Source organism: Streptomyces sp. NPDC051218 (genome assembly GCF_044455475.1).
Lineage (GTDB): Bacteria > Actinomycetota > Actinomycetes > Streptomycetales > Streptomycetaceae > Streptomyces.
This window is the reverse complement of record NZ_JBITEU010000004.1, coordinates 114,733-172,247: the sequence shown is the minus strand read 5'-3', so window position 1 is coordinate 172,247 and position 57,515 is coordinate 114,733. Positions and strand designations below refer to the sequence as shown.

The following is a 57,515-nucleotide window of genomic DNA, read 5'->3' as shown; positions in this document are numbered from 1 at the left end:
ACGGCAAGCGTGCCGACGGCAAGAACGCCGACACCAAGAACGCCGCGCCGCCGCCGCCCGAAGCCCTTCGGGTGGCGGTCGCCGACTCCCACACCCACCTCGACATGCAGTCGGGGACGGTGGAGGAGGGGCTCGCCAAGGCCGCCGCGGTCGGCGTGACGACGGTCGTGCAGGTGGGCTGTGACGTGGCGGGCTCGCGCTGGGCCGCGGAGACGGCCGCCGCGCACGGGAGCGTGCACGCCACCGTCGCCCTGCATCCCAACGAGGCACCGCGCATCGTGCACGGCGATCCCGACGGCTGGTCCCGGCAGGGGGCTCGCGAGGCGGGCGGCGACGGCGCGCTGGACGCCGCGCTCGCCGAGATCGACGCGCTGGCCGCGCTGCCGCAGGTCAAGGGCGTGGGCGAGACGGGGCTCGACTACTTCCGCACGGGGCCCGAGGGCAAGGCCGCCCAGGAGAGGTCCTTCCGCGCCCACATCGAGATCGCCAAGCGGCACGGCAAGGCCCTGGTCATCCACGATCGCGAGGCCCACGAAGATGTGCTGCGGATCCTGAAGGAGGAGGGGGCTCCGGAGCGCACCGTCTTCCACTGTTACTCGGGCGACGCGGTGATGGCCCAAGTCTGCGCGGAACACGGGTACTTCATGTCCTTCGCGGGCAACGTCACGTTCAAGAACGCGCAGGGGCTGCGGGACGCGCTGGCCGTGGCGCCCCTCGAACTGGTCCTCGTGGAGACGGACGCGCCCTTCCTGACGCCCGCTCCCTACCGCGGACGGCCTAACGCGCCGTATCTCATTCCGGTCACATTGCGGGCCATGGCCGAGGTGCGGGGGATCGGCGAGGACGCCATGGCCGAGGCGATCTCGGTCAATACGGCGCGCGCATTTGATTACTGACCGATAACGCCCGTGGCCTGGTGATTCAGGCACGCACCGCGACACTGCGTAGTCGTCCTGCTTTGGAGAGTGACGGTCGCTCCGCTAGGTTCTGGTCCGCCTCGCCCGATCCGGACCAGAACGAGAACGCTGGAGCGTCGTCGTGAGTCATGCGCCGCAGTCGCCGTCGCCGTCGCCGCAGTACGCGACGTCTTACGGGACGTCCTACGAGACGTCTTATGGGGGCGGCACGACCTATGAGCCGGAGCGGGATCCGGAGCGGGATCCGGAGCCGGAGCTGGGGGCGGAGCCGGAGTTCTTTCCCCTGCAGGCCACCGTGGTTCTCCCCGGCGGGGGGCGGGCCGAGGCGCGGCGGGCGGCCCGGCGGAAGAAGGCGAAGCCGCGGTCAGGACCGCGGTCGCAGGCCCCCTCCGAGCGGCTGGAGCGGCCCGAGCGGCCCGAGCGGCCCGATACGTTGCGGAAGCTGTTGCCGCAGGCGCTGGTCGTCGCCTTCCTCGCGGGCGGCACCTCGGCCTTCGTCGCCAACGACAAGGCCGTGCGGCTGAGCGTCGACGGCGAGTCGCGGACTCTGCACACCTTCGCGGACGACGTGGGGGAGTTGCTGGAGGACGAGGGCGTGGACTTCGGCGCGCACGACATCGTGGCGCCCGCCGCGGGCGCGGCGCTCGCCAGCGGCGACGAGATCGCCGTCCGCTACGGCCGGCCGGTCAAGCTCACCCTCGACGGGCAGCGGCGCGAGGTCTGGACGACGGCCCGCACGGTGGACGGGGCGCTGCGGCAGCTCGGGGTGCGGGCCGAGGGCGCCTATCTGTCGACGTCGCGCAGCAAGCGGATCGAGCGAGGCGGCCTCGATCTCGACGTACGGACCGAGCGCACGGTGACGATCATGGCGGACGGCCGTGAGCGAACCATCCGTACGAATGCGGCGACGGTGCGGGAAGCGGTCGAGGAGTCCGGGATCAGCCTGCACGGCCAGGACACCACCTCCGTCCCGCCCGGCAGCTTTCCGCGCGACGGCCAGACGGTCACCGTCATGCGGATCTCCGGGCGCAAGGAGGTGCGGGAGGAGCCGATCCCGTTCGACGTACGGCGGACGGACGATCCGTCGCTGTTCGCGGGCACGGAGGTCGTGGAGCGGCAGGGGCACCAGGGGACGCGGCGGGTCACGTACGCGCTGCGGACGGTCAACGGCGTCAAGCAGAAGCCGCGGCGGCTGCGGTCGGAGATCGTGCGTGAGCCGCAGACGCGGATCGTGAAGGTCGGCACGAAGCAGCGTCCGAACTCGGTTGCGGGGGCGGAGGGTCTGAACTGGGGCTCGCTGGCGCACTGCGAGTCGGGCGGCCGCCCGAACGCGGTGGACCCGTCGGGGACGTACGGGGGCCTGTACCAGTTCGACACCCGCACCTGGCAGGGGCTCGGCGGCTCGGGCCGGCCGCAGGACGCGTCATCGGAGGAACAGACGTACCGCGCGAAGAAGCTGTATGTACAGCGGGGGGCCAGCCCTTGGCCGCATTGTGGGGGGCGGTTGTAGGGGGGCGCGCTTCCGGCTGCGGGTGCGTGCGGGGAGCGGCGCTGCTTCGTGGTGGGTGCGGGGCCGCGCCGGTATGTCCGTCCTCGCTATCGTCCGGTGGCCGCCTTGATACTTCGGCGCGGGAGCGCCGCGAGCCGTGCTCCGGGCAGACATACCGGCACGTCCCCTCCCGTGCGTCGCCGACCGCGGGTGCATGCGTGCTGAGGCCCGCAAACCCCCACCCGAGATGACCCCACCCCCTGTGGATCTTTGCCACCCTCACCCCGCCCACCCCCTGTCACCGCGGGGCAATCGGGCGGGTGGGCGGGAAAGGCTTGTTCGGGGATCGCATGCTGCGGGGGGACACAGTGGCGGGCCCAGGGGCCCGGGTCGGCAGTGGCGGGGCCCAAGGGGCGGGACCCGTAACCTGTGGGGGTGAGTAACAGTGAGACCGGGGTTCTGCTCGGCGCAGCCGATATCCGCGAGCTGGCAGCCGCCCTCGGCGTACGCCCGACCAAGCAACGCGGCCAGAACTTCGTCATCGACGCCAACACCGTCCGCCGCATCGTCCGCACCGCGGACGTCGGCCCCGAGGACGTGGTCGTCGAGGTCGGCCCCGGCCTCGGCTCGCTGACGCTGGCCCTGCTGGACACCGCGGACCGCGTCGTCGCGGTCGAGATCGACGACGTCCTCGCGGGCGCGCTGCCGGCGACCATCGGAGCCCGCCTCCCCGCGAAGGCGGACTCCTTCGCGCTGGTGCACAGCGACGCCATGCTCGTACGCGAGCTGCCGGGCCCCGCCCCGACCGCGCTGGTCGCCAACCTGCCGTACAACGTCGCCGTGCCGGTCCTGCTGCACATGCTCGACACCTTCCCCAGCATCGAGCGCACGCTCGTGATGGTGCAGGCCGAGGTCGCCGACCGCCTCGCCGCCGCTCCCGGCTCGAAGGTGTACGGCGTGCCGTCCGTGAAGGCGAACTGGTACGCCGACGTGAAGCGCGCCGGTTCCATCGGCCGCAACGTCTTCTGGCCCGCGCCGAACGTCGACTCTGGTCTGGTGTCCCTGGTGCGGCGCGCCGAGCCGGTCAAGACGACCGCTTCGAAGAAGGAAGTCTTCGCCGTCGTCGACGCCGCCTTCGCCCAGCGTCGCAAGACCCTGCGCGCCGCCCTCGCCGGGTGGGCGGGTTCGGCGGCAGCCGCCGAGGCGGCACTCGTCGCCGCCGGAGTCTCGCCGCAGGCACGCGGCGAGGCGCTGACGGTGGAGGAGTTCGCGCGGATCGCCGAGCACAAGGGAGCCGCTTCGTGAGTGACAGCGTGACCGTCCGCGTTCCCGCGAAGGTCAATGTCCAGTTGGCGGTGGGTGCCGCGCGCGCGGACGGGTTTCACGACCTCGCCAATGTCTTTCTCGCGGTCGGGCTGTACGACGAGGTCACCGTGACGCCCGCCGAGCAGCTGCGCGTGACGTGTTCCGGGCCCGGATCCGACCAAGTGCCCCTGGACCGTACGAACTTGGCGGCGCGGGCCGCCGAGCTCCTTGCCGCGCGCCATGGCCGTACGGCCGATGTGCACATCCACATCGCCAAGGACATCCCCGTCGCGGGCGGCATGGCCGGCGGCAGCGCGGACGGTGCGGGCGCGCTCCTGGCGTGCGACGCGCTGTGGGGGACCGAGGCCTCGCGCGACGAACTCCTCGACATCTGCGCCGAGTTGGGAAGCGACGTGCCGTTCAGCCTGGTGGGCGGGGCGGCGCTCGGCACGGGGCGCGGCGAGAAGCTGGAGATTCTGGAGGTCGGCGGGGACTTCCACTGGGTGTTCGCGGTGGCCGACGGCGGGCTCTCCACCCCCGCGGTCTACCGCGAGTTCGACCGGCTGACCCCACAAGCGCCCGCTCCGGAGGCGTCGGCGGGGTTGCTCGACGCTCTGCGCAGAGGGGATACCGAGGCCCTCGCCGGCGCCGTATCCAATGATCTTCAGCCCGCCGCCCTGTCCCTCTTCCCCTCGCTCGCCGACACCCTCGCCGCGGGCACGGACGCGGGAGCCCTGGCCGCGCTCGTCTCCGGATCCGGGCCCACGACGGCGTTCCTGGCCGCCGACGCCGAGTCCGCGCGACGGGTCGCCGAAGCGCTCTCGGCCTCCGGTACCTGCCGCACCGCGCGGGTCGCGGACTCACCGGCGCCGGGTGCCACGTTGCTCTAGGCGCGCGGGTACTCAGGCGCGGATCTGAGTACGTTCGCGCTGACGCCGGGCCCGCGGCGCGCGCGACCGTACGTACATGGGATCAAGCGTTCGCGAACTGGCCGAGCAGACGCCCACCGGGCGCGACCGGTACATCGACCTGCTGCGGGTCGCCTCGCTCGGCACGGTCGTCGTCGGCCACTGGCTGATGGCGGCGGTGACCGTCGGGGACGACGGCCGCACCGAGGTCGGCAACCTCCTCGCCGTCGTGCCCGATCTGCAACTGCTCACCTGGGCGCTGCAGATCATGCCGGTGTTCTTCTTCGTCGGCGGCTTCTCGCACGCGCTGTCGTACCGCTCCCTGAGCCGGAAGACTCCTGGCCTTTCCGTCTACTCGGCGTTCCTGCGGGCACGGCTGCAGCGGCTGCTGCGGCCGACGATGGTGTTCATAGGCGTGTGGGGAGCTGCCGCGCTCCTTGTCCAACTCCTGGGCGAGCAAGGCGCGTTGCTGGACGTGACGCTGCGGCTCGTGGCCCAGCCGCTGTGGTTCGTCGGCATCTACCTCGCGATGGTGGCCTTCACTCCACCGCTGCTGAGGCTGCACGAGCGGTACGGCTGGGGCGCGTTCGGGGGGCTCGTGCTCGCCGCGGGTGCGGTGGACGTGGCGCGCTTCGCCTTCGGCGTCCCGTACGTGGAGTTCCTGAACTTCGCCTTCGTGTGGCTCGCCGTGCATCAGCTCGGTTTCCTGCGGGCGGACGGCAGGCTGCGGGTGCGGGTGCCCGCGGCCATGGCGGTGACCGGCCTCGCGGGAGCCGCGGCGCTGGTCGCCTTCGGCCCGTATCCCCTCTCCATGGTGGGCATGCCCGGCGAACGCGTCTCGAACATGGCACCGCCGACCTTCGCCCTGCTCTGCCACGGGATCTGGCTGGTGGGAGCGGTGGAGCTGCTGCGCGGACCGGCTACGCGGTGGCTGGCGCGGCCCCGGGTGTGGCGGGGCGTGGTGGCGGCGAACGGGGTCTCGATGACGGCGTTCCTATGGCACCTGACGGCGATGCTCGGGGTGTACGGGGTGATGATCGCGGCGGACGTGCCGTTGCCGGAGCCTGCGACGAGGGAGTGGTGGACGCAGGTTCCGCTGCGGATGGCGGCCGCGATGATGCTCACCGCTCTGCTGGTCGCCGCCTTCCGCCGCTTCGAGAAGCCGGTTGCGGCACGGGAGTTGACGCAGGCGCCAGGCGCGGGCCCGACAGCCGCCGTGGGCGTCACGCTCTGCCTCTTCGGGGTGCTCGGCCTCTCGATGGTCGGCTTCGGTGGCCTGCTCGAAGGGCGTACGGCGATGCTGATCGCGGTGCGGGTGACGGCGCCGGTGGCGGTGGGGATGGCGCTGGTCGGGTGGCTCCTTGTGGAGCGGGCGCCTACAGCTCGTCGATGGCGGTGAGGTCGATGTCGATGTCGAACGGGACGCTGAGCTTGAGGTGGTCGTGGTGGATTCCGGTCAGGGCGTACGTGCCGGAGGCCTGCCCCAATTCATAGACCTGGATGACCGGGTAGTCATCCGGGCCCGCCGCCTCGACCAGCCAGTAGTGGCGAATGCCCGCGGAGGCGTATTTCTGGAACTTGGTCGTGCGATCACGCGACTCGGACTCGGGGGACACCACTTCGATGGCCAGTACGACGTCTGGGCCCTGGAAGTGCGTCTGCATCCGTCCAGTCTTGGCACTGGCTCTGATGACAGAGACGTCCGGTTCAGGGCCGTTGCGCTTGTCCAATACCACCGTCATCTCGCGCACGACTCCCAGTTCCGGCGGCGCGGTGCGGCGCAGTCCCGCCACCAGCAGGTCGATCGCGGCGAAGTGGAAGTAGCGCTGGGGACTCACGAGGATCAGGCTCCCGTCGATCAACTCCGTGTGCGGCGGGAGATCGGGCAGCGTGAGCAGGTCGTCCACGGTGTAACCGTCACGCGGGGGCAACGCCCAGCGATGCTGCTCAACGGACTCGGCGGTCATGGTTCCTCCCATGGACGGGATTCTTCGGCCAGCGACTCCACGGTAGCCGCCGGTTCACGGCATCGTCATCACGAAGAGTGATCGGTCCCGCACTCCGGAGCCCGAGAAGGACGCCCCGGCCGGGCGACTACGCTGGAGGTCGATCGATCCCCTTCCCTGGAGCGTTAATGGCCGTCAACCTGGTCAATGTCGAGGCAGTCAGCAAGGTGTACGGCACCCGTGCCCTGCTCGACGGTGTCTCCCTCGGCGTGTCCGAGGGGGACCGGATCGGCGTCGTGGGGCGCAACGGAGACGGGAAGACGACCCTCATCCGGATGCTCGCCAAGCTGGAGGAGGCGGACACCGGGCGGGTCACGCACAACGGCGGTCTTGAGCTCGGCGTGCTCACCCAGCACGACTCGCTCGACCCCGAGGCCACCGTGCGGCATGAGGTCATCGGTGACCTCGCCGATCACGAGTGGGCGGGCAGCGCCAAGATCCGGGATGTGCTCACCGGTCTCTTCGGCGGGCTCGACATGCCTGGCTTCCCGCAGGGGCTCGACACCGTCATCGGGCCGCTCTCCGGTGGCGAGCGGCGCCGTATCGCGCTCGCGAAGCTGCTCATCGGCGAGCCGGACCTGATCGTGCTCGACGAGCCGACCAACCACCTGGACGTCGAGGGCATCGCCTGGCTCGCCGAGCACCTGCGCACGCGGCGCTCGGCGCTCGTCTGTGTCACGCACGACCGCTGGTTCCTCGACCAGGTGTGCACGCGCATGTGGGACGTACAGAGCGGGTCTGTCTACGAGTACGAGGGCGGGTACTCCGACTACGTCTTCGCGCGCGCCGAGCGTGAGCGCATCGCGGCCACCGAGGAGACCAAGCGCAAGAACCTGATGCGCAAGGAGCTGGCCTGGCTGCGGCGCGGCGCGCCCGCCCGTACCAGCAAGCCGCGGTACCGCATCGAGGCCGCCAACGAACTCATCGCCGACGTGCCGCCGCCCCGGGACAGCAGTGAGCTGATGAAGTTCGCCACGACCCGGCTCGGCAAGACCGTTTTCGATCTTGAGGACGTGACCGTCCAGGCCGGGCCCAAGGTGCTGCTCAAGCACCTGACCTGGCAGCTCGGCCCCGGCGACCGCATCGGCCTGGTGGGTGTCAACGGCGCGGGCAAGACCTCGCTGCTGCGGGCGATGGCCGAGGCGCAGCGCTCCGACGGCGACGTACAGCCCGAGGCGGGGCGTGTGGTCGTCGGCAAGACCGTGAAGCTGGCTTATCTTTCGCAGGAAGTGGCCGAACTCTCCCCGACGCTGCGGGTGTTGCAGGCCGTGCAGCAGGTGCGCGAGCGGGTCGACCTCGGGAAGGGCCGGGAGATGACCGCGGGGCAGCTCTGCGAGACGTTCGGCTTCAACAAGGAGAAGCAGTGGACGCCCGTCGGTGACCTGTCCGGTGGTGAGCGGCGGCGGCTCCAGCTGCTTCGCCTCCTGATGGACGAGCCGAACGTCCTCTTCCTCGACGAGCCGACGAACGACCTCGACATCGAGACGCTGACCCAGCTCGAAGACGTCCTTGACGGGTGGCCCGGGTCGATGGTCGTCATCTCCCACGACCGGTTCTTCCTGGAGCGCACCACCGACAAGGTCTTCGCGCTGCTCGGCGACGCCACGATGCGGATGCTGCCGCGCGGCATCGACGAGTACCTGGAGCGGCGCAAGCGGATGGCGGCCGCGGGCGCGCCCGCGGCTCCGCTGGCCTCGTCCTCCGGGTCCTCCGGGTCCTCCGCACCGGCCGCCCCGCAGAAGAACGTCTCCTCCGCCGACGCCCGCGCCGCGAAGAAGGAACTGCAGAAGATCGAGCGGCAGCTGGACAAGATGTCCACGAAGGAGACCTGGCTGCACGCCCAAATCGCCGATAACGCCACCGACTTCGGAAAGGTGGCGAAACTGGACGCCGAGTTGCGCGAACTCGTGAGCGAGCGCGACGAGTTGGAGATGCGCTGGCTGGAGCTCGCGGAGAGCGCGTAGAGGTCTCGTAACGGACGCATCACGGGCCGGTCCTCCCTTGGGAACAGGGGGCGGACCGGTCAGTTGTGCCCGGCGCTCAGGGTGATAGAAAGGTCGGCCTGAGCACCACTTGGCGTGCCGAAAAATCAGTGAAGGGGGAAGCGCTGATGACTCAGCCGCCCAACCAGCCGCCGTCCGGCGGTTTCGGAGCTCCGCAGGATCCACGGCAAGGAGCCGCTCCGCAGCCACCGGGCCAGCCACCGCAGATGCCCGGCTCGCCGCCGGCCCCGCCGTCGGGAGCCCCGCAGACCCCGCCCGCGCCCCAGCCCGGTTACGGCTACCCGCAGACTCCGCCCGCACCCCAGCCGGGGTACGGCTACCCGCAGCAGCCGGGACAGCCGGGACCGTACAACCAGCCCGGACCTTACGGCCAGCCCACGCAGCCCGGTCAGCCGGGTCAGCCCGGTCAGCCGGCCCAGCCGGGTCCCTACGGCCAGCCCACGCAGCCGGGCCCCTACGCCCAGCAGCCCCAGTACGGCTACCCGCAGCAGCAGTTCCCGCCCCCCGGCGTGCCGGGCACCCATCCGCCCGGCGTCGGCGGTGGCGGCGGCAAGAACCCCTTCAAGGGCAAGCCCGGTCTGATCGTGGCCGCCGTGGCCGCGGCCGCGCTCGTCATCGGCGGCGTCACCTGGGCGGTCGTCGGAGGTGACGACGGCGGCGGCAAGAAGAAGCCCACCGCGGGCAAGAGCGACGACCCCAAGGCGAGCGCGTCGGCGCCGGCCAACCCGGGCGACGGCGAGGGCGACGGGCAGGGCGAGAAGGAGGACCTCAACGCGGGCCGCCAGCCCGGTGAGTCGAAGGTGCTCTTCTACAAGGAAGCGCCCAAGGTGCCCGGTTCGGGCGCCGACGCCAACGGCATGTGGGTCCACGGTGACATCGCCGTCAAGGCGGCGTACAAGGAGCTCACCGCCTACAACGTCAAGACGGGCGAACAGGCCTGGCCGACGGTCACGTTGCCGCAGAAGATCTGTGGCACGACCCCGCAGGTCACGGACGACAACAAGATCGCCGTCGCGTACAAGGACGGGCAGAAGGACGACTCCAAGTGCAGCCAGGTCCGGATCATCGATCTGAAGACCGGTGGCAAGGGCTGGACGAAGACGGTCGAGGAGGAGGGTCTTTTCGACATGTCCCTCAACGTCGACCTCTCCATCACCGGCGAGACGCTGATGGTCGGCCGCTCCCAGTCCGGCACGGCGCTGCGGATCAGTGACGGCAAGGAGCTCTTCGTCTCCGAGAAGAAGGACGAGGGCACCTGCTTCCCCAGCGGCTTCACCGGCGGGAAGAAGATCCTCCGCGCCCTGTCGTGCGGCGCGGGCTCCTCCACGGAGCACGACGAGCTGGAGCAGATCGACCCCAAGACCGGCAAGGTCGTGTGGACGAAGAAGTTCCCCAAGGGCTGGCAGATCGGCCGGATCTACTCCGAGAGCCCGACGATCGTCTACCTCACCAACGAGGACAAGAAGCAGTGGAACATCACCACGCTGAAGCCCAACAGCAGCGCCACCCGTTCTGAGGTCGGCGTCGACGAGAAGTTCGCGCCGGAGTGCGGCAGTTCGTCGTTCCTCGGCGGCAGTCTCCAGGGCTGCCTGGGCGCGACGACCGATGACAAGAACCTCTACCTGCCGACCGAGGCGACCTCCGGGGCCAACGAGGTCGTGGCGATCAGCCTCGCCACCGGCAAGGAGGCATGGCGCGTGAAGTCGCCGCTGGAGGAATCGATGCTGCCGATGAAGATGGACGGCGATTCGCTCATCGCCTACGTCAACCCGTCGTACGACGCCGGCGGTCAGGTCGTCTCGATCCCGCTGTCGGGTTCGCACAAGCCGAAGACGCTCCTGAAGAACCCCGAGGGGACCGCTGAGATCGAGAGCGGCTTCTACTCGAAGGACGTCGACTACGTGGACGGCCGCTTCTACATCTCCACGACGCGGCTCTCGGGCAGCGCAAAGGGCCAGGAGAAGCTGATGCTGGCCTACGGCAAGTGATCTTCTCCGCAGGGCAGGCGCCCGCCCCCTTCTCCGGGCAGGCGCCCGCGCCCTCCACCGGGCCGGCGCCCGCGCCCTCCTCGTCGCTCAGTTCATCTCTCGTCCCCAAGGAATCGACCTCATGACCCAGCCGCCCCAGCCGCCCAACGAGCCCCCGCAGGGCGGGTTCGGCGCACCGCAGGACCCGCCGCCCGGCGGTTTCGGCAAGGCCCCCGAGCCGAACAACCCCTCGTACGGCTACCCGCAGACCCCGCCGCCCGCGCAGCCGCCCGGCCAGCCCCCGACGCCGCCCGCGCAGCCGCCGACGCCGCCGCAGGGCCAGCCCAACTACGGCTACCCGCAGGCGCCGCAGGCCCCCGGCACCCCGCCCCCCGGCCAGCCCCAGGGCTACGGCTACCCGGGCCAGCCGACGCAGCCGTACAACCAGCCGACGCAGCCGTACGGCCAGCAGGCCCCGTACGGCGCCTACCAGCAGCCCGGCACGATGCCGATGGCTCCGCAGGCGGGCGTCCCCGGCGGCTCGGGCGGTTCGAAGCTCAGCGGCCAGATGAAGATCATCATCGGTGCGGTCGTCGCGATCGCCCTGATCGTCGGCGGCGGTGTCTTCTACGCCTCGACGCAGAAGGACGACACCGAGGCGAGCTCCGGAGGCTCGACCGGTGGCGGCAAGGGAGGCGACGAGGAGGGCAAGGGCGGCGACGAGCAGGGCCCGAGCGGCCCCGGCAAGGAGAAGGTGCCGGCCAACACCAGCGCCACCGTCTCCATGCAGCTCCCGCAGCCCGAGGTTCCCAAGGACGACGTCTGGAGCATCAAGGGCTCCTGGCTCACCGAGGACGTCTACGCCAAGGCGGGCGTCAACGAGATCGTCGGGTACGACCCGTCCGACGGCAAGGAACTGTGGACGCTGCCGCTGAAGGGGCAGACCTGCGCGGGCTCGCGCGAGGTCACCAAGGACGGCATCGTCGCGGTCGCCTACGAGGACGGCAAGCGGACCAAGAAGGGTGACCACAAGACCTGTTCGCAGATCTCCGCGGTCGACCTGAAGGACGGCAGGAAGCTCTGGACGGAGACCATCGAGGAGGGCAGCATGGATGCCCGAGTCGAAGAGGTCACCATCAGCGGCAGCACCGTCGCGGCCGGTTCCAGCGCAGGCGGCGCGGCCTTCGACCTCACGTCGGGCGACCACCTCTGGGAGCCCGACGCCAGCGAGGAGTGCCAGGACGAGGGCTACGCGGGCGGCGAGCAGCTCGTCGCCGTCCAGAAGTGCGGTGACTACGGCGACGAGAAGCTGAAGGTCCAGCTCCTCGACGCCAAGACCGGCGACTCGAAGTGGACGTACCCGGTGACGCCGGGCGTCGACAACGCCAAGATCATCTCGACGCGCCCCGTCGTCTTCGGCCAGGACACCCAGGAGATCACCGCGAGCGGCGTCACGGACGTCTTCTCGCTCGACGACAAGGGCGACCTCCGCGCCAAGATCTCGCTGCCCGACGGCAAGTACGACCACGACTGCGAGGTCAACGTCATCTACGCCTGCACCTCGCTGGCCGTGGGCAACGACAAGCTCTACATCCCCACCCGCCAGCACGACGGCGGCGGCAGCGAGTACAGCCAGACGAACGAGATCATCGCGTTCTCGCTGGCCACCGGCAAGACCACGGGTGACCGCGCCGACGCGGGCGAGAACGGCGAGATGTTCCCGATCCGCATGGACGGCGGCAACGTCCTCGCGTACAAGGACGCCGGCTACGACAAGGGCGCCCAGGTCGTCTCCCTCAACGGCAAGACGATGAAGGAGACCAAGCTCCTGGAGACCCCGGCGGCCGAGTCCGTCGGCAGCGCCATCAGCGGCATGGTGCCGAAATCGAACGAACTCCTTTACACCGACGGCATGCTGTACCTCGGCAAGGAGCTGATCAGCAAGCCGTACTCGAAGGACGAGAAGGAGTACACGGCCTTGGGCTTCGTCGCCAAGTAGCCCTCCTGACCTCCGCGTACGCACCGGACGGCCCCGTTCCCGACGAGGAACGGGGCCGTCCGGCTCTCCGCGTGTGCCGTTCCGTACACACGTACTCCCTCTCACTCGTATTCGGCCGGGATTTCCGCATTCCGGGCCGCTTATCGCCGGTAGGGGGCGCGCAGCGTCGAACAAGCGTGTAGCTTCCGGGGGATGAGTGGGCGTGGGGCCGGGGGGCCCTCGATCCGTGGGGGATCCGTGGGGGAAAGTGGGGGGTTGCTCGATGGGTGTGCGACTCATGGTGGTCGACGACCACCGACTGCTCGCCGAGGCACTCGCCTCGGCCTTGAAGCTGCGCGGACACCGGGTGCTCGCCGCGGCCGCGCCCGCGGCCGGGGCGGCGGAGCTGGTCATCAGCCGGGCCCCCGAGGTCTGCCTGCTCGGCACGGCGACGCCGGCGGAGGCCGGCATGTTCGATCCGGTAGTGAAGATCAAGCGGGAGCGCCCGCAGGTCGCCGTGGTGGTGCTCGGCCCGGTACCGAGCCCGCGCGGCATCGCAGCGGCGTTCGCCGCGGGCGCTTCGGGATACGTACGCCATGACGAGCGCATCGAGGGTGTCGAGCGCGCCATCATGAAGGCGAGAGCCGGTGAGGCGGCCGTCGCGCCGCAGCTGCTGCAGGGCGCGTTCAGCGAGCTGCTCAATCCGGCCGCGCAGCCCGACGACGAGGGGCAGCGGCTGCTTCAGATGCTGACGCCGCGCGAGGTCGAGGTCCTGGTGCGGGTCGCGGACGGCGAGGACACCCGCCTCATCGCCGCCGGAATGGGGATCGCGCCCAGCACGGCGCGTACGCATGTGCAGCGCGTCCTGATGAAACTGGGCGTCGGATCCCGTCTGGAGGCCGCGGCGCTCGCGGCGCGCACGGGCCTGCTCGACCGCGCGGAACGGCCCGCGCCGGCCTTCACGGACGACCCGGGGACGCCGACGGGGCCCGAGCCACCGGTGCAGTGAACTCGGGCCCCGTCGCGGGGTGTTACTTGTCTTCCTCCGGTGCCTCGGTGGGCGGCGGAGTGGGACGCAGCCACAGCCAGCCGAGGAAGAAGAGCCCGAGCGCCAGCATGGCAAGGCCCGACCAGAGGTTGATGTTGATGTCCTCGGCCTTCTTCATGTCGGCGTCGGACGGTGAGATCCCGGCGATCGTCACGATGACGCCGTAGACGACGAACAGGCCGCCGATGATGCGCCGGATGTCGAAGAGGCGGGCCGCCGTGGCGGACTTGCGCTCCAGATCGGAGACTTCCTTGTGCAGTTCAGACATGATCTTCCAGACCTCCGATCGGGATCAGAACGAGTACGGCAGGTAGCAGGCCGCGGCCAGCACGATCGCGCTCCAGCCGAGCAGCGCGGGCTTGCGGTACCAGGCGTCGTCACCCTCGGCGGGCGGTTCCTCGACGCCGGGCGCCGTCGTCCCGTAGACCAGCCCGGCCAGTTCGGCCTCCGGCTTGGGCGCGGTGAAGAGCGTGACCGCGATCATCACCACGGCGCCGGCGACGAAGCCGGTGATCGCCGAGACGAAGTTGGCTCCCTGGTCGGTCGGGATGTCGATGATGCCCTGCTTGTAGATCCAGAAGTAGTTGATCATCGCGGCGGACGTGCCCGCGACCAGACCCCACACACCGGACTTCATGGAGGCGCGCTTCCAGAACATGCCGATGATGAAGACCACGAACATCGGGACGTTGAAGAAGGTGAACAGCGTCTGCAGGTACCCCATGATGTTCGAGAACGACGCGGCGATGAAGGCCGTTCCGACGGAGGCGAGCACACCGATCGCGGTGATCAGACGGCCGAACTTCAGGTAGTAGCCGTCCTCGCGGTCCTTGACCACGTACTTCGCCCAGATGTCGTACGTGAACACGGTGTTGAAGGATGAGACGTTCGCCGCCATGCCCGCCATGAACGCCGCGAGCAGACCGGTCACCGCGATGCCGAGCACGCCATTGGGCAGCAACTCCTGCATCAGGTACGGGATCGCGTCGTTGTAGGTGAGGTCCGAGCCCGCGGTGCCGATCTTCGGGACGAGGACGGCCGCGACCAGGCCCGGGATCATCACCAGGAAGACGATGAAGATCTTCGGGAAGGCGGCGATCAGCGGCGTGCGCTGGGCGGCGGAGAGGTTCTTCGCGGACAGAGCGCGCTGCACCTCGGCGAAGTTGGTCGTCCAGTACCCGAAGGAGAGCACGAAGCCGAGGCCGAGGATGATCGTCAGCCAGTTCGCGCCAAGGGGGTTGGCGTCACCGATGCCGGTGCCGCCCCACGCGGTCATGAAGTTCTCGCCGTGCGACTTCTCGATCGAGCCGCTCAGACCGTCCCAGCCGCCGACCTTCTTCAGGCCGATGACGCAGATCGGGATGAGGGCGGCGAGGATCACGAAGAACTGGAGGACTTCGTTGTAGATCGCCGAGGAGAGCCCGCCGATCGTGATGTACGCGAGGACGAAGAACCCGGCGACCACGATGGCCACCCACTGCGGCCAGCCGAGGAGCGCCTCGACGACGATCGACAGGGCGTAGAGGTTCACGCCCGCGATGAGTATCGCCGCGAACGCGAAGAGCACCGAGCTGAGCAGGTGCGCCGACTTGTCGAAGCGCTGGAGCAGGAACTCGGGGACCGAGCGGACCTTGCTGCGGTAGTAGAACGGCATCATCACGAGGCCGAGGAAGACCATCGCGGGGATGGCGCCGATCCAGTACCAGTGGACGACCGCGACGCCGTACTGGGCGCCGGTTGCCGCCATGCCCAGGATCTCGGTCGCGCCGAGGTTCGCGGCCACGAACGCGAGGCCGGTGACCCAGGCGGGCAGGGAGCGCCCGGAGAGGAAGAAGTCGAGGCTCGTCTTCACGGAGCGCCGGGCGGCGAAGCCGATGCCGAGGACCACGGCGAAGTAGATCGCCAGGATCGCGTAGTCGAGGCCGTTGGTGGGCAGCCGAAGCCCCTCGGCCAGGGTCTGTGTGGGGGACTGCATGCGTGAACTCGCTTCGTTGCGCGAACTGATCAGACCGGAACCTACGCCCCTCCCTTCAATAACTGAAGACTTCTGTTGGTGTTCTTTGTTGGATTGTGATCGGGCGCATAGCTGACGCTCAGCTTGAGGACGGGAGTGTTCGGCTTGCGGGCGGCAGCTTGCAGGGATTGACGATGCTGTTGCCTTGTGATTTGTTATGTGCGGTTATGTTGGGTGGGTGTTGGTGAGGAGCCCCGGACGTGAAGAAGACCTCGACCCGTCTCGCAGACGGTCGTGAGCTCATCTACTACGACGCGCGAGACGACGCCGTGCGCGACGCCATCGACCGGAGGCCCCTGGATCCCATCTCCACGACCTCCGAGATCCGCCGGGACCCGCTCCTGGGCGACGCGGTCGCCATCGCCTCGCACCGCCAGGGCCGCACCTACCACCCGCCGGCCGACGAGTGCCCGCTGTGCCCCTCCGAGGGAGAGCGGCTGAGCGAGGTCCCCGACTCCTCGTACGACGTGGTGGTCTTCGAGAACCGCTTCCCCTCGCTGGCCGGGGACGCGGGGCGCTGCGAGGTCGTCTGCTTCACCTCGGACCACGACTCGTCCTTCGCCGACCTCACGGAGGACCAGGCCCGCCTCGTCCTGGACGCCTGGACCGACAGGACCGCGGAGCTCTCGCACCTTCCCTCCGTCGAGCAGGTGTTCTGCTTCGAGAACCGCGGCGCCGAGATCGGCGTGACCCTCGGCCACCCGCACGGGCAGATCTACGCCTATCCCTTCGTCACCCCGCGCACGTCCCTGATGCTGCGGTCGATCGCCGCGCACAAGGAGACGACGGGCCGCAACCTCTTCGACGACGTCGTGGCAGAGGAGTCGGCGGGCGAGCGCGTGGTCCTGGACGCCGAGCACTGGGTGGCGTTCGTCCCCTACGCCGCGCACTGGCCCTACGAGGTGCACCTCCACCCCAAGCGCCGGGTGCCCGACCTGCTCGGCCTCGACGAAGCGGCGCGCACAGAGTTTCCCCAGGTGTATCTGGAACTCTTGAGGCGCTTCGACCGGATCTTCGGCGCTGGTGAAGGTGACGGTGAAGGCGGGACCGGGGGCGAGCCGCTCACCCCGTACATCGCGGCGTGGCACCAGGCACCCTTCGGCACGCTGGAGGGACATGACGGTGTCAACCGGGACGACTTCGCCCTCCACCTCGAGCTTTTCACCATTCGCCGCACTTCGGGCAAGCTGAAGTTCCTCGCGGGTTCCGAATCCGGCATGAGCGTGTTCATCAACGACGTGCCGCCGGAAGCCGCGGCCCAGCGACTGCGAGAGGTAGCGAGTTCATGAGCGGTAAGTACCTGGTCACCGGCGGGGCGGGCTATGTGGGAAGCGTGGTGGCCCAGCATCTGATCGAGGCCGGGCACGAGGTGACCGTCCTCGACAACCTCTCGACCGGCTTCCGCGAGGGCGTCCCCGCCGACGCCACGTTCATCGAGGGTGACATCCGCGATGCCGCCAAGTGGCTGGACTCCTCCTTCGACGCCGTGTTGCACTTCGCCGCCTTCTCCCAGGTCGGCGAGTCCGTCGTGAAGCCCGAGAAGTACTGGGACAACAACGTCGGCGGCACGATGGCGCTGCTCGCCGCGATGCGCGAAGCGGGCGTGCGCAAGCTGGTCTTCTCCTCCACCGCGGCCACGTACGGCGAGCCGGTCAGCACCCCCATCACGGAGAGTGACCCCACCGCCCCGACATCCCCCTACGGCGCGTCGAAGCTCGCCGTCGACCACATGATCACCGGTGAGGCCACCGCCCACGGCCTGGGCGCGGTGTCGCTGCGCTACTTCAACGTGGCGGGCGCGTACGGCGCCTACGGCGAGCGGCACGACCCCGAGTCGCACCTGATCCCCCTCGTCCTCCAGGTCGCACAGGGCCGTCGCGAGGCGATCAACGTCTTCGGCGACGACTACCCGACCCCGGACGGCACCTGCGTGCGCGACTACATCCACGTCGCGGACCTGGCGCAGGCGCACCTCCTCGCCGTCGACGCGGCCACGCCCGGCGAGCACCTGATCTGCAACCTCGGCAACGGCAACGGCTTCTCCGTGCGCGAGGTCATCGAAACCGTCCGCCAGGTCACCGGACACCCGATCCCCGAGGTCATGGCCCCGCGCCGCGGCGGCGACCCGGCGGTCCTCGTCGCGTCCGCGGCCACCGCGCGGGAGCGGCTCGGCTGGAATCCGTCCCGCGCGGACCTCGCGGGCATCGTCGCGGACGCGTGGGCGTTCGCTCAGCGGTAACTGGGGCTAAGGGGCAACTGATGGACGTAGCGGGGCAGTTCGCGAAGCTGTACGGGTACGAGGCGGACGGGGTCTGGTCGGCACCCGGCCGGGTCAACCTCATCGGCGAGTACACGGACTTCAACGAGGGCTTCGTGATGCCGCTCGCGCTGCCGCACACCGCGGTGGCGGCGGTGGCGCGCCGCAGCGACGGCGTCCTGCGCCTGCACTCGGCGGACATCGACGCCCCGGTCGCCGAACTGCGGGTCGACGAGCTGACCCCCCTGTCGAAATACGGCCAGGGCGGGTGGGCCGCCTACCCGGCGGGCGTGGTCTGGGCGCTGCGGGACGCGGGCCACGCGGTCGCCGGGGGCGCGGACATCCACCTCGCGTCGACCGTGCCGACCGGGGCGGGCCTTTCCTCGTCAGCCGCCCTGGAGGTCGTCATGGCGCTCGCCCTGAACGACCTGTACGAACTCGGCCTGACCGGACCTGAGTTGGCGGTCCTGGCCCAGCGCGCGGAGAACGCCTTCGTGGGCGTGCCCTGCGGCGTGATGGACCAGATGGCCTCCGCGTGCGCCACCGAGGGCCACGCCCTGCATCTGGACTGCCGGGACCTGGCGATACGGCAGGTCCCCTTCGACCTCGCCGCGCACGGCCTGCGGCTGCTCGTCGTCGACACCCGGGTCAAGCACGAGCTGGGCGACGGGGCGTACGCGGAACGGCGGGCCGGCTGCGAGGAGGGTGCGCGGCAATTGGGCGTGAGTCACCTCAGGGACGTCCCGTACGCCGAACTCCTCGCCGCCCTGGCGAAACTGACGGACGAGAAGATCCGCCGCTACGTCCGCCACATCGTCTCGGACGACCACCGGGTGGAGCAGGTCATCGGCCTGCTCGACGCGGGGGAGGTGCGGGCGATCGGCCCCGTCCTGACCGAGGGCCACGCCTCACTGCGGGACGATCTGCGCATCTCCTGCGAGGAGTTGGACCTGGTGGTGTCCTGCGCCAACGCGGCCGGCGCGATCGGCGCGCGCATGACGGGCGGCGGCTTCGGCGGCTCGGCGATCGTCCTCGTGGAGGAGGCGGACGCGGAGCCGGTGACGAAGTCGATCCTGGAGGCCTTCACTTCGGCGGGCTTCACTGCCCCGCGGGTGTTCCCGGCGGTCCCTTCGGCGGGGGCGCGCCGGGAGAGGTGACTTCGCCTGCGCCGGGAGGGGGGACCTCCCCCCCCCGGTGCCGGTTGCCCGCCTAACCCCCCAGCCGCTTCGTCAGGGTGAACTCCTTGGCGCCCTCCGGGTAGTCGGGGATCACCGCCACCACCTCGTAACCCTGGCCGCGGTAGAACCCCGGAGCCTGGAAGTCCCACGTCTCCACACGGGAGTTGCGGCAGTCGCGCTCCTCGTGCGCGATGCGTTCGGCCTCGGCGAGCAGTTGGGCGCCGAGGCCGGCTCCCTGGTGCTTCTCGCTGACCCAGAGGTGGTTCACGTGGAGCCAGCGCCCCCACGTGTGCCCGGCGAGACCGCCGACGAGGCCCTCCGTGCGCTCCACGAGCCAGACGGCCAGCGGTATCTCACGATCCTCCACGGTGCCCCGCAGCGCTCGGATCACCGGCGAGGCCCTGGAGTTCGCGTCCTGGAGCCCGGCGAGGAGCAGAGCGAACCGTTCTTTGTCGACTCCTGTCTCAATACGAAACATACGGCTCACCATAAACGCGCTGGCCAGTCAGTTCTGCAAATTACCTTCCGCTCCTGCCGTGCGGCCCTACTCTGAGTGGCAGTGCCGGTGGGGGCCGGCACCGATCAGGGGGCGAGACAGTCGGGTACGACACCCGGCGTGGGGGTGGCAGTCACAGCTCGGCGGCGGCCGTGCGACTGCGGTGACCCCCGTTCCGGGTGTCGTACCCGCACCGTACGTCCTCCGACGTCATTTTTGACGGGGGTATCCCCTGCTCTCCGAGGAGAGCTTGGGGAAGGGGGTTTCAGTGGTTCGTATCCGAGTCCTGGTCGTCGACGACCATCGCATCTTCGCCGAGTCGCTCGCGGCGGCGCTGGCGGCGGAGCCCGACGTCGACGTGTCCGCGGCGGGCAGCGGCCCGGCCGCGCTGCGCTGCCTGGAGCGGGGGATGGCCGAGGGGCGCAGATACGACGTCCTGCTCGTCGACGCCGACCTGGGCGCTTCGGCGAGCGCCGTGCAGGGCGTGCGGCCCGCACCTTCGGTGCAGGAGGGCAACGCGGACGGCCTGGTGGACGGCATATCCCTGGTGGCCGGGGTCCGTTCGGGCCAGCCGATGGTCCGCACGGTCGTGCTCGCCGAGAAGGACGACCCGCGCAGGGCCGCCCTCGCGCTGCAGGCCGGCGCGTCGGGCTGGGTCGCCAAGGACTGCTCGCTCTCCCGGCTCCTTACGGTCATACGGGGCGTGTTGCGGGAGGAGACCCATCTGCCGCCCGCGCTGCTCACCGGCGTCCTGCGTGAGCTGACCGCCGCCCGCAAGCACCGCACGGAATCCGAGCGCCTGGTGGAGTCGCTGACCCCGCGCGAGCGCGAGGTGCTTCGCTGCATGGTGGCCGGCCTGGGCAGGAAGGCCGTGGCCGAGCGGCTCTTCCTCTCCCCGCACACGGTGCGTACGCACATGCAGAACGTGCTGGGGAAGCTGGGCGTCCACTCCACGCTCGCGGCCGTGGCGCTGGCGCGCAGGGCAGGGGTGGGTCCGGTCGACCTAGCCGGGGATGTTGTCGAACGGGGCGGTCAACTGGCGTAGCAGCCCGGCCAGTTCGCCGCGCTGCCCGCGGGAGAGCTCGGCGAGGATCGCCCGCTCCTGCTTGAGGAGTCCGGCGAGGGCCTGGTCCGCCCGGTCCTGCCCTTCCTCGGTCAGCCGCACGAGGACGCCGCGACGGTCGCTGGGATCGGGCAGCCGCTCGACGAGGCCCTTCTTCGCGAGCCGGTCGATGCGGTTGGTCATCGTGCCGGACGTCACCAGGGTCTGGGTCAGGAGCTGTCCGGGGGAGAGCTGATAGGGCGCGCCCGCGCGCCGCAGCGACGTCAGTACGTCGAACTCCCACGGCTCCAGATTGTGCTCGGAGAACGCGAGCCGCCGGGCCCTGTCGAGATGCCGCGCGAGCCTGCTGACACGGCTGAGCACCTCGAGTGGTTCCACGTCGAGGTCGGGGCGCTCCCGGCGCCATGCAGCGACCAGACGGTCGACCTCGTCCTCCATGACGATCAGTGTAGGGGGTCTGTCGACATGAAGTCTCTTGACGTCAAGATACTTTGGGTCGAGGATGGGGTTACGACGTGCGTATGGCGCCGGTACGAAGGCGATGTGACGCCCGTACGACGCGTGCGCGAAGGCAGTACGAAGCCCGTGCGCCCGTACGGTGCCTGCGCGACGGCAGTACGAAGCCCGTACGGTGCCTGCGCGATGGCAGTGCGGCGCCGAGGTCCTTGCCGCGATCCGAGGAGGCTCATTCATGTCCGCAGCCCGCAGCAGCAGCCCCGCCCCCACCTGGGACCCGGGCCAGTACCTGCGCCACTCCGGGCACCGGGCCCGCCCCTTCGTGGACCTGCTGGCCCGCGTCCCCGAACTCCCCGCCACCGGCGGCCGTCCGCCGCGCGTCGCGGACCTGGGCTGCGGGCCCGGCAACGTCACCCGGCTCCTCGCCGAACGCTGGCCGACGGCGCACATCACCGGCTACGACAACTCGCCCCAGATGCTGGAACAGGCGGAGCGCCTCGCGGGCCCCACGGCCGGTGGCGGGCGCCTCGACTTCGCCGCGGTGGACGCCGGTGACTGGGCGCCGCCCGAGGGGACGTACGACCTGATCTTCTCCAACGCGACCCTCCAGTGGGTGCCGGGCCACCCGGACTCCTTCCCCGCCTGGATCGCGGCGCTGACCCCCGGCGGCTCGTTCGCCTTCCAGGTCCCCGGCAACTTCGACGCCCCGAGCCACGTCCTGATGCGGGAGCTGAGCGAGTCCGAGCGGTGGCGGGAGTGGCTCGGCGGGCGGCTGCGCCACGCGGACGCGGTGCTCTCGCCGACGGCCTACCTGGAGCGGCTCGTCCCGCTGGGGTGCGAGGTCGACGCGTGGGAGACGACCTACCTCCACCTCCTGGAGGGGCAGGACCCGGTCCTTGACTGGGTGAAGGGGACGGGCCTGCGGCCGGTGCTCACGGTGCTGGCGGACGACGCGGAGGCGAGGTCGGCGTTCCTCTCCGAGTACGGGGAGCTGCTGCGCAAGGCGTACCCGGCGGGGCCGGGCGGCACGGTCTTCCCCTTCCGCAGGGTGTTCGCGGTGGCCCGGCGGGAGGGCGGGGCCTGATGCTGGTGGCCGTCGACCACGTCCAGCTGGCGGCCCCGCCCGGCAGCGAGCCCGCGCTGCGGGGCTTCTACGGGGACGTGCTCGGCATGGCGGAGATTCCCAAGCCGCCTGCGCTCGCTGGGCGGGGCGGCTGCTGGTTCCTGGCCGGGGCCGTGCAGTTGCACCTCGGCATCGAGGCCGACTTCCGCCCCGCGCGCAAGGCGCACCCAGGGCTGCGGGTACGGAACATCACCGCGTACGCCAACCGCCTCGCCGCCCGGGGCGTCCCCGTCACCTGGGACAACGCCCTGCCGGGCCACCGCCGCTTCTACGCCGACGACCCGGTGGGCAACCGGCTGGAGTTCCTTGAGCGGGGGGTGGGGGCGGGGGGCCCGCCCCAGGACACCTGAACCGCCGCTCCGCGGCGGATGTTTGCTTGTCGGCCGGCTCGCTAGAGCCTCGGCGATCGGGTGGGTGGGTGGGAGAGATCCGCCGCGGAGCGGCGGTCTTGGTGGGGGAGCGCACCGCAGGGCTCCGGGCGAAGCCCTCGCCGGGAGGGAGCCCGCGCCGGGAGGGAGCAGCTCAGCCCCGCCAAGCGCAGCGACCCCGCAGCGTTAACTCTTCCTGTGGCCTATCAGCCGCGGCTTCGGCTCGAGGCCGTCCAGGCCGTGCCAGGCCAGGTTCACCAGGTGCGCCGCCACCTCCGCCTTCTTCGGCTTGCGCACGTCCAGCCACCACTGGCCCGTCAGCGCGACCATGCCCACCAGCGCCTGGGCATAGAGGGGAGCCAGTTTCTGGTCGAAGCCCCGCGTCTTGAACTCCTGGCCCAGGATGTCCTCCACCTGCGTCGCGATGTCCGAGATGAGCGACGCGAACGTGCCGGTCGACTGCGCGACCGGCGAGTCACGGACCAGGATGCGGAAGCCGTCCGTGTACGTCTCGATGTAGTCCAGGAGGGCGAACGCCGCCTGCTCCAGGAGCTCGCGCGGATGCCCCGCCGTCAACGCCCCCGTCACCCCGTCAAGCAGCGCCCGCATCTCACGGTCCACCACCACCGCGTACAGCCCCTCCTTGCCGCCGAAGTGCTCGTACACGACAGGCTTGGAGACCCCGGCCTTCGCCGCGATCTCCTCCACCGACGTGCCCTCGAAGCCCTTGGCGGCGAAGAGCGTGCGGCCGATGTCCAGCAACTGCTCCCGGCGCTCGGCACCCGTCATCCGGGTCCGGCGCGCACGCCGGGGCTGCTTCTCTTTGCTGGAGGGGCTGGAATTGCTGGAGTCGGTCGCCACGTCGTCAATCATGCCGGGCCGACGGTGGTCTGCTTCCGGCGGGAGTCGATACGGGACTCCGAGGGCCAGCGCACATCCGTCGCCCACCCCAGCTGCTCGCACCAGCGGATGATCCGGGCCGACGAGTCGATCTGGCCCTTGAGCACACCGTGCCGCGCCGACGTCGGATCGGCATGGTGGAGGTTGTGCCAGGACTCACCGCAGGACAGGACCGCGAGCCACCACACGTTGCCCGAACGGTCACGCGACTTGAAGGGACGCTTGCCCACCGCGTGGCAGATCGAGTTGATCGACCACGTCACGTGGTGCAGCAGCGCGACCCGCACCAACGACCCCCAGAAGAACGCCGTGAAAGCGCCCCACCACGACATCGTCACCAGGCCACCGACCAGCGGCGGGATCGCAAGGGAAACGATCGTCCAGAGGAGGAACTGGCGGGAGATCCGGCGCAGCGCCGGGTCCTTGATCAGGTCCGGGGCGTACTTCTCCTGCGACGTCTGCTCCTCATCGAACATCCAGCCGATGTGCGCCCACCACAGGCCCTTCATCAGAGCCGGCAGCGTCTCGCCGAAGCGCCACGGGGAGTGCGGGTCGCCCTCCGCGTCGGAGAACTTGTGATGCTTGCGGTGGTCCGCCACCCAGCGCACCAGCGGACCCTCCACCGCCATCGACCCCGCCACGGCCAGCGCGATCCGCAGCGGACGCTTCGCCTTGAAGGAGCCATGCGTGAAGTAGCGGTGGAAGCCGATGGTGATGCCGTGGCAGCCCAGGTAGTACATGAACACCAGCAGGCCGAGATCCAGCCAGCTCACGCCCCAGCCCCAGGCCAGCGGCACCGCCGCGACCAGGGCGAGGAACGGGACGGTGATGAAGAGCAGCAGCGCGAGCTGCTCCACGGACCGCTTCTGCTCACCGCCCAGCGTCGCGGAGGGGGCGGAGGAGAGTGAAGCGTCTTCGATCACATCGGTGTCGGAATACGCATCGGAAGATGTGGTCATGGGCACGTCCCCTGTGGGGTCGAGGGTTGAGGGTCACGGCGCGCGTGCGGCGGGCACACGATCACGGGACCCGCGCTATCTACGGTCCCGTAACCTACGGCGACGTAAGTATGGCAGCGCGGAACCCGGCGGTAAGAGGCCGCGAGTCCGTGCCGCAATGTGACACCTATCCTTGGAAACGGTCGGACAGCGCGGTCCGCTCTCTCTAGTTCCCCCGGAACACGGATTCATATCCGACCGGGGCCCCTCCCAGACCTGACGTGCTTCAACACTGCAAGGAGCCGCACCTGTGAGCAGTGCCGACGACCAGACCACCACAGCCAGCACCGAGCTGCGCGCCGACATCCGCCGACTCGGCGATCTGCTGGGCGAGACCCTCGTACGTCAGGAGGGCTCAGAGCTCCTCGAACTGGTCGAGAAGGTCCGCCGCCTGACCCGTGAGGACGGCGAGGCCGCCGCGCGCCTGCTCGGTGGCACCGAACTGGAGACCGCGGCCAAGCTGGTCCGCGCCTTCTCCACGTACTTCCACCTGGCGAACGTGACCGAGCAGGTCCACCGCGGACGCGAGCTGCGCGCCCGCCGAGCCGCCGAGGGCGGACTCCTGTCCCGCACCGCGGACCGGCTCAAGGACGCCGACCCCGAGCACCTGCGCCAGACCGTGCAGCACCTGAACGTGCGCCCCGTCTTCACCGCGCACCCCACCGAGGCCGCCCGCCGCTCCGTACTCAACAAGCTGCGCCGCATCGCCGAGCTCCTGGAGACCCCGGTCATCGAGTCCGACCGGCGCCGCCACGACACCCGCCTGGCCGAGAGCATCGACCTGGTGTGGCAGACCGACGAACTGCGCGTCGTGCGTCCCGAACCCGCGGACGAGGCCCGTAACGCCATCTACTACCTGGACGAGCTGCACGCCGGCGCCGTCGGGGACGTACTGGAGGACCTCACCGCCGAGCTGGAGCGCGTCGGCGTCCAGCTGCCCGAGGGCACCCGGCCGCTCACCTTCGGCACCTGGATCGGCGGCGACCGCGACGGCAACCCGAACGTGACGCCCGCCGTCACCTGGGACGTCCTGATCCTCCAGCACGAGCACGGCATCAACGACGCCCTCGCCCTCGTCGACGAGCTGCGCGGCTTCCTCTCCAACTCCATCCGCTACACCGGAGCCACCGAAGAGCTGAAGTCGTCCCTCCAGCTCGACCTGGAGCGGCTGCCCGAGATCAGCCCCCGCTACAAGCGGCTGAACGCCGAGGAGCCCTACCGCCTCAAGGCCACCTGCATCCGGCAGAAGCTGGAGAACACCAAGGAGCGCCTGGCCCGCGGCACGGCCCACGTGGACGGCCGCGACTACCTCGGCACCGGTGAGCTGATCCACGACCTCACCCTGGTCCAGACGTCGCTGCGCGCGCACAAGGGCGCCCTGTTCGCCGACGGCCGGATGAACCGCACGATCCGTACGCTCGCCGCGTTCGGCCTCCAGCTCGCCACCATGGACGTACGGGAGCACGCCGACGCCCACCACCACGCGCTCGGCCAGCTCTTCGACCGCCTGGGCGAGGAGTCCTGGCGCTACGTGGACATGCCGCGCGAGTACCGGCAGAAGCTGCTCGCCAAGGAGCTGCGCTCCCGCAGGCCGCTCGGCCCGCAGCCGGCCCCGCTGGACGCCGCCGGTGAGAAGACCCTCGGCGTCTTCCTCACCGTCAAGAAGGCCCTGCAGGTCTTCGGACCCGAGGTCATCGAGTCCTACATCATCTCGATGTGCCAGGGCGCGGACGACGTGTTCGCCGCGGCCGTCCTCGCGCGCGAGGCCGGGCTCATCGACCTGCACGCCGGCTGGGCGAAGATCGGCATCGTGCCGCTCCTGGAGACGACGGACGAGCTGCGCGCCGCCGACGTCATCCTCGACGAGATGCTCGCCGACCCCTCCTACCGCAGGCTCGTCGCGCTGCGGGGCGACGTCCAGGAGGTCATGCTCGGCTACTCGGACTCCTCCAAGTTCGGCGGCATCACCACCTCGCAGTGGGAGATCCACCGGGCCCAGCGCAGGCTCCGTGACGTCGCGCACCGCTACGGCGTGCGCCTGCGGCTCTTCCACGGCCGCGGTGGCACCGTCGGCCGTGGCGGCGGCCCCTCGCACGACGCGATCCTCGCGCAGCCGTGGGGCACGCTGGAGGGCGAGATCAAGGTGACCGAGCAGGGCGAGGTCATCTCCGACAAGTACCTGGTGCCGTCCCTGGCCAGGGAGAACCTCGAACTGACGGTCGCCGCGACGCTGCAGGCCTCCGCCCTGCACACGGCTCCCCGCCAGTCGGACGAGGCGCTCGCCCGCTGGGACGCGGCGATGGACGTCGTCTCGGACGCGGCCCACACCGCCTACCGCAAGCTCGTCGAGGACCCGGACCTGCCGACGTACTTCCTCGCGTCGACGCCGGTGGACCAGCTCGCCGAGCTCCACTTGGGCTCGCGGCCCTCCCGCCGCCCCGGCTCGGGCGTCTCCCTCGACGGCCTGCGCGCCATCCCGTGGGTCTTCGGCTGGACGCAGTCGCGGCAGATCGTGCCGGGCTGGTTCGGGGTCGGATCGGGTCTCAAGGCGCTGCGGGAAGCCGGTCTGGACGCTGTCCTCGGCGAGATGCACGAGCACTGGCACTTCTTCCGCAACTTCCTCTCGAACGTCGAGATGACGCTCGCGAAGACGGACCTGCGGATCGCCCGCCACTATGTGGACACGCTCGTCCCCGACGAGCTGAAGCACGTCTTCGACGTGATCGAGGCCGAGCACGCGCTGACGGTCCAGGAAGTCCTGCGGATCACCGGCGGCGAGGAACTGCTCGGCTCCCAGCCGGAGCTCCAGCAGACCTTCGGCATCCGTGACGCGTACCTGGACCCGATCTCGTACCTCCAGGTCGCCCTCCTGAAGCGCCAGCGGGACGCGGCAGCCGCGGGCGAGGACCCGGACCCCTTGCTGGGCCGAGCCCTTCTCCTCACGGTCAACGGCGTGGCCGCGGGCCTGCGCAACACCGGCTGATTTCTCCTGGCGGGGGCGCCTTGCTCGACTCGCTGGGCGCCCCTGTCCCGCCGCTTCGCGGCGGACGTCTCCCGCCCACCCACCCGTTCACCCGGCATCGAGCCGGAACCGAACCCGGTGGCCCGCCGCTTCACGCGACGGATGCTCCGCACGCACCTGCCCGATTGCCCCGCGTCGGCTCAGAACGCCAGCGTGGCGAAGGACGCCGTCAAGAGGGCCGTGCCCGCCAACGCCAGGGACCATGCCGTGCGGGGCAGGCGCAGACCCCCCGCCACCACCACCGAGGCCAGCAGCAGCGCGCCGCCCAGCGGCAGCCACGCGTGGAGGAACCCGGGGCCACCCGTGCGGACGACCTCGTCGGTGCCGGGCTTCACGGCCACCGGGATTCGCGACCCCTTCTTCTCCGCGATCGAGCGGTCGATCACGACCTTCTCGCGTGAGGGGAAACCGGCGGTCGAGGAGACGTAGGACCCGAAGCAGTCGTCGGAGGAGCACCGCGTCACCCGCATCGTGCCCCGCTCACGGTCGTCGGTGAGCATCACGTGCTGCGCCGTGCCCCAGGACGCCCAGAAACCCGCGACGAGCAACAGCACCGCGAGCGCGCCCATCGCCGTCCGGCGGAGGAGAAGCAGCGCGTTCATGGCGGCGATCCTTGGCCATGGGCATGCGCTCAGTCAACCGTCCCGGGGCACCGCTCAGGAGTTGTACGAACTCTGCGCCCGCTCAAGGCCCTCGATCACCAGAGCCTCCGCGGCATCCGCGGCCCGGTCCACGAAGTAACCGAGCTCCTTGCGCTCCGCCGACCCGAAGTCCTTCAGGACGAAGTCCGCCACCTGCATCCGCCCCGGCGGACGCCCGATCCCGAACCGCACCCGGTGGTAGTCCGGGCCCATCGCCTTCGTCATCGACTTCAGACCGTTGTGGCCGTTGTCGCCGCCACCCAGCTTCAGCCGCAGCGTCCCGTAATCGATGTCCAGCTCGTCGTGGACCGCCACGATGTTCGCCGTCGGGACCTTGTAGAAATCACGCAGCGCCGTCACCGGACCACCCGACACGTTCATGTACGACATCGGCTTCGCCAGGACCACCCGGCGGCTCCCCGGACCCGCGGGACCGATCCGGCCCTCCAACACCTGCGCCTGCGCACGCCCGCTGCGCTTGAACGAGCCACCGATCCGCTCCGCGAGCAGATCGGCCACCATGAAGCCCACGTTGTGCCGGTTCATGGCGTACCCAGGGCCTGGATTGCCCAGACCCACGATCAGCCAGGGCGCGCCGGGGTCCGTCGTCATCTGCATGTCTCCTTCATAGCCCAACCGCCGCCCCGCGCAGGAGCGCGGAGCGGCGGTTGGCAGAGTCGAACTCGGTCGAACTCAGTCGAGCTCAAGCGAACGCTGTCGAGGCTCAGGCCTCGGCGGCTTCACCCTCACCCTCGGTCTCGGCAGCGGCCTCCTCGGCCTGCGCGGCCAGGACCTGCAGGACGACGGTGTCCTCGTCGACGGCCAGGGTCGTGCCCTTGGGCAGCGTGATGTCCTTGGCGAGGACGGTCGCACCGGCCTCGAGACCGGCGATGGAGACGGTGACCGACTCCGGGATGTGCGTGGCCTCGGCCTCGACGGGCAGCGCGTTCAGCACGTGCTCGAGCAGGTTGCCACCCGGGGCGAGCTCACCCTCGGTGTGGACGTAGATGTCGACGTTGACCTTCTCGCCCTTGCGGACAAGGAGGAGGTCGACGTGCTCGAGGATGCCGATGCGCACGGCGTCACGCTGCACGGCCTTCGGGATGACCAGCTGGCTCTTGCCGTCGATGTCCAGGTTGATCAGGACGTTCGGGGTCTTGAGCGCCATCAGCGTGCCGTGGTGCGGCAGCGTGATGTGCATCGGGTCGGCACCGTGGCCGTAGACAACGGCGGGCAGCTTGTCGGCGCGACGCAGACGGCGGGCGGCACCCTTGCCGAACTCGCTGCGGACCTCGGCGGAGATCTTCACCTCGGACATGTGCACTCCTCGTATAAAAAGCGGTGACGGAACAGAATCGGTCACCCGGCCACGACTTACTGGCCTGCTACGAAGAGCGCGTCGATAACGGACCGCCGTACTGCAATGAGTACGGCCTCCCTCGCCGAGCAACTCCGTGAGTCTACCCGGCGGGGAGGCCGCCCCAGAAATCGATCTTCAGTGAGCCCGCGGCGGTTACGCCTGCTCGTCGAAGAGGCTCGTCACCGAACCGTCCTCGAAGACCTCACGCACCGCGTTCGCGATGGTCGGCGCGATCGAGAGCACCGTGATCTTGTCGAGCTCCAGGTCGCCCGGGTCGGGCAGCGTGTCCGTGAACACGAACTCGCTCACCTTGGAGTTCTTCAGACGGTCCGCGGCCGGACCGGACAGCACACCGTGCGTCGCCGTCACGATGACGTCCTCCGCACCGTGCGCGAACAACGCGTCGGCGGCGGCACAGATCGTGCCACCCGTGTCGATCATGTCGTCGACCAGCACACAGACGCGGCCCTCCACGTCACCGACGACCTCGTGCACGGTGACCTGATTGGCGACGTCCTTGTCACGACGCTTGTGCACGATCGCGAGCGGCGCACCCAGACGGTCGCACCAGCGGTCGGCGACCCGCACGCGGCCGGCGTCGGGGGAGACCACGGTCAGCTTCGAACGGTCGACCTTCGCGCCCACGTAGTCCGCGAGGACCGGCAGCGCGAAGAGGTGGTCGACCGGGCCGTCGAAGAAGCCCTGGATCTGGTCCGTGTGCAGGTCGACCGTGAGGATACGGTCCGCGCCCGCCGTCTTCATCAGGTCCGCCACCATGCGGGCCGAGATCGGCTCACGGCCGCGATGCTTCTTGTCCTGACGCGCGTACCCGTAGAACGGCACGATCACGGTGATGGAGCGCGCCGACGCGCGCTTCAGCGCGTCGATCATGATCAACTGCTCCATGATCCACTTGTTGATCGGAGCCGTGTGGCTCTGGATCAAGAAGCAGTCCGCACCACGAGCCGACTCCTGATACCGCACATAGATCTCACCGTTGGCGAAATCGAAAGCCTTCGTCGGCACGATGCCGACACCCAGCTTGTGTGCGACCTCCTCGGCCAACTCGGGGTGGGCGCGGCCGGAGAAGAGCATCAACTTCTTCTCGCCGGTCGTCTTGATCCCGGTCACAGCACTAGTCTCCTCAGACGAGTTCTTCCCGCTGCCGTCCTCACACGCCTCGGAAAAAACACAGTCCGATGCGCTGAGCGGCCGAAATGGTGTGCATCTATCACGGTACGCCGTGTCCGACGCACCTGTTTCCGGTCAGCTTCCGCTTGCCGGAATCCCGGGCTCCCCGGACGACGCCTCCGCCGCCCTCGCAGCCGCACTGCCCGGACGCTTACGCGCCACCCAACCCTCGATATTCCGCTGCTGCCCACGGGCAACGGCCAGCGAACCCGCCGGAACATCCTTCGTGATGACCGAACCCGCCGCCGTATAAGCACCGTCCCCAACAGTGACAGGAGCCACAAACATGTTGTCCGAACCGGTCTTGCAGTGCGACCCCACCGTCGTGTGGTGCTTCGCCTCACCGTCGTAATTCACAAACACGCTCGCAGCACCGATGTTGGTGAAATCACCGATCGTCGCATCACCCACGTACGACAGATGCGGCACCTTCGTACCCTCACCGATGTTCGAGTTCTTCATCTCCACGAACGTGCCGGCCTTCGACTTCACACCGAGCCGGGTACCCGGCCGCAGATACGCGTACGGACCGACACTCGCCTGCTCCCCGACCTCCGAGTCGTACGCCACCGTGTTGTCCACCCGCGCACCCGCACCGACCCTGGTGTTCGTCAGACGGGTGTTGGGCCCCACCTCCGAACCCTCGCCCAGATGCGTGGCACCGTGCAGCTGCGTGCCGGGATGCACCAGCGCGTCCTGCTCGTACGTCACCGTCGCGTCGATCCACGTCGACGCCGGATCCACCACCGTCACACCCGCCAGCATCGCCTCGGTGAGCAGCCGGTCGTTCAAAGTACGGCGGGCCTGCGCCAGTTGCACACGGTTGTTGATCCCCGCGATCTCCTCGTGATCACCGGTGACGGCCGCACCCACACGATGCCCCGCCTCCCGCAGGATCCCCAGGACATCGGTCAGGTACTCCTCGCCCTGACTGTTGTCCGTACGCACCTTGCCCAGCGCCTTCGCGAGCAACTGCCCGTCGAACGCGAACACACCGGAGTTGATCTCACGGATCAGACGCTGCTTCTCGGTCGCGTCCTTGTGCTCCACGATCCCGGTCACCGCGCCGCTCTCGCCGTCCCGCACGATCCGCCCGTAACCGGTCGCGTCCGGGACCTCGGCGGTCAGCACGGTGACGGCGTTGCCGTCACCGGTGTGCGTCTCGGCCAGCTTCCGCAGAGTCGCACCGGTCAGCAGCGGAGTATCACCGCACACGACGATGACGGTCCCGTCCACGGAACCGCCGAGCTCGTCCAGGCCGATACGGACGGCGTGGCCGGTGCCCTTCTGCTCGCTCTGATAGGCGGTGCGTACGTCGGGGGCGACGGCGGAGAGATGACCGACGACCTGTTCGCGGGCGAACCCGACGACGGTGACGAGCCGCTCCGGGCTCAGCGCGTACGCGGCCTCGAGGACGTGCCCGATGAGGGAACGTCCGCAGATCTCGTGCAGAACCTTGGGGGTGGCCGACTTCATACGGGTGCCCTCACCCGCTGCGAGGACGACGACGGCTGCCGGGCAGTTGGCGCTCACGGGGATGCCCTTCGGCTTCGGATGTGCGGGGATTGGACATCCGCAGGATACCGGGGGGATGGGGGGCGGAAATGAGGGCGGGTCCTGACCGTGCGGTCAGGACCCGAAAGTTGGCTCCCCCGCCAGGGCTCGAACCTGGAATACGGCAGTCAAAGTGCCGGGTGTTGCCAATTACACCACAGGGGATGGCAGACGCAGCCTACGCGTTCAGACGCTCGGCCTCCACCACCATGCCAGACCACCAGCCCTCGATGCGACGGTACAAATCGGCTCCTTGCCTGACTCGTACGACCAGGCAACCCCGGTAGTTTTCGCCTACGTTCTTCCGGACAGTCCTCGGGTTGTGCTTCTTGATCGTCGTGCTCTGGAACGAAGAAGCGTCGACACCGACGAGGTCGGCCCAGTACTGCTCGGCGCCCTCTACGTCTGCCGTCATGTGGATCATGACCCGGTACTGCAGGCGCTCGGGCACGACATCGAGCAGTCTCAGCCAGGCCAGGTAGAGCTGGATGACGCCTGGGTCACTGTTGACGAAAGTGACGCTTTCGCGACGGTCGTAAGGCTTGTCCTTTGTGCCTTCCGCCCAGTACAGAGCGACTCCGGCCATCATGAGCTCGCGCTCCGACATGTTCGCCATCTGCTGGCGCGCGGCCTCCTTCACACGCTGCCGCTCCTCGTCCCGCACCGCCAACTCGTGCTCCCACCGCTTCCGTGCCGCCAGCTTCGCCTGCTCCGATGGGTCCCGCCGCTCGGGTTTGGGCAGATCCCGTACCCACAGTGAGATCGAACTCTTCGAGCAGCCCAGCTCGACCTGGATCTGGTCGTACGTGAGTCCCTGGACCCGCAGCTCCCGCGCCCGCGCCCTCAGGTCGTCCTTCGCGTTCGGGCGCTTCGTCCACTCCGGAGGGGGCTCGCCCTCCAGGAGGCGGTTCAGGAGGTCGTTGTTGTCGACGTGCAGTCGGTCGCGGATCTGGCGGCGGCTCAACCCCTCCCGCCGCAGCGCGACCGCCCGCTCCCGCAACCCCTCGAAGTCGGCGTACTTGCTCGTGATCTCTGTCATGCGGCAACACTCGTCCGGAATGCGAACGTCCGGTCGGAAAGGGGAAGCGATTCAACAGTTCGAGGGATTTCTGGCCGTTTCGTTTTGCATCGAACAGCGCGTGCGTTCGATCACGGAGCCGGAAACTCGCCGGAAAAGGAGGGGTTGTCGCCCGTAGGCTGGAAGGCATGACCACGACGGGGGAGAAGCACATCGCGGCCGTGAGCGGGCCGTGGTGGTGGGAGCGGCGGCGTAGTGCCGTGCTGGATGTGGGGCTTGCGTTGGCCTCGGCGGCGGAGTGCGGGGCCGAGGGGATCACGTTCGCGGGGGACACGGGGATTCCCACGGGGGTGGGGATCGCGTTCGGGGTGCTGGCGGGGGCTTCGCTGGTGTTGCGGCGGCGGTGGCCGATCGCGGTGGTGCTCATTTCGATCGCGATCACGCCCGCTCAGATGGGGATCTTCCTGACCGTGGTCGGGCTTTACACGCTGGCCGCTTCTGAGTTGCCGCGGCGGATCATCGGTTCCCTTGCCGGGATGTCGTTGCTCGGGACGCTCATCGTGACGCTGGTGCGGACCCGGCAGGACATGGAGAGCGGGGAGCTGGGGTTCGCGGAGGGGTTCATACCGTTCATCGCGATCACGACGTCGATCGGGCTGACCGCGCCGCCGATTCTGCTCGGGCTGTATGTCGGGGCTCGGCGGCGGCTGATGGAGAGTCTTCGGGAGCGTGCGGACAGTCTGAAGGGTGAGTTGCAGCTGCTGGCCGAGCGGGCGGAGGAGCGGGCGGAGTGGGCGCGTAACGAGGAGCGGACCCGGATCGCGCGGGAGATGCATGATGTCGTCGCGCATCGGGTGAGTTTGATGGTGGTGCATGCTGCCGCGTTGCAGGCTGTGGCGCGGAAGGATCCTGAGAAGGCTGTGAAGAATGCCGCGCTCGTGGGGGACATGGGGCGGCAGGCGCTGACGGAGTTGCGCGAGATGCTCGGTGTGCTGCGGACGGGGGAGCCGACGCCGGCGGCGGGGGGTCGGCACGGGTCGGTGTCGGATGCGGTGCCGTTGGCGGCGGTGGGGTTCGCCGCGGCTGCTGCGGCCTCGCGTGCGGTGGACGAGGACGGGCCGTGTCTGGCGGAGCTCGACGCGTTGGTGGGGCAGTCCCGTGCGGCGGGGATGGTGGTGGATCTGTCCGTGGAGGGTGAGTCCCGTGCGTACGCGGCGGACGTCGAGCAGACGGCGTACCGGGTGGTGCAGGAGGCGTTGACGAACGTGCACAAGCACGCGGCGGGCGCCAAGACGTTTGTGCGGCTCGCGCATCGGGGTGCGGAGATCGCGATGCAGGTGGAGAACGAGCCGCCGCCGGAGGTGGGTCCGGGGGATGCTCGGCTGCCGAGTGGGGGCAATGGCCTGGTGGGCATGAAGGAGCGGGTCACCGCGTTGGGCGGTGTTTTTGTGTCGGGTCCGACGGATGCGGGTGGTTTCCGGGTGTCGGCGGTGTTGCCGGCGGCGGCCGTCGCGGCCTAGTTCTCGTGGCGGCAGTCCGCGCTCAGCCTGCCTTGAGGCGTTCCGGCTGGGTGCCGGATGCCAGGGTGGCGAGGGCTTCGTCGATGTGGGAGCCGAGGTACCAGTCGCCGCTGTGGTCGAGGCTGTAGACGCGGCCTTCGGCGTCGATGGCGAGGAGTGCCTGGGTCTCGGTCTCCTCTCCTATGGGGCAGACCTGGGTGTCGAGGGCGCGGCCGAGGTCGCCGAGGGTGCGGGCGAGGTGGAGGCCGTAGAGGGGGTCGAGGTGCACGGTGGCGGGGGCTATGTGGCGGCCGGGGCCCTGGGGTGCGATGTGCAGTCCGCCGAATTCGGCCCAGGCCTCGACGGCGGCGGGGAAGACGGCGTGCTGGTGTCCTGCGGGTGAGGTGTGGCGGCGCAGGACGTCGGCCCAGATCTCGGCCTGTTTTATGTCCCAGCGTCCGGGGGTCCAGCCTGCCGCGCGCAGGGCGGCGTCGACGGGGACGGGGAAGCGGGGGGATGCGGCTGTGGGGGTGGTGGGGTGGTCGGTGTGCTGTTCGGTGTGCATGTGTGACATGTGCGGCTGCCCTCGTAGCGGTTCGCGGTGTGGGGTTCGCGGTTCGGTGGTGGGGATCAGGATTCCGGGGTCGCGGGTTCCACGATCCGTACGCCGAAGTGCGCGGTGAGGGCGGTGCAGGAGCGGCAGGGGCGGGCGAAGCCGCCGTGGAGGGGGTCGCCGTCCTCGCGGATGCGGCGGGTGGTGAGCTTGGCGTGCTTGAGGGCCTTGCGGGCCTCGCCGTTGGTCATCGGTTTTCGCGCCGCGCGTTTGGAGCGGCTGCCGTCGGCGGCCGTGAGGTGGCGTGAGATGAGGATGGCTTCGGCGCACCGGCCGGTGAAGCGTTCGCGCTGGCCGCTTGTGAGGGTGTCGAGGAAGTCCTGTACGAGTGGGTGCAGAGCGGGAGGTTCCTCGCCGCGGCCCGCGGTGCAGGTGAGGGTCGCGCCGCGGACGGAGAGTGCGGCGGCGACGGTGGGGAGTATGCCGTCGCGGCGCTGGCGCAGCATGGGTGCGTGCGCGGTGGCGCTGCTCCAGCCGACGCGTGGATCTCCCGTGTCGCCGGGGTTGTCGGTGGTCGCTGTGGGCGCCGTCGTGGCCGTCGTGTGGCCGCTCGTGCCGGTCTGTGCCGTGTGCATGGTGGTGCTTCCCTCCCCGCAACTCGCGGCTGTGACCGCGTGTGCCACGCCCCCGCGTTGCGGTGACAGCCTGCCAAATGGGGCGGGTGGTGCGGAAGCTGGGGCACCGCGACACGCCTGGCTTTCGGCTCACGGTGACGGTCCGGTGGCTGCTGGTCATGGAACCGGAGGCCCGGTGACCGGTGTCGTCCTTACGCATAGGCTGTCGACATCCGCAGAACCGTTAACAGTGCCGCAGGGGGCAACCGCCATGACGACAGGTCGGCTGGGGCAGCAGGCCGCACCGCCGAACGCGGCCTATGCCGGGCAGGTCGTGCACTTCCCGGATCCGGTCCGGGCCACGCGCCATCCCAGGGGTGTGCGTGTGGACGAGCACGGCTTTCCGGACTTCTCGGCCTACGCGCGTGCGGCCGCCGAGATCGCCGAGCCTCCGGAGGGTTTCGGCGTCGACGAGCTGCGCCTGACGGACTATGTCTCCGCGAACGCGGCGATGGCCGCGGTGGATCATGATCTGTGGGACACGATTCCGCCGGTGGCGACTCCGCACGGCTGGACCTGGCACCACGTGCCGGGCGGCAGGCGTCTTGAGCTGGTGCCGGTGGAGGTGAAGGCGCTTCTGCGGCATCACGGCGGGCTCGCGACGACGCCGGTGGACCAGAACAAGAGGGGTACGCGTCCGCTGCAGGAGACCCGTCCCGCGCATCTGGCGCTGCCGAAGTCGGCGGTGGCGGTGTCCGAGCAGGAGATCCTCGGTGCCGAGGAGGAGCTGGGTTACCGGCTGCCCGGCGCCTACCGTTCCTTCCTGAAGGCGGCGGGTGGCTGCGCGCCGGTGGGTACGGCGCTGGACGCGGAGCTCGGTCTCCTGATCGACCAGCCGTTCTTCACGGTGCGGGACGAGGCCGCGGTCAACGACCTGGTGTACGTGAACAAGTGCCTGCGCGACCATCTCACCAAGGATTACCTGGGAGTCGGCTTCGTGCAGGGCGGCATTCTCGCCGTGAAGGTCAAGGGTGACCGGATCGGGTCGGTGTGGTTCTGCGCGTACGACGACGCACGGGACGTGTCGGAGGCGGCCGGCTGGGCGCCGGCCGAGCGTGTGCAGCGGCTGCTGCTGCCGTGCGGTGACGACTTCGACGCGTTCTTGTCCCGGCTCGCGGGTAATCCGCCGGAGTTGGAGACCGTGGCGAACCTGATGGTGGACGGTGGCTTCGCGCGCGCCGTCCCGGTGGGGGAGTGACTTGTCGATGGTGACCTTCGCGCAGGCGCAGGAGCGCGCCGAGGAGTGGATCAACGGCGATGTGCCCGGATACCAGCACCGTGAGGTGCGGGTGCGGGAGTTCGAGCTCGGTTTCGTCGTGTGGGCGGAGGACCGTGAGAACGGTCCGGTGTCCGACGGCGGCCGTCAGCGTCTCGTCATCGCGCGGGACAGCGGCGACGCCACGCTCTGGCCGGGTCTGCCGGTCGGTGAGGTGATCCGCCGTTACGAGGAGGAGTACGGCGCCCCGGATGTGGCGCCGGAGGACGCGGTGCCGGCTGCGCCGGAGCGGGTGGACCTGAATCAGACGTCGTTCCTGTTGAGCCCGCCGGAGTGGCTCCAGGAGGCGGCGGACAAGCTGGGCATTCCGGATCGCAGGGCGGAGTCGGCGAGTTCGGCGAGTTCGGCGAGTCCGGCCAGTTCGGCAGGGACGCCGGCGTCGGCTGCGCAGGCCGCGCCTGCGGGACCTGTCGCACCTTCGGCTCCCGAGGCCCCCGTGGCCCCCGCCGCGTCGTCCGCCGCCCCCGAAGCGCCCGGTGGTGGTACGCCGTGGCCCGCGGCCGGGGCGTCGGCTGCGCCTGCCGGGGACACCCCGTGGGCCGGTACGGACACCAACGCGGAGTCCGGCGACGACCGTTCGGTGCCGGCGCCCGCGACGGTCTTCGCGCCGCCGCTGGTCGGCGGTGACGATGACGACGCTCCGCCGCCCGGTGTGGCGCCGGAGGCCAAGACCGCGCTGATGCACGGCGGCAGCGGTCTGCCGTCGACGACGGTCGCGCCCGCGCTCGACGGTCCGAACCTGCCGCTGCCTCCGGCCGCTCCGGGGCCGAATCTGCCGCCGCCGCCCGCGGGTGCCGCGGTGAACATGCCGCCGCCTCCGGGCGTGAGCGCGCCGGACCCCTCCGCGTACGGCTACCCGCAGGGTGCCGCTCCCGGCGCGGTGCCGCCCGGTGCCGGGGACATCGCCGACGCCGCGACCAGCAAGGCGCAGGCGCCGCCGCGTGGTGCGCGGGGCAGCGGCGCGAGTACGCCGCCGCCTCCCGGTGCCCCGGGGACTCCCGGTGTGCAGCCGGGCAGTACGCCGCCGCCGCCGTCCGGTCCCGGTGCTCCGGGCACCCCGGCGGGCGGTTACGTCCCGACGCAGCTCGTCTCCTCGCTCGGCCCCGACGGACCTCAGCCGCCCGCGGCTCCGGGTGCGCCGCAGCCGCCCGCCGCCCCGGGTACGCCTCCCGGTGGGGTGCACCACGCGGCGACGATGTTGGCGGACCCGAGCTTGGGCGGTCCTGGCGGGATCAAGCCGCCGGGTGCTCCTGGTGCTCCGGGTGCTCCGGGTGCGCCGCAGCCTCCTGGTCCGCCCGGTGCTCCGGGTGCGCCTCCGGGTGGGGTGCACCATGCGGCGACGATGCTGGCGGACCCGAGCTTGGGTGGTCCTGGCGGGATCAAGCCGCCGGGTGCTCCTGGTGCTCCGGGTGCGCCGCAGCCTCCTGGTCCGCCCGGTGCTCCGGGGGCTCCTGGTGCGCCGCAGCCCCCGCAGGGTCCTGGTGCTCCCGGTGCTCCCGGCGGTGGTGTCCACCACGCCGCGACCATGCTGGCCGGGCCCGCTGTCGGCGGTCCGGGTGCGCCCATGCCGCCGCAGGCTCCCGGCGTTCCAGGTCCTCCTCCTGGCGCTCCCGGCATGCCGCCGCCCGCGCCGGGGCAGCCCGTTCCCGGTCAGCCCGGTCAGCCGTACGGCTATCCGCAGCCGCCCACCGGTCAGCCGACCGTCGGGCCCGGCTACCAGGCCGTGCTCCGTTACCGCGCGCAGGACGGCTCCGAGCAGCAGCTCATCCGCCGCTCGGCGCCCGGTACCCCGCACCCGGAGTGGCAGATCCTGCACGAGCTGCGCGGTATGAACGTGCCGCCGCAGCAGGTGCTCGAACTCCACACGGAGCTGGAATCCTGCGAGCTGCCCGGCGCGTACTGCGCCCGCATGATCCGGGAGACGTGGCCGCAGGCGCGGATCACGAGCATCGCCCCGTACGGCAGGGACCACGGGTCCCGGCAGGGTGGCATGCAGCAGCTGATCGCGCACCAGGCCGAGTTGCACCAGGTCGCGGACGGCCCCGCGCGCCCCGCGCCGGTGCGCGCGCCGCTGCCGCAGGTGCAGCCCGCGCCGCCGATTCCGCCGGAGGGTGTGGCGCAGGAGCTGATGGGCGCGTTCGGGCCCGGCATCTTCCGCTTCGACCAGCGGGCGGTCTCCCGGCAGGGCGTGCCCGACCTCGTGGCGCACACGCTCGTCGTGGCGGGTCTGCCGGTCGACTTCGGGCCGTTCTTCTGGGCGCAGGCCCAGCCGGGCCGTCCGGTGCCGACGCTCGCGGAGACCGCGCAGGAGCGTGGGGTGCAGCCGGCGTCGGACGCCGGTTCGTACCTCGTCATGGGCAGTGACTTCGGCCGCGCGATCTGCGTCCAGTACGGCACGGCGAACATCGTCGCCGTGCCGGTGGAGGCCGGTCCCGGCGGGGCGCCGGTGCCGCCGCAGTTCGTGAACACGGGTCTGCCGGAGTTCGCGCGCTGCCTGGCGTTGCTCGGTCGCATGTGGCGGCTGCGGTACGGGTTGAACCAGGAGCAGGCGGGCCGCTGGACCGTGGACTTCCAGGGCCAGCTCGCGGCGCTGGACCCGGCGGCGCTGGCTTCGCCGGAGAGCTGGTGGTCGGTACTCCTTGAGCAGATGTGGGACGGGTTGTTGTAGCCCCCGCTGCGGTGAACGAGGCGCCCGACCCCTGTGCGGGGTCGGGCGCCTCGTTCGTTCCTGTGCCGCCGCGGTCCGTTCCTGTGCCGCCGCGGTCCGTTCCTGTGCCGCCGCGGTCCGTTCCTGTGCCGCCGCTTCGCGGCGGATCTCTCCCACCCACCCACCCGAGCACCCCGGGGTACTCGGGTGGGTGGGCGGGAAAGATCGCCGCGAAGCGGCGGGCTTGGTGCGGGTGTCAGCGCCGTGCCCGCCGCGCTGGGGAGAAGCAGCACCCCCCGATTCCGACTTCTGGCAAGAAATAACGCATCCTTGAGCGGATGAGATGTGCGGAGTGTCGCGTTATGAGCGCTTCCGCTTGATCCATCAAGATGTGCGCCAATCGCGTAATACGCGCGTGGTGCGTCGGAGGAGGGATTCAAGGATGAGCAGCGGTTCAACGGCGGAGGAGCACGGCTTCGTCGTCGTGCGGGGGCGTGGCTACCGTCCCGAGCAGGTGGACGCGTACGCCCTCGATCTGTCCCAGGACCGCGACGGCGCGTGGGAACGTGCCGCCCGGCTCACCGTCCTCGCCAAGGAGATGGAGGCGGAGGCGGAGCGGCTGCGGGACGTGGTCTCGCGGCTCGCCCCGCAGACGTACGAGACGTTGAGCGAGCGCGCGCGCAGCATCCTCGCCCAGAGCGAGGCGGAGGCAGCGGCCCTACGGGAGTCGGCGCAGGCCGACGTGCGCAGCGTGACGGAGGCGGCCGAGACGGAGGCGCGGGAGATCCGTGAGGCCGCTCGCGCGTACGCCGACGAGATCCTCGGCGAGGCCGACGAACGGGCCCGGCAGCGGCTGCTCGCCTGCCGCGCCGCCGCGGACGAGTCGCGGATCGCGGCCCGCCGTGATGTGAAGGAGTGGCGGGGGGAGGCCCTTGCCGCACTGCGGGAGACGCGGCAGCGCAGTGCCGCGCTCCTGGAGGAGCAGGAGAAGGAGCACGCCGAGCGCCGGGAGGCCGCGGAGCGGGAGATCGCCGAGCGGGAAGCGGAGGCGGAGGCCGAGGAGGCTGCGCTCGTGGTCGCCGCCGAGGCCCGCCTGTCCGAGGCCAAGCGGGCCTTCGCGGAGGCCGAGGAGTCCGCGAGGCACGGGCAGGAGGACGCGGAGGCGCGGGGCGCGGAGCTGGTCGCCGCCGCGGGTGTGCGGGAGGAGGGCATCGCGCGGGACACCGAGCGGATGCTGCGGGAGCACGGGGAGGAGTGGGACGAGGTGCGGGCGCACATGGAGCATGTGCGCAGCAGTCTCGCTGCGCTGACCGGGCGGGTGTCCTAGGCCGCCGCTTCGCGGCGGGTCTTTTCCCGCCCACCCACCCGATTGCCCCGCAGTATCTACCTCCTCGTCACCCCCGCCAGAATCCAGCCCTCCACCGCCTCGTACCTCCCGCGCTGTTCCTCCGACTCCCTCGGCCCCGATGACACCGTGCCGAGCCAGCCCAGGAGGAAGCCGAGGGGGATGGAGGCGATGCCTGTGGTGGTGAAGGGGAACCAGTTGAAGTCGTGGTGCGGGAACGCCGAAGTGGGCGAGCCCGAGACGAGGTTGGTGCCCGTCATGAGGATGATCGAGCCGAGGGTGCCGCCGATGAGGGTCCACAGGAGGCCCCTGCGGGTGTAGCGGCGCCAGAAGAGGCTGTAGACGAGAGCCGGGGCGAGGGCGGACGCGCCCAGGCAGAAGGACAGTGTGACCAGGGGTTGCAGGTTGTGGTGCTGGACCATGACCGCCAGGACGATCGCGAGGCCCCCGATGGCGAGGGCCGAGACGCGGGCCAGGGTCATCTCGCGGCGCGGGGTGAGTTCCTTGCGCAGACGCAGGTGCGCGAAGACGTCGTGCGCCAGGGAGTTGGCGCAGGCGAGGATCATTCCGGCGACCGAGGCGAGCAGCGTCAGGAAGATCGCCGTGGTGACCGTCGTGAAGATGAGGGTCTCGAACGTCGAGGCGTTCGCGCCGAACACCGCCTTGGAGCCCAGGAGGTAGGCCGTGTTGCCCTGCGGGTCCGCCTGTGCGATCGCGGCCCGTCCGATCATCGCCGTCGTGCCGAAGCCGACGATGGTGATGATGAGGACGAACAGCGCCACCGACGACACCGCCCAGGACATCGAGCGCCGTATCTCGGGCGCGCTGCGGGCCGTGTACATGCGCATCGTCACGTGGGGGAGGCAGGCGCCGCCGAGGACCACGGTGAGTTCCGAACTGATCATGTCCAGGCGGGGGTGGGGGCCGCCCGCGAACTGGAGGCCGGACTGGAGGAAGGCGGGGCCGACCCCGCTGCCCTGCTCCGCGGCGGCGAGGAGCGCGCCGAGGTCCCAGTCGAAGCGGCGCAGGATCAGGGCGGCGATGACCACCCCGGAGCCGAGCAGCATGACGATCTTCAGGATCTGGATGAGGGCGGTGCCCTTCATGCCGCCGATCGCCGCGTAGCTGATCATGAGTGCGCCGAGTGCGATGACGCATCCCGTCTTCACGCCTTCGCCGGAGAAGCCGAGGATGAAGGAGAGAAGGTCGCCCGCGCCCGCCAGTTGCACCAGCATGAGGGGGATCAGTGCGGCCAGGGTCGCCGCGCACGCGGTGATGCGTACGGCGCGTCCGGGCATCCTGCGTGTCAGTACGTCGCCCATGGTGAACTGGCCCGCGTTGCGCAGGGGTTCGGCGAGCAGGAACATCAGGAGCATCAGGGACAGTGCTGTGCTCAGGGCCAGGACGACACCGTCGTACCCGAGGAGCGCGATGATTCCGCCGGTGCCGAGTACGGTCGCCGCCGAGATGTAGTCGCCCGCGATGGCCAGGCCGTTGCGCAGGGGCGAGAGGGCGCCGTAACCGCCGTAGAACTCGCCGAGGTTGTCGCGGTCGGGGCCCGTCATCACGCACAGGAGCAGGGTGAGGGTGACGACCGCGGTGAACGCCACCAGGGACATGGCCTGCGCTGAGTCGGTGGCCAGGGTGAGGCCGGGGCTGACCGGTGGGGTGGAGGGGCTCATCGGTTGGCCTCCAACTCCGCCAGTTTGCGCAGCCGTTCGGCCAGCGGGTCGACCCTGCGGCGGGCCGTGAACTCGTACAGCGCTATGGCGAGCAGGGTGACGGGCACCTGGCACAGGCCGAGCAGCAGGCCGGTGGAGAGTCCGCCGGAGACCGTGTCCGTCATGAGGGAGGGGGCGAAGGCGGAGAGGATCAGGAAGAGCGTGAAGTAGCCGAGGGCTGTGAGGGTGGCGACGCGGCGCTGCCAGCGGTAGGCGCTGCGCAGATGGCGCAGGTCGCTGTGGCGGCCGAGCGCGGGGTGGCGGGGGAGACGTGGGGGCGGCGGGGGAGGCGGCGGCGCGACGGGCTGCCAGGGGTAGGTGGGATAGGAAGGGGAGGAGGGTGAGGAGGGTGAGGAGGGGTGCGTGGGAGACGAGGGGGAGGAGGGGTACGTGGGGTACGAGGGGGAGGTGGGGGTGGAGTTGTGGGGTGGGACGTGGGGTGGGTGAGGGTAGGACATCCCGGATTCTCCTTGCGCGGCGTCGGTCCGGTGCGGGACCGCAGGGAGCGAGAGGTGAGGATCGAGCACGCTACTGGTAAGTAGCGCGGCCGCGAAGGGTTTTGCCCATACTGGTTGGTCGGTCTATTCGGCCGGTCTGTTCAGGGGGCGTTCGCGCGGGGCGAGTTCGGCCTTTCCGCCGCTCTCCGGGCCTTCCACCTCGCCGTTCTCCGGGGTTTCCGCCCCGATTACCGGAAACCGCCGGGGGGCCAGGAACATCAGTACGAGGAGTGCGAGCACCGCCGCGCACCCCGCCCCCACGTACACGGTGTCCACCGCCGAGTCGACCGCGCGGCGCAGCCGTTCGGGGTCGGCGACCGCGCCCGGGTCCGCGGTGTTCTCCAGGGCATGCGCCACCGAGTCCAGGGAGCCCGCGCCGCCGAGCCGCGAGGTGAGGACCGCGTTGGCGACCGCGCCGAAGAGGGCGGCGCCCAGGGTCTGGCCTATCTGGCGGCAGAACAGGATGGAGGCGGTGGCGGTGCCGCGCTCGGACCAGCCGACGGTGGACTGCACCCCGACGATCAGCGGCAGTTGGAAGAGGCCGAGCGCGGCGCCGAGAAGCAGCATGAGCAGGGCCGGCTGCCAGGCCTGTCCCGGGTAGGGCAGGAAGGGGAACGCGAAGAGGAAGAGCGCGGCACCGCTGATGCCGATGAGCGCCGTGTCGCGAAAGCCCAGCCTGCGGTAGACGTGCTGGCTCAGGGCGGCGGAGACCGGCCAGCTCAGGGTCATCACGGAGAGCACGAACCCGGCGGCGATCGGCGCGAGGCCGAGCACGGACTGGGCGTACGTCGGCAGGAAGACGGTGGGCGCGACCATCAGGAGGCCGAGCGCGCCCAGGGCGAGGTTGACCGCGGCGATGGTGCGCCTGCGCCAGACCCAGCCGGGGATGATCGGCTCCGCCGCGCGCCGTTCGATGACCACGACGGCCCCGGCGAGCAGCAGCCCGCCCGCGAACAGCGCGAGCGACGGCGCGGAGAGCCAGCCCCAGGCGACGCCGCCCTGCACGAGCGCGGTGAGCAGGACGCCGCCGCAGGCGAAGACGGTGAACGCGCCGGCCCAGTCGGTGCGCCCGCGGGCCGCCTTCTCGCGCTGCGGCTCGTGGAGGTGGCGCACGATCAGCCAGAGGGCCACCGCCCCGATGGGCAGGTTGATCAGGAAGATCCAGCGCCAGTCGGCGTACGCGGCGATCAGACCGCCGAGCGCGGGTCCCGCGATCGACGAGGCGGCCCATACGGTGGACAACTTGGCCTGGATCTTGGGGCGTTCCTTGAGGGGGTAGAGGTCGGCGGCCAGGGTCTGCACCGTCCCTTGGAGCGCGCCGCCGCCCAGGCCCTGGACGACGCGGAAGGCGATGAGCGCCGCCATGTTCCAGGCCACGGCGCACAGGGCCGAGCCGATCAGGAAGAGGATACTGCCCGCGATGAGGACGGGCTTGCGGCCGAAGGTGTCGGAGAGCTTGCCGTAGATGGGCAGGGTGACGGTGACGGCGAGCAGATAGCCGGAGAAGAGCCAGGAGAAGACGGAGAAGCCGCCGAGGTCGCCGACGATCTGGGGGATGGCCGTCGAGACGATCGTGGAGTCGAGGGCGGCGAGCGCCATGGCGAGCATGAGGGCGGCCACGACGGGCCCGCGCCGCCGGGTGTCCTGCGTGGCCGAAGGTATGCCGCCTGTGCCGCCCACCGAGATTCCTTCCCCCTGCATCTAATTGCTTGCGGCCACCTTCTCACCCGATGTGCGTCCGGGGCAGGGGTGCCGAGCATCCCGGCTGGTGGGCCGGTGCCCGGTCGGCAGGAGGGAGGAGCGACCCCGAGAAGGGCTCCACCGAAGGGTGGAGAACCCCTAGGGGAACCTCCGTACTACGGACCGGGGAGCGTTCGTACCGCTGGAGGATGAGAAGGCCCCTGCCGCTTCTTAGATTGGCTTTATGCCGAGGGGGCGGGCAGGGGGGGCGCCTCGTGGCGCACTCGGGGAGGAGCTCGGGTCGGACAAGCCACACCTTCGGGGGTGGGGTTTTCCCCAGCAAAAGACTGCGCTGGGCACCAGCGCGCGGGGGCCGTCGGACGGTCAGAATCTTTATGCGTAGCGAACACGTCCGAGTACACCTGACGTACCGCACAACCGACTTAGGAGATATACCGTGACATCGGCTGTAACCATTCCCAGGCACGGGGGCACTGGAGGGCGTACGGCCGTGGCGGCACGGGCGCGCCAGGTCGTGAAGGCGTACGGGTCCGGGGAGACCCGGGTCGTCGCGCTCGACGAGATCGACGTGGACATCGCCCGCGGGCAGTTCACCGCGATCATGGGTCCCTCCGGCTCCGGCAAGTCGACCCTGATGCACTGCCTCGCGGGCCTGGACACCGTGTCCTCCGGGCAGATCTACCTCGACGAGACCGAGATCACCGGCCTGAAGGACAAGAAGCTCACGCAGCTGCGCCGGGACCGGATCGGCTTCATCTTCCAGGCGTTCAACCTCCTGCCCACGCTCAACGCCATCGAGAACATCACGCTCCCGATGGACATCGCGGGCCGCAAGCCCGACCGCGGCTGGCTGGACCAGGTCGTGGAGACCGTCGGCCTCGCGGGCCGCCTCAAGCACCGCCCGACCGAGCTCTCCGGCGGCCAGCAGCAGCGCGTCGCCGTGGCCCGCGCCCTGGCCGCACGCCCGGAGATCATCTTCGGTGACGAGCCGACCGGAAACCTCGACTCCCGTGCGGGAGCGGAGGTGTTGGGCTTCCTGCGCAAGTCGGTGACCGAGCTGGGCCAGACCATCGTGATGGTCACGCATGACCCGGTGGCGGCCTCGTACGCGGACCGGGTGCTCTATCTAGCGGACGGCCGGATCGTCGACGAGATGTACGCGCCGACCGCCGATTCCGTCCTCGACCGCATGAAGGACTTCGACGCGCGGGGGCGCACGTCATGACCGTCCTCAAGACCTCGATGCGCAACTTCTTCGCGCACAAGGGCCGCATGGCGCTCTCCGCCGTGGCCGTGATCCTGTCGGTGGCGTTCGTCTGCGGCACGCTCGTCTTCTCCGACACGATGAACACGACGTTCGACAAGCTCTTCGCCGCGACGTCCGCCGATGTCACCGTCACCAGCAAGAACGCCGAGGACTCGGGCGAGACGCCCGACAGCGGCAGGCCCGAGTCGATACCCGCGTCGCTCGTCGACCGGGCGAAGAAGGCAGAGGGCGCGAAGTCCGCCGAGGGCGCGGTCAGCAGCACGGCCGTCACCGTCGTCAACGCGGAGAAGGAGAACGTCGGCCCGACCGGCGGCGGCCCCACCATCGCCGGGAACTGGACGCACAACGACCGGCGTTCGATGGACATCACCTCCGGGCACGCCCCGCGCGGACCCACCGACGTGATGATCGACTCCGACACCGCCGACAAGCACCACCTCAAGATCGGTGACGAGCTGCGCACCATCGCGGTCGCCGGCGACCACACCGCCAAGATCTCCGGCATCGCCACCTTCAAGGTGACCAACCCCGGTGCCGCGATCGTCTACTTCGACACCGCGACGGCGCAGCGTGAACTCATCGGCTCCACCGGCAAGTTCACCCAGGTCAACGTGAGCGCCGAGCCGGGCGTCAGCGACTCGGTCCTCAAGCGGAACGTCGCCGAGACCATGGGCGCGGACGCCTCCGCGTACAAGGTCAAGACGCAGCAGGAGACCTCGGACGACGGCCGTGAGAGCGTCGGCGGGTTCCTCGACGTGATGAAGTACGCGATGCTCGGCTTCGCCGGGATCGCCTTCCTCGTCGGCATCTTCCTCATCATCAACACCTTCTCGATGCTGGTCGCCCAGCGCACCCGCGAGATCGGCCTGATGCGCGCCATCGGATCGAGCCGCAAGCAGGTCAACCGCTCGGTGCTCGTCGAGGCGCTCCTTCTCGGCGTCATCGGCTCGGTCCTCGGTGTCGGCGCGGGCGTCGGTCTGGCCGTCGGTCTGATGCAGCTCATGTCCGGCATGGGCATGGAGCTGTCCACCCAGGACCTCACCGTCAAGTGGACGACGCCCGTGGTCGGCATGGTCCTCGGCATCGTCGTCACCGTCCTCGCCGCCTACCTCCCCGCGCGGCGCGCCGCCAAGGTCTCCCCGATGGCCGCCCTGCGCGACGCGGGAACACCGTCCGACGGCAAGGCGAGCGCCCTGCGCGCGCTCATCGGCCTGGTCCTCACCGGCGCCGGCGTCTTCGGCCTCTACACCGCGTCCCAGGCGGACAAGGCGAGCGAGGGATCGCTCTTCCTCGGCGGCGGCGTCGTCCTCACCCTCATCGGCTTCGTCGTCATCGGCCCAGTCCTCGCCAATGGCGTGGTCCGCGTCATCAGCGTCGTGATCCTGCGGATGTTCGGGCCCGTCGGGCGGATGGCCGAGCGCAACGCCCTGCGCAACCCGCGCCGCACCGGCGCCACCGGCGCGGCCCTGATGATCGGCCTCGCGCTGGTCGCCTGCCTCTCCGTGGTCGGCTCCTCGATGGTCGCGTCGGCCACGGACGAGCTCGACAAGTCGGTCGGCGCGGACTTCATCATCGAGTCCGAGAACACGCAGGCGATCACCCCGAAGGCCGCGAAGTCCCTGGAGAAGGCCGACCACATCGCCCACATCACCCGGTACAAGGACATCAAGGCGGACCTGACCGCCCCGAACGGCAAGACCGCGAAGAAGGTCGGCCTGAGCGCCGCCGACGCGACGTACGCCGAGGACCTGCGCAGCGAGACCGTCGCGGGCAAGCTCGCCGACGCCTACAAGCCGGACTCCATGTCGGTCGGCGAGGACTTCGCCAAGGACCACGGCATCGGCCTCGGCGACAAGGTGAAGCTCGCCTTCGACCACGGCAGGACGGGCGAGATGACGGTCCGGGCCATCACGTCGAGCGAGGCCACGATCGACGGGGGCGCGATGTACGTGAACATCTCGACCGCCGCGAAGTACGTGCCCGCCGACCGGATGCCGCCGAACGAGATCATGTTCGCCAAGGCGGAGAAGGGCCAGCAGGACGCGGCGTACAAGTCGCTGAAGGCGGCCATGGCCGATTACCCGCAGTACAAGGTCATGGACCAGACCGACTTCAAGCAGACGCTGAAGGACCAGGTCGGCCAGATGCTGAACATGGTCTACGGGCTGCTCGGCCTCGCGATCATCGTCGCGATCCTGGGCGTGGTGAACACCCTCGCCCTCTCGGTGGTCGAGCGGACCCGTGAGATCGGTCTGATGCGGGCGATCGGCCTCTCGCGCCGCCAGCTGCGCCGCATGATCCGCCTGGAGTCGGTGGTCATCGCCCTCTTCGGCGCCCTGCTCGGCCTCGGTCTCGGCATGGGCTGGGGTGCGACGGCGCAGAAGCTGCTCGCCCTGGAGGGCCTGAAGGTCCTGGAGATCCCCTGGCCGACGATCATCACCGTCTTCATCGGCTCGGCCTTCGTGGGCCTGTTCGCGGCGCTGGTTCCCGCCTTCAGGGCGGGCCGGATGAACGTCCTGAACGCCATCGCCACGGAATAGCTCCCGCTACGGGGGTGCGGGGGAATCGGCCCCCGGCAGGCGCTGCCTGCCGGGGGCCGAATCGTGCCACGACGCCTCGACGGCCAGCGGCTGTCAGTCCGGAGTCGTACGCTGGAGATCCCCGGCCCGTGCGACGTGCCGGGCGGTTCGCGTTGCCCCCGCGCGCCCTGGAACCTGGACGGAAAGCGAAAGCCCACATGAGCCTGCACGGTCTGCTCGACGCTGTCGTCAAGGACTCCGCACTCGCCGAAGCGGTCAAGGCCGCGACCGACGGCAACCGCATGCACGTCGACCTGGTCGGCCCGCCCGCCGCCCGGCCCTTCGCGGTCGCCGCCCTCGCCCGCGAGACGAACCGCACCGTCCTCGCCGTGACGGCGACCGGGCGCGAGGCCGAGGACCTGGCGGCCGCCCTGCGCACGATCATCCCGCCGGACGGAGTCGTCGAGTACCCCTCCTGGGAGACGCTCCCGCACGAGCGCCTCTCGCCCCGCTCCGACACCGTCGGCCGCCGCCTCGCGGTCCTGCGCCGCCTCGCGCACCCGCGCCCCGACGACCCCGAGACGGGCCCCGTCTCCGTGATCGTCGCCCCCGTGCGCTCGGTGCTCCAGCCGCAGGTCAAGGGCCTGGGCGACCTGGAGCCCGTGGCCCTGCGCACCGGTGAGAGCGTGGACCTGAACGACACCGTGGAGGCCCTCGCGGCAGCCGCGTACTCCCGGGTCGAGCTGGTCGAGAAGCGCGGCGAGTTCGCCGTGCGCGGCGGCATCCTGGACGTCTTCCCGCCGACCGAGGAGCACCCCCTCCGCGTCGAGTTCTGGGGCGACGACGTCGAGGAGATCCGCTACTTCAAGGTCGCCGACCAGCGCTCCCTGGAGGTCGCCGAGCACGGCCTGTGGGCCCCACCCTGCCGCGAGCTGCTCCTCACGGACGACGTACGGGAGAGGGCCGCGGCTCTCGCCGAGGCGCACCCCGAGCTCGGCGAGCTGCTCGGCAAGATCGCCGAAGGCATCGCCGTCGAGGGCATGGAGTCCCTCGCGCCGGTCCTGGTCGACGACATGGAGCTGCTGCTCGACGTCCTGCCGCAGGACTCCATGGCCGTGGTCTGCGATCCCGAGCGGGTGCGCACCCGGGCCGCCGACCTCGTGGCGACCAGCCAGGAGTTCCTCCAGGCCAGCTGGGCGGCGACCGCCGGTGGCGGTGACGCGCCCATCGACGTGGACGCGGCCTCGCTCTGGGGCATCGCGGACGTCCGCGACCACGCGAGCGACCTCGGCATGATGTGGTGGTCCGTCTCGCCGTTCGCCGCCGACGAAGACCTTGACGACGACACCCTCAAACTCGGCATGCACGCCACCGAGACCTACCGCGGCGACACCGCGAAGGCCCTCGCCGACACCAAGGGCTGGCTCGCCGACGGCTGGCGCACCGTCTACGTGACCGAGGGCCACGGCCCGGCCGCCCGCACCGTGGAGGTCCTGGGCGGCGAGGGCATCGCGGCCCGCCTCGACGGGGAACTCACCGAGCTGACGCCGTCGGTCGTGCACGTCTCCTGCGGCTCCATCGACTACGGCTTCATCGACCCCGCGCTCAAGCTCGCCGTCCTCACCGAGACCGACCTCTCGGGACAGAAGGCGGCCGGCAAGGACGGCCAGCGGATGCCCGCCCGCCGCCGCAAGACGATCGACCCGCTGACCCTGGAGGCCGGCGACTACATCGTCCACGAGCAGCACGGCGTCGGCCGCTACATCGAGATGGTCCAGCGCACCGTCCAGGGCGCCACCCGTGAGTACCTGGTCGTGGAGTACGCCCCCGCCAAGCGCGGCCAGCCCGGCGACCGGCTCTACATCCCCACCGACCAGCTGGAGCAGATCACCAAGTACGTCGGCGGCGAGGCCCCCACGCTGCACCGCCTGGGCGGCGCCGACTGGACGAAGACGAAGGCGCGCGCGAAGAAGGCGGTCAAGGAGATCGCCGCCGACCTCATCAAGCTGTACTCCGCCCGCATGGCGGCCCCCGGCCACGCCTTCGCCCCCGACACCCCCTGGCAGCGCGAGCTGGAGGACGCCTTCCCGTACGTGGAGACGCCCGACCAGCTGACCACCATCGCCGAGGTGAAGGACGACATGGAGAAGACGGTCCCGATGGACCGCCTGATCTGTGGCGACGTCGGCTACGGCAAGACGGAGATCGCGGTCCGTGCCGCCTTCAAGGCGGTCCAGGACGGCAAGCAGGTGGCGGTCCTCGTCCCGACGACGCTGCTCGTGCAGCAGCACTTCGGTACCTTCAGCGAGCGGTACTCCCAATTCCCCGTCAAGGTAAGGGCGTTGTCGCGCTTCCAGACGGAGACGGAGTCCAAGGCGACCCTGGAGGGCCTGCGTGACGGCTCGGTCGACATCGTCATCGGCACGCACCGCCTCTTCTCGTCCGAGACGAAGTTCAAGGACCTCGGCCTGGTCATCGTCGACGAGGAGCAGCGCTTCGGCGTCGAGCACAAGGAACAGCTGAAGAAGCTGCGGGCCAACGTCGACGTCCTGACCATGTCGGCCACCCCCATTCCCCGTACGCTCGAAATGGCCGTGACCGGCATCCGCGAGATGTCGACCATCACCACGCCCCCCGAGGAGCGCCACCCCGTCCTGACCTTCGTCGGCCCGTACGAGGAGAAGCAGATCGGCGCGGCCATCCGCCGCGAACTCCTTCGCGAGGGCCAGGTCTTCTACATCCACAACCGCGTCGAGTCCATCGACCGCGCGGCGGCCCGGCTGCGGGACATCGTCCCCGAGGCGCGCATCGCCACCGCGCACGGTCAGATGTCCGAACAGGCCCTGGAACAAGTGGTGGTGGACTTCTGGGAGAAGAAGTTCGACGTGCTCGTCTCGACGACGATCGTCGAATCGGGCATCGACATCTCCAACGCGAACACCCTCATCGTCGAACGCGGCGACAACTTCGGCCTCTCGCAGCTCCACCAGCTGCGCGGCCGTGTCGGCCGTGGCCGCGAGCGCGGATACTCCTACTTCCTCTACCCGCCGGAGAAGCCGCTGACGGAGACCGCCCACGAGCGCCTCGCCACCATCGCCCAGCACACGGAGATGGGCGCGGGCATGTACGTGGCGATGAAGGACCTGGAGATCCGCGGCGCGGGCAACCTCCTGGGCGGCGAACAGTCCGGGCACATCGCGGGCGTCGGCTTCGACCTCTACGTCCGCATGGTGGGCGAGGCGGTGGCCGACTACCGCGCGTCCCTGGAGGGCGGCGTGGAGGAGGAGCCGCCGCTGGAGGTCAAGGTCGAGCTGCCGGTCGACGCGCACGTCCCGCACGACTACGCCCCCGGGGAGCGGCTGCGCCTGGCGGCCTACCGCTCGATCGCATCCGCGAGCAGCGAGCAGGACGTCAAGGCGGTGCGCGAGGAACTCACCGACCGCTACGGCAAGTTGCCCGAGCCCGTGGAGAACCTCCTCCTCGTGGCGGGCCTGCGCATGCTGGCCCGCGCGTGCTCGGTCGGCGAGATCGTGCTCCAGGGCAACAACATCCGGTTCGCCCCGGTGGAACTGCGGGAGTCCCAGGAGCTGCGCCTCAAGCGCCTCTACCCCGGCACGGTCATCAAGGAGAACGCCCAGCAGCTGCTCGTCCCGCGCCCCAAGACCGCCAAGGTCGGCGGGAAGCCGTTGATCGGCCGCGAACTGCTCGGCTGGGTCGGGGAGTTCCTGACGACGATCGTGGGGTCGTAGGGCGCGGTCACGGGGTGCAGGCGTCGGCGATCGAGCGGCTGTTCTCGTAGAGGTGGTGTCGGGTGACCCGCCCGTCCTCGACCGTCAGGCGCAGTGCGAAGGGGCCTTCGAAGGATTTGCCGGTCGCCCGCACCGTGCCCCAGAGCTGCCCGAAGAGCACGGCTTCCGTTCCCTCGACCATGATCGTGTCGACGGTGGCGCCGGCCTTCTCCGGGACCGTGTGCGCGGCGAGTTCGGCGGACTGGGCGGCGCACTCGGCGGCGGTGGACCGCGGCCGGATCCACGGGACGCCCGGGTTCTCGGCGAGCATCCAGTCGACCTCGTCGGCGAAGAGGGCGGTCAGGCCCTCGCTGTCACCGCTGAGCCGGAACCCCAGGAAGGCCTGGACGGCGGCGCGGGTCGCGTCTTCGGTGGAGGGCTTGACGGTCATCCGGACTCCTCGGTCGGTGTTCCTGCGATGCCGTCGATACTTCCGCAGCGCCGGGGAAGGGGCGATTACGCCGGAGGTAATGCCGACGCCATTACGGTGACGGGGAGAGACCGAAGCGCGTGGGTCAGGGGAGGGGATGTGCCGTGGGGCATGGAGCCGTGGTGGGGCTGGTCTGTTTTCCGGTGAAGTCGATGCTGGGCGAGGAACACGAGCACCTCGTCATCGACGAGCGGGGTGTGGCCGGTGACCGGCTGTGGGCCCTGCGGCACGAGGACGGGAAGCTGGGGAGCGGGAAGAGCACCCGCAGGTTCCGGCACACGCCGGGGATGCTGGAGTACTCCGCCGCCTACGAGGACGGCGACCCCGTCGTCACCACCCCGGACGGTGAGAGGCTGCGGCCCGGCGATCCGCGGGTGGCTGAACTCTTCGGCGCAGGCGTTGAGTTGGCGCGCGAAGGCGAGGTGAACCATCAGGACGCGGGTGCCGTATCCCTGGTCGGCACCGCCTCGCTGCGCGCGCTCGGCGAGCTGCTCGGCGACACCGACCCCGTCGACGTACGCAGGCTGCGCAAGAACATCGTGGTCGAGACCGACGAACCGTGGATCGAGGAGGACTGGGTGGGCCGGGAGATCGCCTTCGACGGCGGCCCGCGGCTGCGCGTCGTCGAGCGCATCGAACGCTGCGTCATGACCACCCAGGCCCAGCGCGGCCTCCCGGCCGACCATCGCATCCTCAAGACGCTCACCGCCACGCGCGGCATGTGCATCGGCGTGTACGCGGACGTCGTGACGCCCGGCACGCTCGCGCTCGGAGCGGAGGTGACGGTCAAGTGAGGCGCCGCGGCAAGGGAGTTGGCGCCGCGCTGCTGCTCGTGCTCGTCGTCAGCGGCTGCTCCCTGGAGGAGGAGCCCGGCGGCTCTTCCGGGCCCGAAGCCAAGGGGGGACCCGCTCTCGCCGCCGTCGACACGCTCACCGTCAAGGGCCGCGCCCCCAAGACCGGTTACGACCGCGACCGCTTCGGCAGCCCCTGGGCCGACACGGACTCAAACGGCTGTGGAACCCGCGACGACATCCTCAAGCGCGACCTCAAGGACGTGAAGTACAGCGACGGCGAGGACTGCGAGGTGTCGTCCGGAGCGCTCTCGCCCGACCCGTACACCGGCAAGGACGTGACGTTCGTGCGCGGTCGCAGCCAGGTCGACATAGACCATCTCGTCGCCCTCTCGGACGCCTGGCAGAAGGGCGCGGGCACGTGGAAGCCGAGCAAGCGCATCGCCTTCGCCAACGACCCGCTCAACCTCCTCGCGGTCGACGCGGGCCCCAACCGCGGCAAGGGGGACGGCGACACGGCCACGTGGCTGCCGCCGGACAAGGGCTATCGGTGTGCCTACGTGGCGCGGCAGGTGGCGGTGAAGAAGAAGTACGAGGTGTGGGTGACGGGCGCCGAGCGGGACGCGATGAAGCGGGTCCTGTCGGACTGCCCGAGCGAGAAGCTGCCGGCCGGGGGCGGTCCGACGGCGGCGCCCGGCCGGTTCCACGCGCGCTGAGCGGTTCCGTACGCCGGAAAAAATGACTTAACAGGCTGGTCCGTGCCCGCTACCGTCCGGGGCATGGACCTCAAGATCACGACGCTGGCCGAGCGGCCCGAACTCGCCGGGCCGCTCTGGGAGATGGACGACACCTGGCCGGAGTTCATCGGGAACGACCCCATCGCGTGGTCGATGATCGGGCGGATCGTCAAGGACCTTCCCGAGTACGTCCTGGTCGCCACGGACGTGAAGGGCACGGTCGCGGCCAAGGCGTTCAGCGTGCCGTTCGCGCTGGACGCCGACGGGCGCCGGGAGCTGCCGGACGGCGGCTGGGACCAGGTCATGCTGTGGGCGTTCTCCGACCTGCGGCACGGCAGGAAGCCCGACACGGTGAGCGCGATCGAGATCACCGTGGCGAAGGAGTTCCTCGGGCACGGTGTCTCCGGGCGGATGCTCGCCGCGATGCGCGAGAACGCACGCGGGCGAGGCTTCGCGCAGGTCGTCGCCCCGGTCCGCCCGAACGCCAAGCATCTCGAACCGGCCGAGCTGATCGACACGTACGCGCGGCGCAAGCGGGACGACGGGCTGCCCGCCGACCCGTGGCTGCGGGTGCACGTGCGGGCGGGCGGCACCATCGAGAAGGTGGCGCACGCGTCGATGACGGTGTCCGGTTCGACCGCGCAGTGGCGGGCGTGGACGGGCCTGCCGTTCGACACCGCCGGCCCCGTCGAGGTGCCGGGCGCGCTGGTGCCGGTGCTCTGCGAGCCGGAGCGGGGCTACGCGGTGTACGTGGAGCCGAACGTGTGGGTGCGGCACGTGCTGTGAGCCCGTGAGCCCGTGCCGCACCGCGGTGGTCGGACGGGACGTGACCAGTACCGCAACGGTTCGGTACAACCCTGGACCGCTTCTCCTTGTCGGCCTATACGCTCGAATCCGCACCGGTTCGTGTTTCGTATCCCGACTTTCGGCCGTGCGTTCCCCTCGGAGGGAGCGTGCGGCCGCATCAGGCACCAGGAGAAGCCATGCACGGCCACGGCTATGCGCCGCAGCAACCGCCGCCGACCTCCGGCGGCACTCATGTGACGCTGCGCGTGCTGTTCGTGGTCCTCGCCGTCGTGACGTGCGGCCTGCTCGCCTGGGCGCCGATGCTGCGGCTCGCGATCGTGACCCGCAGGTCGTACGACTGGGTCCTGTTCGGGCTCGTGACCGCGCTCGACGTGACGGCCCTCGTCCTCGTCGGCATCGACCCGGGCGACGACGAGTTCCAAGGGCCGGGCAACGCGGGCATGGTGGTGCTCCTGACCACGCTCCTCGCCGCCGTCGCCTACTACCTGTTCGCGGACATACGGCACTTCAGCCGCTACCGCCCCCAGCAGTACGGCGGCTACGCGGCCACGCAGCCCGCGTACGGCTACCCCCAGCAGCCCGCCGCCCCGGCCCCCGCGCCCGTCCACCTCCAGCCCACCCAACTGCACCAGCCGCCGGTCCAGCAGACGCCGCCGCCCCCCACGCGCCCCGCACCGGCCCGCATCCACCAAGTACAGGCCGAGCTCGACGAGCTCAGTGACTACCTGCGCAAGCAGGAAGGCGGCAGCTGACCGTGTCATCGGGGATGGGCGGCCGCGTCGGCCGTTTCATTGCGGGGCGCTATGAACTCGCCACGCTCATCGGCCAGGGCGGCATGGGCCAGGTCTGGACGGCGTACGACCAACGCCTCGACCGCCGCGTCGCGGTCAAGCTGCTGCGCCCCGACCGGGTCGCGGGCGCCGAGGCCGACGAGCTGCGCCGCCGCTTCGTGCGCGAGTGCCGCGTCACCGCGCAGGTCGACCATCCGGGCCTGGTCACCGTCCATGACGCGGGCACCGAGGGCGATGACCTCTACCTCGTCATGCAGTACGTGGACGGGGCCGACCTCGGCGACCACCTCGCCGAGCACGACCCCTACCCGTGGCAGTGGGCCGTCGCGATCGCCGCGCAACTGTGCGCCGTGCTCTCCGCGGTGCACGCCGTACCGATCGTGCACCGCGACCTCAAGCCGCGGAACGTGATGGTCAAGCAGGACGGCACGGTCTCCATCCTCGACCTGGGCATCGCCTCGGTCATGGACATCGACACCACCCGCCTCACGCACACCGGCTCACCCATCGGCAGCCCCGCCTACATGGCCCCCGAGCAGGCGATGGGCGGCGCGGTAGGCCCGTACACCGATCTGTACGCCCTGGGCGTCCTGCTGCACGAACTCCTCAGCGGCGACGTGCCGTTCAGCGGATCGACCGCGCTCGGCGTCCTGCACCGCCACCTCTACGAACCGCCGCTCCCGGTCCGCCGCCTGCGCGCGGAGGTCCCCGAGGCCCTCGAAGCCCTGGTCCTCCGGCTCCTCGCCAAGGACCCGCAGCACCGGCACGCCAGCGCCCAGGAGGTCTACGAGGAACTGGTCCCGCTGCTCCCCGCGCGCGGCATACCGACCGGCGGTCCGCTCGACCCCACCCGCCCCTTCCTGCGCCCGCACGCGCCATGGCCCGACCGTGCGACGACACCGGCGCCCGCCCCCGCCATCCAGCCGGACCGCACCGACCACCGGCAGACCCCCGGCAGCCACACCGACGTGGTGCGCGCGGTCGACGAGGTCAAGCGGCTCCTCGGCGAGGGCCGCATCACCCAGGCCGTGGACATCCTCGGCGCGATCCTGCCCGCGGCCGCCGCCAAGCACGGCGAGCACTCCCCGGTGGTCCGCTCCCTGCGCAAGCAGTACGCGGCCACGCTCATGGACGACGGCCAGTACCGCCGCGCCCTGCCCGAACTGCGCCGCCTCGCCGACGAACGCGCCGCCGAGTCGGGCCAGGCCGACC

The 57,515-nt window shown here is 70.3% G+C and carries 47 protein-coding genes and 1 tRNA gene (2 of these 48 only partly in view); 28 read left to right on the top strand and 20 right to left on the bottom strand.

Translation table 11 applies throughout. From position 1 onward, the window contains the following. From ACIBCK_RS14345 to ACIBCK_RS14325, 5 genes are all read left to right on the top strand, one after another. Positions 1-896 carry the 3' portion of a TatD family hydrolase gene (locus ACIBCK_RS14345; protein WP_399390027.1) on the top strand. Its footprint begins 25 nt before the window's first position, so 896 of the gene's 921 nt are visible here — the last part of the coding sequence; its start codon lies off the left edge, out of view; the stop codon is at positions 894-896. A gap of 142 nt (positions 897-1,038) precedes the next feature. Then, positions 1,039-2,427, top strand: a complete 1,389-nt coding sequence (locus ACIBCK_RS14340) for a ubiquitin-like domain-containing protein (RefSeq protein WP_399390025.1) — start codon at positions 1,039-1,041, stop codon at positions 2,425-2,427. Between the two features lie 414 nt (positions 2,428-2,841). Next, a complete protein-coding gene (rsmA, locus tag ACIBCK_RS14335; RefSeq protein WP_399390023.1) occupies positions 2,842-3,711 on the top strand; it encodes a 16S rRNA (adenine(1518)-N(6)/adenine(1519)-N(6))-dimethyltransferase RsmA in 870 nt (289 codons plus the stop codon). Further along, positions 3,708-4,601, top strand: a complete 894-nt coding sequence (locus tag ACIBCK_RS14330; protein WP_399390022.1) for a 4-(cytidine 5'-diphospho)-2-C-methyl-D-erythritol kinase — start codon at positions 3,708-3,710, stop codon at positions 4,599-4,601. Before rsmA ends, ACIBCK_RS14330 begins: the two co-directional genes overlap by 4 nt. 76 nt (positions 4,602-4,677) lie before the next feature. Beyond that, positions 4,678-6,018 carry an acyltransferase gene (locus ACIBCK_RS14325; RefSeq protein WP_399390020.1) on the top strand — a complete coding sequence of 447 codons (1,341 nt, stop codon included), beginning with the start codon at positions 4,678-4,680 and terminating at the stop codon, positions 6,016-6,018. Here ACIBCK_RS14325 and ACIBCK_RS14320 read toward each other — a convergent pair. After that, positions 5,996-6,586, bottom strand: a complete 591-nt coding sequence (locus tag ACIBCK_RS14320) for a Uma2 family endonuclease (RefSeq protein WP_367049078.1) — start codon at positions 6,584-6,586, stop codon at positions 5,996-5,998. The genes ACIBCK_RS14325 and ACIBCK_RS14320 overlap by 23 nt on opposite strands. Positions 6,587-6,753: 167 nt before the next feature. Here ACIBCK_RS14320 and ACIBCK_RS14315 point away from each other — a divergent pair, with 167 nt between their 5' ends. From ACIBCK_RS14315 to ACIBCK_RS14300, 4 genes are all read left to right on the top strand, one after another. Then, entirely contained in the window at positions 6,754-8,589 is a 1,836-nt protein-coding gene (locus ACIBCK_RS14315) for an ABC-F family ATP-binding cassette domain-containing protein (RefSeq protein ID WP_399390018.1), read from the top strand. Between the two features lie 146 nt (positions 8,590-8,735). Next, the gene (locus ACIBCK_RS14310; RefSeq protein ID WP_399390016.1) at positions 8,736-10,616 is read left to right on the top strand and encodes a PQQ-binding-like beta-propeller repeat protein; all 1,881 of its coding nucleotides are present in this window, start codon (positions 8,736-8,738) and stop codon (positions 10,614-10,616) included. 121 nt (positions 10,617-10,737) lie between these two features. Next, positions 10,738-12,594: a PQQ-binding-like beta-propeller repeat protein gene (locus ACIBCK_RS14305; protein WP_399390014.1), complete on the top strand. Its 1,857-nt coding sequence runs from the start codon at positions 10,738-10,740 to the stop codon at positions 12,592-12,594. Positions 12,595-12,856: 262 nt separating this feature from the next. After that, positions 12,857-13,582: a LuxR C-terminal-related transcriptional regulator gene (locus ACIBCK_RS14300; protein ID WP_399390013.1), complete on the top strand. Its 726-nt coding sequence runs from the start codon at positions 12,857-12,859 to the stop codon at positions 13,580-13,582. A gap of 22 nt (positions 13,583-13,604) precedes the next feature. Here ACIBCK_RS14300 and ACIBCK_RS14295 read toward each other — a convergent pair whose 3' ends face one another. Then, complete coding sequence (locus ACIBCK_RS14295; protein WP_399390011.1) at positions 13,605-13,889, bottom strand: hypothetical protein; 285 nt, start codon at positions 13,887-13,889, stop codon at positions 13,605-13,607. Between the two features lie 24 nt (positions 13,890-13,913). Beyond that, positions 13,914-15,596 (bottom strand): sodium:solute symporter family protein, encoded by a 1,683-nt coding sequence (locus ACIBCK_RS14290; RefSeq protein ID WP_399390010.1) that lies wholly within the window; start codon positions 15,594-15,596, stop codon positions 13,914-13,916. Positions 15,597-15,835: 239 nt separating this feature from the next. Here ACIBCK_RS14290 and galT point away from each other — a divergent pair, with 239 nt between their 5' ends. Genes galT through galK form a run of 3 tightly spaced genes read left to right on the top strand, consistent with a single transcriptional unit; the run spans position 15,836 to position 19,049 of the window. Then, the gene (gene galT / locus ACIBCK_RS14285) at positions 15,836-16,924 is read left to right on the top strand and encodes a galactose-1-phosphate uridylyltransferase (protein ID WP_399390009.1); all 1,089 of its coding nucleotides are present in this window, start codon (positions 15,836-15,838) and stop codon (positions 16,922-16,924) included. Continuing rightward, positions 16,921-17,874, top strand: a complete 954-nt coding sequence (gene galE, locus ACIBCK_RS14280; protein ID WP_399390007.1) for a UDP-glucose 4-epimerase GalE — start codon at positions 16,921-16,923, stop codon at positions 17,872-17,874. The genes galT and galE overlap by 4 nt, the downstream gene beginning before the upstream one ends. Positions 17,875-17,894: 20 nt before the next feature. Further along, positions 17,895-19,049 carry a galactokinase gene (gene galK, locus ACIBCK_RS14275; RefSeq protein ID WP_399390006.1) on the top strand — a complete coding sequence of 385 codons (1,155 nt, stop codon included), beginning with the start codon at positions 17,895-17,897 and terminating at the stop codon, positions 19,047-19,049. 52 nt (positions 19,050-19,101) lie between these two features. On the opposite strand, the gene ACIBCK_RS14270 is transcribed toward galK, so the two are convergent. Beyond that, a complete protein-coding gene (locus tag ACIBCK_RS14270; protein WP_399390004.1) occupies positions 19,102-19,560 on the bottom strand; it encodes a GNAT family N-acetyltransferase in 459 nt (152 codons plus the stop codon). 274 nt (positions 19,561-19,834) lie between these two features. Here ACIBCK_RS14270 and ACIBCK_RS14265 point away from each other — a divergent pair, with 274 nt between their 5' ends. Then, the gene (locus ACIBCK_RS14265) at positions 19,835-20,611 is read left to right on the top strand and encodes a LuxR C-terminal-related transcriptional regulator (RefSeq protein WP_399390003.1); all 777 of its coding nucleotides are present in this window, start codon (positions 19,835-19,837) and stop codon (positions 20,609-20,611) included. Here the strand turns inward: ACIBCK_RS14265 and ACIBCK_RS14260 are convergent. Next, positions 20,570-21,067, bottom strand: a complete 498-nt coding sequence (locus tag ACIBCK_RS14260; RefSeq protein ID WP_160505514.1) for a MarR family winged helix-turn-helix transcriptional regulator — start codon at positions 21,065-21,067, stop codon at positions 20,570-20,572. The two genes, ACIBCK_RS14265 and ACIBCK_RS14260, sit on opposite strands and share 42 nt — an antisense overlap. A 253-nt stretch (positions 21,068-21,320) precedes the next feature. On the opposite strand from ACIBCK_RS14260, the gene ACIBCK_RS14255 reads away from it, so the two are divergent. Continuing rightward, positions 21,321-22,169, top strand: a complete 849-nt coding sequence (locus tag ACIBCK_RS14255) for a trans-aconitate 2-methyltransferase (RefSeq protein ID WP_399390002.1) — start codon at positions 21,321-21,323, stop codon at positions 22,167-22,169. Further along, entirely contained in the window at positions 22,169-22,558 is a 390-nt protein-coding gene (locus ACIBCK_RS14250; RefSeq protein ID WP_399390000.1) for a VOC family protein, read from the top strand. Before ACIBCK_RS14255 ends, ACIBCK_RS14250 begins: the two co-directional genes overlap by 1 nt. Before the next feature lie 204 nt (positions 22,559-22,762). Here the strand turns inward: ACIBCK_RS14250 and ACIBCK_RS14245 are convergent, their stop codons facing one another. Both ACIBCK_RS14245 and ACIBCK_RS14240 read right to left on the bottom strand, forming a co-directional pair. Next, entirely contained in the window at positions 22,763-23,449 is a 687-nt protein-coding gene (locus ACIBCK_RS14245) for a TetR/AcrR family transcriptional regulator (protein ID WP_363211715.1), read from the bottom strand. Beyond that, positions 23,446-24,435, bottom strand: coding sequence for an acyl-CoA desaturase (locus tag ACIBCK_RS14240; RefSeq protein WP_399389999.1), 990 nt, complete (start codon positions 24,433-24,435; stop codon positions 23,446-23,448). The genes ACIBCK_RS14245 and ACIBCK_RS14240 overlap by 4 nt, the downstream gene beginning before the upstream one ends. 289 nt (positions 24,436-24,724) lie before the next feature. Here ACIBCK_RS14240 and ppc point away from each other — a divergent pair, with 289 nt between their 5' ends. Further along, entirely contained in the window at positions 24,725-27,457 is a 2,733-nt protein-coding gene (gene ppc, locus ACIBCK_RS14235; protein WP_399389997.1) for a phosphoenolpyruvate carboxylase, read from the top strand. A gap of 179 nt (positions 27,458-27,636) precedes the next feature. Here ppc and ACIBCK_RS14230 read toward each other — a convergent pair whose 3' ends face one another. From ACIBCK_RS14230 to ACIBCK_RS14200, 7 genes are all read right to left on the bottom strand, one after another. Beyond that, positions 27,637-28,098 (bottom strand): hypothetical protein, encoded by a 462-nt coding sequence (locus ACIBCK_RS14230; protein ID WP_399389995.1) that lies wholly within the window; start codon positions 28,096-28,098, stop codon positions 27,637-27,639. A gap of 54 nt (positions 28,099-28,152) precedes the next feature. After that, a complete protein-coding gene (pth, locus tag ACIBCK_RS14225) occupies positions 28,153-28,755 on the bottom strand; it encodes an aminoacyl-tRNA hydrolase (RefSeq protein WP_399389993.1) in 603 nt (200 codons plus the stop codon). Positions 28,756-28,861: 106 nt separating this feature from the next. After that, a complete protein-coding gene (locus tag ACIBCK_RS14220) occupies positions 28,862-29,455 on the bottom strand; it encodes a 50S ribosomal protein L25/general stress protein Ctc (protein WP_399389992.1) in 594 nt (197 codons plus the stop codon). 195 nt (positions 29,456-29,650) lie between these two features. Beyond that, complete coding sequence (locus tag ACIBCK_RS14215; protein WP_365821264.1) at positions 29,651-30,628, bottom strand: ribose-phosphate diphosphokinase; 978 nt, start codon at positions 30,626-30,628, stop codon at positions 29,651-29,653. Positions 30,629-30,763: 135 nt separating this feature from the next. After that, positions 30,764-32,221: a bifunctional UDP-N-acetylglucosamine diphosphorylase/glucosamine-1-phosphate N-acetyltransferase GlmU gene (glmU, locus tag ACIBCK_RS14210; RefSeq protein WP_399389990.1), complete on the bottom strand. Its 1,458-nt coding sequence runs from the start codon at positions 32,219-32,221 to the stop codon at positions 30,764-30,766. Between the two features lie 111 nt (positions 32,222-32,332). After that, positions 32,333-32,407 (bottom strand) — tRNA-Gln (locus ACIBCK_RS14205). A 13-nt stretch (positions 32,408-32,420) separates the two neighbouring features. Beyond that, the gene (locus tag ACIBCK_RS14200) at positions 32,421-33,281 is read right to left on the bottom strand and encodes a hypothetical protein (protein ID WP_399389988.1); all 861 of its coding nucleotides are present in this window, start codon (positions 33,279-33,281) and stop codon (positions 32,421-32,423) included. Positions 33,282-33,448: 167 nt separating this feature from the next. Here ACIBCK_RS14200 and ACIBCK_RS14195 point away from each other — a divergent pair, with 167 nt between their 5' ends. Continuing rightward, entirely contained in the window at positions 33,449-34,780 is a 1,332-nt protein-coding gene (locus ACIBCK_RS14195; protein WP_399389987.1) for a sensor histidine kinase, read from the top strand. Positions 34,781-34,802: 22 nt separating this feature from the next. On the opposite strand, the gene ACIBCK_RS14190 is transcribed toward ACIBCK_RS14195, so the two are convergent. Next, positions 34,803-35,324 (bottom strand): SUKH-3 domain-containing protein, encoded by a 522-nt coding sequence (locus ACIBCK_RS14190; protein WP_399389985.1) that lies wholly within the window; start codon positions 35,322-35,324, stop codon positions 34,803-34,805. 65 nt (positions 35,325-35,389) lie between these two features. Next, positions 35,390-35,947, bottom strand: a complete 558-nt coding sequence (locus tag ACIBCK_RS14185; protein ID WP_399389983.1) for a YwqJ-related putative deaminase — start codon at positions 35,945-35,947, stop codon at positions 35,390-35,392. A gap of 250 nt (positions 35,948-36,197) precedes the next feature. On the opposite strand from ACIBCK_RS14185, the gene ACIBCK_RS14180 reads away from it, so the two are divergent. The 3 genes from ACIBCK_RS14180 (at position 36,198) to ACIBCK_RS14170 (ending at position 41,236) form a co-directional block, all read left to right on the top strand. Next, positions 36,198-37,184, top strand: coding sequence for an SMI1/KNR4 family protein (locus ACIBCK_RS14180; RefSeq protein ID WP_399389981.1), 987 nt, complete (start codon positions 36,198-36,200; stop codon positions 37,182-37,184). A gap of 7 nt (positions 37,185-37,191) precedes the next feature. Beyond that, entirely contained in the window at positions 37,192-39,930 is a 2,739-nt protein-coding gene (locus tag ACIBCK_RS14175; RefSeq protein WP_399390671.1) for an SUKH-4 family immunity protein, read from the top strand. Positions 39,931-40,351: 421 nt separating this feature from the next. Beyond that, the gene (locus ACIBCK_RS14170; protein ID WP_399389979.1) at positions 40,352-41,236 is read left to right on the top strand and encodes a cellulose-binding protein; all 885 of its coding nucleotides are present in this window, start codon (positions 40,352-40,354) and stop codon (positions 41,234-41,236) included. 56 nt (positions 41,237-41,292) lie between these two features. Here ACIBCK_RS14170 and ACIBCK_RS14165 read toward each other — a convergent pair whose 3' ends face one another. The 3 genes from ACIBCK_RS14165 to ACIBCK_RS14155 all read right to left on the bottom strand — a co-directional run bounded on the left by ACIBCK_RS14165 (position 41,293) and on the right by ACIBCK_RS14155 (position 45,173). Continuing rightward, positions 41,293-42,936: a cation acetate symporter gene (locus ACIBCK_RS14165; RefSeq protein WP_399389977.1), complete on the bottom strand. Its 1,644-nt coding sequence runs from the start codon at positions 42,934-42,936 to the stop codon at positions 41,293-41,295. Next, positions 42,933-43,433 (bottom strand): DUF485 domain-containing protein, encoded by a 501-nt coding sequence (locus ACIBCK_RS14160; protein ID WP_399389975.1) that lies wholly within the window; start codon positions 43,431-43,433, stop codon positions 42,933-42,935. The genes ACIBCK_RS14165 and ACIBCK_RS14160 overlap by 4 nt, the downstream gene beginning before the upstream one ends. A 123-nt stretch (positions 43,434-43,556) precedes the next feature. Next, entirely contained in the window at positions 43,557-45,173 is a 1,617-nt protein-coding gene (locus ACIBCK_RS14155) for an MFS transporter (RefSeq protein WP_399389973.1), read from the bottom strand. Between the two features lie 436 nt (positions 45,174-45,609). On the opposite strand from ACIBCK_RS14155, the gene ACIBCK_RS14150 reads away from it, so the two are divergent. The 3 genes from ACIBCK_RS14150 (at position 45,610) to mfd (ending at position 52,708) form a co-directional block, all read left to right on the top strand. After that, positions 45,610-46,398 carry an ABC transporter ATP-binding protein gene (locus ACIBCK_RS14150; protein ID WP_399389972.1) on the top strand — a complete coding sequence of 263 codons (789 nt, stop codon included), beginning with the start codon at positions 45,610-45,612 and terminating at the stop codon, positions 46,396-46,398. After that, entirely contained in the window at positions 46,395-48,980 is a 2,586-nt protein-coding gene (locus tag ACIBCK_RS14145; RefSeq protein WP_399389969.1) for an ABC transporter permease, read from the top strand. The genes ACIBCK_RS14150 and ACIBCK_RS14145 overlap by 4 nt, the downstream gene beginning before the upstream one ends. A 197-nt stretch (positions 48,981-49,177) precedes the next feature. After that, complete coding sequence (gene mfd / locus ACIBCK_RS14140; protein ID WP_399389968.1) at positions 49,178-52,708, top strand: transcription-repair coupling factor; 3,531 nt, start codon at positions 49,178-49,180, stop codon at positions 52,706-52,708. 7 nt (positions 52,709-52,715) lie between these two features. On the opposite strand, the gene ACIBCK_RS14135 is transcribed toward mfd, so the two are convergent. Then, positions 52,716-53,138, bottom strand: coding sequence for a nuclear transport factor 2 family protein (locus tag ACIBCK_RS14135; RefSeq protein ID WP_399389965.1), 423 nt, complete (start codon positions 53,136-53,138; stop codon positions 52,716-52,718). A 143-nt stretch (positions 53,139-53,281) separates the two neighbouring features. Between ACIBCK_RS14135 and ACIBCK_RS14130 the strand changes: the two genes are divergently transcribed. The 5 genes from ACIBCK_RS14130 to ACIBCK_RS14110 all read left to right on the top strand — a co-directional run. Next, the gene (locus tag ACIBCK_RS14130; protein ID WP_399389963.1) at positions 53,282-53,971 is read left to right on the top strand and encodes an MOSC domain-containing protein; all 690 of its coding nucleotides are present in this window, start codon (positions 53,282-53,284) and stop codon (positions 53,969-53,971) included. Next, entirely contained in the window at positions 53,968-54,684 is a 717-nt protein-coding gene (locus ACIBCK_RS14125) for an HNH endonuclease family protein (protein WP_399389962.1), read from the top strand. The genes ACIBCK_RS14130 and ACIBCK_RS14125 overlap by 4 nt, the downstream gene beginning before the upstream one ends. Positions 54,685-54,747: 63 nt before the next feature. After that, a complete protein-coding gene (locus ACIBCK_RS14120; RefSeq protein WP_399389960.1) occupies positions 54,748-55,491 on the top strand; it encodes an N-acetyltransferase in 744 nt (247 codons plus the stop codon). 197 nt (positions 55,492-55,688) lie between these two features. Further along, positions 55,689-56,264, top strand: a complete 576-nt coding sequence (locus ACIBCK_RS14115) for a hypothetical protein (RefSeq protein ID WP_399389958.1) — start codon at positions 55,689-55,691, stop codon at positions 56,262-56,264. Between the two features lie 14 nt (positions 56,265-56,278). Continuing rightward, positions 56,279-57,515 carry the 5' portion of a protein kinase gene (locus tag ACIBCK_RS14110; protein ID WP_399390669.1) on the top strand. Its footprint extends 311 nt past the window's final position, so the window shows 1,237 of its 1,548 coding nt (coding positions 1-1,237); its start codon is at positions 56,279-56,281; its stop codon lies off the right edge, out of view.

Coding starts and splice junctions, on each gene's coding strand:
- ACIBCK_RS14200 (WP_399389988.1), bottom strand. CDS start 33,281: ATGACAGAGATCACGAGCAAGTACGCCGACTTCGAGGGGTTGCGGGAG.
- ACIBCK_RS14310 (WP_399390016.1), top strand. CDS start 8,736: ATGACTCAGCCGCCCAACCAGCCGCCGTCCGGCGGTTTCGGAGCTCCG.
- ACIBCK_RS14190 (WP_399389985.1), bottom strand. CDS start 35,324: ATGCACACCGAACAGCACACCGACCACCCCACCACCCCCACAGCCGCA.
- ACIBCK_RS14320 (WP_367049078.1), bottom strand. CDS start 6,586: ATGACCGCCGAGTCCGTTGAGCAGCATCGCTGGGCGTTGCCCCCGCGT.
- ACIBCK_RS14220 (WP_399389992.1), bottom strand. CDS start 29,455: ATGTCCGAGGTGAAGATCTCCGCCGAGGTCCGCAGCGAGTTCGGCAAG.
- galK (WP_399390006.1), top strand. CDS start 17,895: ATGGACGTAGCGGGGCAGTTCGCGAAGCTGTACGGGTACGAGGCGGAC.
- ACIBCK_RS14250 (WP_399390000.1), top strand. CDS start 22,169: ATGCTGGTGGCCGTCGACCACGTCCAGCTGGCGGCCCCGCCCGGCAGC.
- ACIBCK_RS14255 (WP_399390002.1), top strand. CDS start 21,321: ATGTCCGCAGCCCGCAGCAGCAGCCCCGCCCCCACCTGGGACCCGGGC.
- ACIBCK_RS14315 (WP_399390018.1), top strand. CDS start 6,754: ATGGCCGTCAACCTGGTCAATGTCGAGGCAGTCAGCAAGGTGTACGGC.
- pth (WP_399389993.1), bottom strand. CDS start 28,755: ATGCAGATGACGACGGACCCCGGCGCGCCCTGGCTGATCGTGGGTCTG.
- ACIBCK_RS14115 (WP_399389958.1), top strand. CDS start 55,689: ATGCACGGCCACGGCTATGCGCCGCAGCAACCGCCGCCGACCTCCGGC.
- ACIBCK_RS14230 (WP_399389995.1), bottom strand. CDS start 28,098: ATGAACGCGCTGCTTCTCCTCCGCCGGACGGCGATGGGCGCGCTCGCG.
- ACIBCK_RS14175 (WP_399390671.1), top strand. CDS start 37,192: ATGGTGACCTTCGCGCAGGCGCAGGAGCGCGCCGAGGAGTGGATCAAC.
- ACIBCK_RS14240 (WP_399389999.1), bottom strand. CDS start 24,435: ATGACCACATCTTCCGATGCGTATTCCGACACCGATGTGATCGAAGAC.
- ACIBCK_RS14145 (WP_399389969.1), top strand. CDS start 46,395: ATGACCGTCCTCAAGACCTCGATGCGCAACTTCTTCGCGCACAAGGGC.
- ACIBCK_RS14305 (WP_399390014.1), top strand. CDS start 10,738: ATGACCCAGCCGCCCCAGCCGCCCAACGAGCCCCCGCAGGGCGGGTTC.
- ACIBCK_RS14245 (WP_363211715.1), bottom strand. CDS start 23,449: ATGATTGACGACGTGGCGACCGACTCCAGCAATTCCAGCCCCTCCAGC.
- ACIBCK_RS14270 (WP_399390004.1), bottom strand. CDS start 19,560: ATGGTGAGCCGTATGTTTCGTATTGAGACAGGAGTCGACAAAGAACGG.
- ACIBCK_RS14135 (WP_399389965.1), bottom strand. CDS start 53,138: ATGACCGTCAAGCCCTCCACCGAAGACGCGACCCGCGCCGCCGTCCAG.
- ACIBCK_RS14120 (WP_399389960.1), top strand. CDS start 54,748: ATGGACCTCAAGATCACGACGCTGGCCGAGCGGCCCGAACTCGCCGGG.
- ACIBCK_RS14185 (WP_399389983.1), bottom strand. CDS start 35,947: ATGCACACGGCACAGACCGGCACGAGCGGCCACACGACGGCCACGACG.
- ACIBCK_RS14155 (WP_399389973.1), bottom strand. CDS start 45,173: ATGCAGGGGGAAGGAATCTCGGTGGGCGGCACAGGCGGCATACCTTCG.
- ACIBCK_RS14165 (WP_399389977.1), bottom strand. CDS start 42,936: ATGAGCCCCTCCACCCCACCGGTCAGCCCCGGCCTCACCCTGGCCACC.
- galE (WP_399390007.1), top strand. CDS start 16,921: ATGAGCGGTAAGTACCTGGTCACCGGCGGGGCGGGCTATGTGGGAAGC.
- ACIBCK_RS14325 (WP_399390020.1), top strand. CDS start 4,678: ATGGGATCAAGCGTTCGCGAACTGGCCGAGCAGACGCCCACCGGGCGC.
- ACIBCK_RS14170 (WP_399389979.1), top strand. CDS start 40,352: ATGAGCAGCGGTTCAACGGCGGAGGAGCACGGCTTCGTCGTCGTGCGG.
- ACIBCK_RS14260 (WP_160505514.1), bottom strand. CDS start 21,067: ATGGAGGACGAGGTCGACCGTCTGGTCGCTGCATGGCGCCGGGAGCGC.
- mfd (WP_399389968.1), top strand. CDS start 49,178: ATGAGCCTGCACGGTCTGCTCGACGCTGTCGTCAAGGACTCCGCACTC.
- ACIBCK_RS14295 (WP_399390011.1), bottom strand. CDS start 13,889: ATGTCTGAACTGCACAAGGAAGTCTCCGATCTGGAGCGCAAGTCCGCC.
- ACIBCK_RS14180 (WP_399389981.1), top strand. CDS start 36,198: ATGACGACAGGTCGGCTGGGGCAGCAGGCCGCACCGCCGAACGCGGCC.
- ACIBCK_RS14300 (WP_399390013.1), top strand. CDS start 12,857: ATGGGTGTGCGACTCATGGTGGTCGACGACCACCGACTGCTCGCCGAG.
- ACIBCK_RS14160 (WP_399389975.1), bottom strand. CDS start 43,433: ATGTCCTACCCTCACCCACCCCACGTCCCACCCCACAACTCCACCCCC.
- ACIBCK_RS14195 (WP_399389987.1), top strand. CDS start 33,449: ATGACCACGACGGGGGAGAAGCACATCGCGGCCGTGAGCGGGCCGTGG.
- ACIBCK_RS14290 (WP_399390010.1), bottom strand. CDS start 15,596: ATGCAGTCCCCCACACAGACCCTGGCCGAGGGGCTTCGGCTGCCCACC.